A 55,648-nucleotide genomic window follows, 5' to 3' on the forward strand; every position below is an offset into this window, starting at 1 on the left:
GCGCCGTGGTGTCGAAGGACGTCGCGCCCTACACCATTGTCGGCGGCGTGCCGGCGAAACCGATCCGCGAACGCTTCGACCGCCGCACGGCGGAACGTTATCAGGCGCTCGCCTGGTGGGATTGGGACCATATCAGGCTGCGCGCCGCGCTCGACGATTTTCGCGCGCTTTCGGCGGAAGCGTTTCTGGAGAAGTACGGTGAGTAGTGAGTAGTGAGTAGTGAGTAGTGAGTAGTGAGTAGGAGATAGGAAGTCGCGGATTGGACGAAGGTCTCTCTTTTCACTACTCACTACTCACTACTCACTCCCAACACACTACTCACTCCCACCACCACACCATTCATATCCCTGACACATGACTCGGACAAAGGCGGTCTTTCCCAGGAGATCGCCATGCCCATCAAACCTTCGCTCGCCGGATTCTTTGCCGGCTCGAACCCGAACCCTCCCGTGCATCTCGGCACGCGCTACGACAGGTCAGGCAATTTTCTCATCGAGCCTGGCAACACGGTTGTCTGCCACCTTGTCAGCGGCTCAGCGTCCGAAACGGCGGTCATCGAAGTGCGTGAGCGGATGCGCGCCATGGCCGATGCCGACCGACTGGCCTTCACGCCGATCTCCAGCCTGCACATGACGCTGTTCCAGGGCATCATCGAATATCGCCGCCGGCTTCCCTTCTGGCCTGAGGATGTGCCCCTCGACACCAGCATCGACGACATGACCCGGCTCTATCTTGAGCGCCTGAACGGCGTCGAGGACCATGGCGCGTTCAAAGTCAGGGTTATCGACGTCGTGCCGACCGGCCTGACCGTTGCCGGCGCCTCCGACGAGGATGAGCGCGTCATGCGCGCGTGGCGCGATGCCCTGTCGGTGCCGTTCGGATACCGGCATCCTGACCACGACACCTACGCGTTCCACATAACCTTCGCCTACCAGCTCCGCCGTCTCGACGACGAAAGCGCATCTCAATGGCAGGACCTGTTTGATGACTGTCTCTCGTTGCTCGCCAGTCAAGCTCCGGTGATCGAGCTGCGGCCTCCGGCATTTTGCAGCTTCAAGGACATGAAGCCTTTCGAGGAGCTTCTTGTCCTGGGCTGACGGCGCGACGTCTCTGCCTGTGGGCAGTAACAAAACTGACATCAATCCGACACCGCAGGTTCATGCGGCTGCGCTAGCGAGGGTCAACGGACCTTCAACTGCGACTGGACTGGAACTTGCCTATGTCAGCAACCTCAGCCACGCTGGAAATCCGCGGCGTCACCCGCCGGTTTGGCAAGAACACCGCTGTCAGCAATGTCGACATCTCGATCCCGCACGGTCAGATGGTCGGCATCATCGGCCGTTCCGGTGCCGGCAAGTCGACCCTTTTGCGCATGATCAACCGCCTCATCGATCCCAGCCAAGGGTCGATTTTCTTTGACGGCGCCGAAGTCTCCAGCCTGCGCGGCTCGCTGCTCAGGCGCTGGCAGCGCGACTGCGCCATGATCTTCCAGCAGTTCAACCTGGTGCCGCGTCTCGACGTGCTGACCAACGTCTTGCTCGGCCGGCTCAATCACCGCTCGACCGTTGTCAATCTGCTCGGTGTCTTTTCTCGCGAGGAACGGGCCGAGGCGATCGCGGCGCTCGAGCGTCTCGACATTGCCCGCACGGCGCTGCAGCCGGCCGGCACCTTGTCCGGCGGCCAGCAGCAGCGCGTTGCGATTGCCCGTGCCATGATGCAGCAGCCGAAGGTGATCCTTGCTGACGAGCCGATCGCCTCGCTCGACCCGCTCAACGCCAAGGTGGTTATGGATTCGCTGCAGGACATCAATCTGCGCGAGGGCATCACCGTCGTCACCAATCTGCACACGCTGGATACCGCGCGCACCTATTGCAACCGCATCATCGGCATGGCCGCCGGCAAGGTCGTGTTCGACGGCCCACCCGAAGACCTCAACCGCGAAGCCGTGCGCATGGTCTACGGCGCCGACAGCAATGGCGGCGAAATCTCCGAGGCCATCACCTCGACCAGCGTCACCATCAAGCAAAAAATCGCCGCATCCGCCGGACCGCTCGAGCCCGCATTTCCGGGCTACTAGTTCCATGATCCCGACAAGTGGATACCGGTATCCGGAAACGATCATGGACAAGCAAAAGAGCGCCTGGATCGCCGGCCCACGTCAAGGGCGCTGTCAAAATTCGAACGCTACCGGCGCGATGCCGGAACCAACAGGAGAGACGCGACATGTTTAGAAAGATGCTTTTCGGTGCTGTTTCCATCATCGCCATGGCGATGGGCGCGGTTCAGGCACAGGACCTGAAGGAATTCCGCGTCGGCATTCTGGGCGGCGAGAACGAAGCCGACCGTCTGCGCAACTACCAGTGCTTCGCCGACCACATCAAGGAAGTGCTGGGCGTCGAGAAAGTCTCGCTGTTCCCGGCCGCCGACTACGACGGCGTCATCCAGGGCCTGCTCGGCGGCACGCTTGACTATGCCGAGCTCGGCGCTTCCGCCTATGCCAAGATCTATCTCGAAAACAAGGACGCGGTTGAGCCTATCCTGACGACGGTCCAGACCGACGGTTCGACCGGCTATCATTCGGTCATGGTCGCCCGTGCCGATTCCGGCATCAAGACGCTCGCCGACATGAAGGGCAAGAAACTCGGTTTCGCCGATCCCGATTCGACTTCGGGTTACCTGATCCCGGTCACTTCACTGCCCAAGGACATCGGCATGGATGTGAAGAGCTACTTCGCGTCGACCGGTTTTGGTGGCGGCCATGAACAGCTCGTCCTCGAGGTCCTGAAGGGCACCTTCGATGCCGGCACCACCTGGGCCTCCGGCGTCGGCGACTTCAAGGACGGCTACAGCTCGGGCAATCTGCGCAAGATGGTCGACAAGGGCGTCCTCAAGATGGACGATCTTGTCGAATTGTGGCAGTCGCCGATGATCCCGAACGGCCCGCTGGTGCTGCGTGCGTCGATCGATGCCGGCGCCAAACAGAAGGTCACCGATTTCCTGACCAAGCTTCCGGAAACCGATCCAGCCTGTTTCTCGGCGATACAGGGCGGCGACTTCAAGGGCTATTCGCCGGTCACCCCGGAATTCTATCAGGCAATCATCGACGCCCGTAAGGCGAAGATCGGCTCGTAAGTAAACTGCCACAACGCCGCCGGGGCCATGTGCCGCCGGCGGCGTTGCCGCATCATGGGCCAGGGATCGATAAATGAGTGCGACCGACGTTTACCGTGCGCCTGCGCTTTCACCGGAGGGAGCCACTGTCGAGCGGCACTGGCGTGACCTCGCCGCCCGCCGGCGCCTTTACACGATCGGAGGCCTGGTTTTCCTGTTTCTCGCGCTCTCTGGCTCGCTCTGGTTCGCCAACGAAACCAACGCCGGAAAGTTCTTCGACCGCCTTCCATATATCGCCGACTTTTTCACGGAATTGAAGCCGCGCGACTGGTTCGATCCGGTGCGCGCGCTGTTCGACCTGCCGTCCCCCTACGACGATGGCAGCCTCAAGTTCGACTACCCCGAAGGCCGGGTCTACCTGACCCAAAGCATCTACGTTCCGGAATACTTCTACCGGATGATCGAGACGCTGAACATTGCCCTGTTTTCGACGCTGGTGGGCTCCACATTCGGTTTCCTGCTCTGCTTCCTGGCTGCGGGCAATATCACGGCCAGCCGCTGGCTCCGTTTCACCACGCGCCGCTTCCTTGAAATTGTCCGCGCCTTTCCGGAAATCGTCATCGCCGGCTTCTTTCTGGCGGTCTTCTCGCTAGGACCCATTCCGGCGATCCTCGCGGTCAGCATCCACACCGTCGGCGCACTCGGAAAAATGTTCTTCGAAGTGGTCGAGAATGCCGACATGAAGCCTGAAGAAGGTTTGCGAGCCGTTGGCGCCAACTGGGTCGAACGCGTGTGGTTCGGCATCGTGCCTCAGGTTCTGCCCAACTTCATGAGCTATTTCCTGCTCCGCTTCGAGATCAATGTGCGCGCTTCGACCATTCTCGGCGCCGTCGGCGCCGGCGGCATCGGCGAATCCCTGCGTCTTTCGATCAGCCGGGGCCATGAGGCCAAGACCATCGCCATCGTCTTCCTGCTGTTCTGCACGATTGTCGCCGTCGATCAGTTTTCGGCGTGGCTGAGACATCGTCTTGTCGGCCGGCAAGCGTTCGCATACGGGCGCGGAGAGTAATGCGATGAACGCCGACGCCATCAACGACATCGCCACTCGCCATCCGAATGCGTTCCGGCGATCCCTATGGAAGCGCTACGCCACCCCGCTCGGTATCGTTCTCTGCATCCTCTACACATTCTATTGCGCGTGGTTCTTCTCGATCGTCACCGTTCTCGAAAAAGCGAACTGGAACCTTGCCGGCGCGTATCTCGCCGACTGGGTGTCTTACGAAATCCGGCCTGACATCGAATTCAAAGACAACCATCTGACGATCGACTACTCCCGCTTTTCCAAGCTGGGATCCAATCCAAATCCCGACTGGGTGGCCAAGCAGATGGCGGTGATCGAGCGGCGGGTCGACGCAGCGCCAGCACCGGCGAGCGCGACCGGCAAGTCGTCGCAGGATTCGTTTATGGCGCCTGGCGCGCCGACCGCCGAGAATCCAGCCGTCCCGTCAGGCCAATCCGCTCCGGCTGTGCCTGAAACGGTGCGCGAAAACGCCGTCGTGGCCGCGACTGTCACTCTTGGCAATGGTCAGATCGCCATCGCGCCAGACCTTGTCACCGTGACGCGCGGCGCCGAAAGCGTCATTTTCGACATTGCCAAGGACAGCTCTGTGACGCCGCGCACACCGCTGCCTGACTGGATCGAGCAGCGCAGGCCAGGCTCGACAGCCTATGTCTCGTTCGGATTTCTCGGTCGCGCTGAAGTCCAAAACGACGAAGTCGTTGCCTGGAGGCGTTTCTTCGGCTGGGCCAATTTCGTGTTCGACACGAACTCGCCATTCTGGGGAAAGCCGTTCGGCGAGGTCGCTTCACTGATTATCTCCGGAGCACGCATCGATCCGTCGCGATCAAACGCGGCGCTCGCCTGGGACAACATCCTCAACAACGCCGAGTGGCAGCACGGCGACGTCTGGCTGAAGCTTTTGCAGACCATCGTCATGGCTTTCGTCGGCACGGTGCTGGCATCGATCGTCGCCTTTCCGCTCGCCTTCCTGGCTGCGCGCAACGTCACGCCGAGCCGGATTGCCAACCAGGCAACAAAACGCTTCTTCGATTTCCTGCGCTCGGTCGACATGCTGATCTGGGCGCTGTTCTTCACGCGTGGCTTCGGTCCGGGGCCGCTGGCCGGCATGTCGGCGATCTTCTTCACCGACACCGGAACCCTGGGCAAGCTCTATTCCGAGGCGCTGGAAAACATCGACGACAAGCAGCGCGAGGGCATCCGCTCGGTTGGCGCCACGCCGGCAATGGTGCAGCGCTATGGCGTGCTGCCCCAGGTTCTGCCGGTATTCCTTAGCCAATCCCTCTATTTCTGGGAATCGAACACGCGGTCAGCGACGATCATAGGCGCTGTCGGCGCCGGCGGCATCGGCCTGAAATTGTGGGAGGCCATGCGCACCAACACCAATTGGGCCAATGTTTTCTATATGGTTCTGTTGATCCTGGTTGTCGTCTTTATCTTCGACAACATTTCCAGTTTTCTCCGCCGCAAACTGATGGGATCGGTCGAAACGGCAACGCGGAGCGGCGCGAGCGAGCGCCCGCCGGCCTGGCGCCGGCAACTCGGGTCGCCTGAGAGGAAGGCTTAGCTGCGTGCTAATAAGCACCAGCCCTCTTCCAGCCGCTCTTGATGTGCTTGTAGCCGTCGCGATAGACGGCTTCCGGACTTTCCGAAAAGTCGCGCCAGACCTTGGTTGCCGCCGCCAAATCCTTCAGCGAGCGGCCGAAGGCCTCGATCGTCAGCCAGTCGTCATAGCCGCTCTTGCGGATGGCCGAAAACGTCTCCTTCCACGGAATGTGGCCGCGCCCAGGCACGCCGCGATCGTTCTCCGAAATATGGATATGGACGATATTCCTGCGGTTGCGCGTATAGGCGCCGATCGGGTCGGCTTCCTCGATATTGGCGTGGAAGGTGTCGTACATCGCCTTGATGTGCGGCCGGTCGATTGCGTCGACATGCTCCGACAAATCGTCCATGGTGTTGAGCAGATAGCATTCAAAGCGGTTGAGCGCCTCCAGCCCGATTGTGACGTTCTTCTTGCCGGCGTGGTCGCCGATGGCGCGTTGCGAGGCGACCGAGCGCTTCTTCTCCGCCGCCGTCGGCCCGCTGCCGGAAAATGCGCCGAGTGTCGAATGCAGCGGGCCGCTCAACGTTTTGGCGCCGAGCGCAGCTGAGCAGTCGATCGCCCATCTCATATAATCGATGCCGGCCTTGCGCGTTCCGCCATCGGCCGAGATCAGATTCATCGCCGGATCGCCCATTGCCGAAACCGCGGTGCGCTCCAGTCCGATGCGGTCGAGCAGCTCGCCAAGTTTTGTGTAGTCGTCGGGCGTGCCGGAAAAGACCGGAATCTCGACACCATCAAAGCCGGTCGCCTTGATATCCCTGAGCAGTGGCTCGTGTTTCTTCGATACGGCCGTCGTCCACAAAAACATGCACATGCCGATTTTCATCGACGCTCCCTCCCCTTTGACAGCCGGCTGGCTCCTCCGCCGACTTCGCCACAAGCCCCCTCAGCCGGCTGGCTCCTCCGCCGACTTCGCCACAAGCCCCCTCATCCGGCAGACGCCAGCGCCGGCGATCTCCTCTCCCCTCGGGGAGAGGTCGGATTGCCCCGAATTGCCCTTGCAATTCGGCTGGCAATCCGGGTGAGGGGGCTTCCCGTTAACCGGGCGCAGCGATTAAAGCTTCGTCCAAGCTCCATTCTTCTTCGACGACTTCACGCAGGCTTCGATGAACGCCATGCCTTCGACACCGTCCTGGATGGTCGGAAAGATGACGTCCTTAGCCGGCTTGCCGCCTTTGCGGCGCGCCGCGCGGATGGCGCGGGCCGCCTCCTGGTAGATGTTGGCGAAACCTTCGAGATAGCCTTCCGGGTGGCCTGACGGAACGCGGCTGACACGCCCGGCGACGGGCAGCGCGCCAGCGCCATTGCGGGTGATCAACTGCTTCGGCTGGCCGAACGGCGTGTACCAGAGATAGTTCGGATCGGCCTGCACCCATTCAAGCCCGCCCTTCGACCCATAGATGCGCAGCTTCAGCCCGTTCTCGTGGCCGGGCGCCACCTGGCTCGCCCAGATCATGCCCTTGGCCGGGTGCGACTTGCCGACCGGTTTGAAGCGCAGCATCACGTTGACATTGTCATCGAGCTGCCGCCCCGGCACGAAGGCATCGAGATCTGCCGATAGCGAATCAAGCTCCAGCCCGCAGACGAAGCGCGCGAGATTGTAGGCATGCGTGCCGATGTCGCCCAGCGCACCGCCAGCGCCGGCCTGCTTGGGGTCGGAGCGCCAGGACGCCTGCTTCTGGCCGGTGGCGGCGAGATCTTCGGTCAGCCAGTCTTGCGGATATTCCGACTGCACGATCCGGATGTCGCCGAGCTGCCCCTTGGCCACCATCTCGCGCGCCTGCCGTATCATCGGATAGGCGGTGTAGTTGTGGGTGAGCACAAAGACCTTGCCGGTCTTTTCAACCAGTGCCGCCAGCTTCTTCGCTTCCGCCAACGTCGTCGCCAGCGGCTTGTCGCAAATGACGTGAATGCCGGCTTCGAGAAATGCCTTCGCCGCCGGCACGTGCACATTGTTGGGCGTGACGATGGCTACCGCTTCGATGCCGTCCGGTCGCTTGGCCTCGGCCTTGGCCATCTCAGCGAAAGAGCCGTAGCTGCGCGTGGGATCGAGCCCGAGTTCCGCGGCGGACGCTTTCGCACGTGCCGGATCCGACGATAAGGCACCTGCCACCAGCACGAACTCATTGTCCATGCGCGCCGCGATCCGGTGCACGGCACCGATGAAGGCGCCTTGCCCGCCGCCGACCATGCCGTAGCGGATCGGGCCGCCTCCCGTTTCCGACTTCGATGCGCCGACCATGATTTTCTCCCTCGTCGTCTGAGATACCCCTCCCCCTTGAGGGGAGGGTGGCCCGAAGGGCCGGGAGGGGTCGGTTCATGCCGAGCTCTACGCTCAGCGACCCCACCCCGATCCGCTACGCGGATCGACCCTCCCCTCTGTTTGGACCGGGGACATCGCGAACAAGTGTGCGAGGACATCGCGAACAGTTTCCCATCTTATCGTTGGCTTGCGTTGAGGTCGATGGTTTGGATTTTCTGATGACGGAAGTAGGCGTCGAAGACGCCGTCGGTTTCGGTAGGGCGGAAGGCGACGGCCTTGCCGGCAAACGCCTTGCAGATCTTGACGGCGTGTCCGAACAGCGAAGTTGTGCCCTTCTGCTGGATTCTGCGGACCTGGTCGCCGGGCGCGTATTCGAATGGCTGGACGGCATCGGCGAAGTCGCGCGCCGAAGCCCGATAGCGGTCGAGCGGCACAGCGTCCGCAATGGCCTGGTGCGGCCGCTCGGCGTTGTAGATGTGACGCCAGGCATCGAAGGCGCGCTGTGCCGCCTGCAGGCTGTCGAAGGGCGGCCCCTGCAGCGCCTCGGCCTTGAGCGTGCGGTGGAAGCGCTCCTCCTTGCCCAGCGTCTGTGGGTGGCAGGGTCTGGAATGGCCGATCGTTATGCCGTTCTCGATCAGCCAGACGCCGAGCATGGTGAAGTTGTTGCGGCCGCCGTCGCCCCAGGGCGGGCCGTTGTCGGTGGCGATGCGCCACGGCAGGCCGTAGCGCCGGAAGGCGGCGATCAGGCGGGTTTTGACAGTTTCGGTGGTTTGGTCGGGGCAAGCTTCCAGCACCAGCGAGAAGCGCGAATGATCGTCGAGCACGGTCAACGGGTGCAGCCGCCCGGCGCGCAACGGCACATGGCCCTTGAAGTCCATCTGCCACAGGTCGTTGGGAGCGGCGTGCTCGAAGCGGATGAACGCTTTGGCGCCGCCACCCAGCGCACCCAACTCGACGCCGTTGCGGCGCAGGATGCCAGTCACCGTCGAGGCGGCCGGATTGCCCAGCCCCTGGCGCGCCAGCACCCGGGCGATCTTGCGCCCGCCCCAGGCCGGATGCGTCGTGCGCACCGAAAGCGCTGCCGCCTCGATCTCGTGTGCGCTGCGCGTCGGGCTCGACTGCGGCCGGCGCGAACGCTCCAAAAGCCCGGCCTCGCCAATAGCCCGCCAACGCGCGAGCAACTTGTAAGCGCATGTCCGGCCGATCCCGAAGCGTCGGCACAACGCGCTCATATTCGCTCCTTCCGCCGCAGCCAGCCGCACAAACTCCAGCTTCCGTTTCAGCACGCTCGTGTCCTCGAATGGCATCTCGAACCCCCCAGCGCAAAGCGCGCCAAACTGTTCGCGATGTCCTCGCACACCTGTTCGCGATGTCCCCGGTCCAAACACCCTCGAGGGGGAGGGAAGCCGTGCTAGATTCCCATCATGGCGCGCAGCACCTTTTTGTCGGTCGCGCCGCCGGCGAAATCGTCGAAGGCCTTTTCCGTCACCCGGATGATGTGGTGCTCGATGAAGGGCGCGCCTTCGGCCGCGCCGTCCTCCGGATGCTTCAGGCAGCACTCCCATTCCAGCACCGCCCATGAATCATAGTCATATTGAGCAAGCTTGGAGAAGATGCCGCCGAAATCCACCTGCCCGTCGCCGAGCGAGCGGAAACGCCCGGCCCGGTTTGTCCAGCTCTGATAGCCGGAGTAGACGCCTTGCCGGCCGGTCGGATTGAACTCGGCATCCTTGACGTGGAACGCCTTGATCCGCTCGTGATAGATGTCGATGAATTCGAGGTAGTCGAGCTGCTGCAGCAGGAAATGCGACGGGTCGTAATTGATGTTGCAGCGCTTGTGGCCGCCCACCGCGTCGAGGAACATCTCGAAGGTCGCGCCGTCGAACACGTCTTCGCCCGGATGGATCTCGTAGCCAAGGTCGACGCCATTGTCCTCATAGACATCGAGGATCGGCTTCCAGCGTTTGCCGAGTTCAGAAAATGCTTCCTCGATCAATCCCGCCGGCCGTTGCGGCCACGGATAAAGGTAGGGGAAGGCCAACGCTCCGCAAAAGGATACCGACGCCTTGAGCCCAAGATTTTTCGAAGCCTTGGCGCCGAATTTCATCTGTTCGACCGCCCACTGCTGCCTGGCTTTAGGATTGTTGTGCACCGCTGGCGGCGCGAAACCGTCGAACTGCGCGTCATAGGCCGGATGCACTGCCACCAATTGCCCCTGCAGGTGCGTCGACAGCTCGGTGATCTCGACGCCGGCCTCGGTGCAGATGCCCTTTACCTCGTCGCAATAGGCCTGAGAAGACGCCGCTTTCTCGAGGTCGAACAGCCGGCTGTCCCAGGTCGGGATCTGCACGCCCTTGTAGCCCAGCCCGGCCGCCCACCTGGTGATCGACGGCAGCGAATTGAACGGCGCGGCATCGCCCGCGAACTGCGCCAGAAACAGCCCAGGCCCCTTCATTGTCGACGGCATCGGCATCCTCCCTAATTTTTCCACGACCAAGCATAGCGCCGATTGAAAGCAGGGCCAGCCTCTTTGGTCTTTTCGCACAGTGCGTTACGCATCGCTGCTCTGGTATTACCAAATGTCGAAATCTCGTCAAGCCACCTTGCTTGCCATCCGAAGCCTGCAACCATGCCGAGTTGCGCGACATATTGCAATGTAATCAATGATGTAAACCGGCCATCAGAGCGAAAATCCTGCACTTCTTGCCGTTCAGATCAAATTGCTGTAGACCTCGCTTCAGGCCCAATTGGTCGAACCAGTTTACGAAGAACGCTGGAGCGCCTTGGGGAGGAATCATGCGGCGCGCTCCGATGGGTGCGTTGCAGGCGAGCTGTTACAGGCGAATTCTGGGAAGGACAGACCATGCATCTTTCGACGCACAACTGGATGCGGGCGGAGCCATTGGAGACGACGCTCAAGCGCATCAAGAAATTCGGCTATGAGTCGATCGAGATTTCCGGCGAGCCCGAGCAATACAAGACCAACGAGACGCGTGCGCTCCTGAAGGAGCACGGCATCCGCTGCTGGGGGGCGGTGACGTTGATGCTGGGCGAGCGCAATCTCGCCGCCAAGGACCAGGGCCAGCGCGAGCGCTCCGTGCAGTACGTCAAGGACGTGCTGACCATGGTCAGCGAGCTCGATGGCGAGATCATCACCCTCGTTCCCGCGACCGTCGGCAAGGTGGTGCCGGACGGCACCGAAGAAGAAGAATGGAAATGGGTGGTCGACGCCACCAGGGAGTGCTTCACCCATGCCAAGAAGGTCGGCGTCAAGATCGCGGTCGAGCCGCTCAACCGCTTCGAGACCTATCTGTTCAACCGTGGCGCCCAGGCGCTGGCGCTGGCCGATGCGGTCAGCCCCGAATGCGGTGTCTGCCTCGACGCCTACCACATCCACATGGAAGAATTTAACGTCTATGACGCCATCCGGCAGGTCGGCAAGCGGCTGTTCGACTTCCATGTCGCAGACAACAACCGCTTCGCCGCGGGGCTCGGACAGATCGACTGGCCGAAGATCGTCGGCACGCTGAAGGAGGTCGGCTACGACGGCGCGCTGACCAATGAGTTCGTCGCCCCTGTCGACCGCACGCCGGCCGCTCCCTATCCCGACATGGTCGAGCGCAATCCAGTCGACATCTCGCCGGAGCAGCTGAAGTTCATCCAAGACCACGGTTCCAGCGTGCTCACGGAGAAATTCTACACCGACCAGATGCGCATCAATGCTGAAACGCTGCTGCCGCTGATCAAGTAGTCGGTCCGTTTGGGAATGAGCCTTCCGCCCTGACCGGCGGCAGGGCCGGGGATGAACATGCGCATCAAGACGGTCCAAGCCTGGTGGGTCCGCATACCGATCGAAGCCGCGAAGCAGCATCGCAGCGACTTCGGTCAGGTGACGACGTTCGACGCCGCCATCTTGCGCATCGAGACCGCTGATGGGCTGGTCGGCTGGGGCGAAGGCAAGAATGCCGCCGGCAGCACCGGCAGCTACGGCGCCCTTGTCCACATGCTGAACCACGAAGTCGGCCCGCAGCTGATCGGCTGCGATCCGGCTGACATCGGGGTGATCTGGGAGATGCTCTACAATGGCGTGCGCCACGACAGCGCCGCGCAAAACGGCCACGCCATGCCGCAACTGGCGCGGCGCGGCATCAGTGTCGCGGCGATCAGTGCCGTCGACATCGCATTGTGGGATATTCTGGGCAAGTCGCTGGGGGTGCCGGTCTGGCGGCTGCTCGGCGGCCGCAAGCTCGAACGCATGCCGGCTTATGCTTCCGGTGGCTGGGCCTCCACCGAGGCGATCGGCGACCAGTTGAAATCCTATATCGCCAAGGGCGGCTTCAAGGCGCTGAAAATGCGGATCGGCGCGATGGACGGCACCCCGCACAATTCCGCCGCCCGCGTCCGCGCCGCCAGACAGGCGCTCGGCCCCGAAGTCGACCTGATGGTCGATGCGCATGGCACCTACACTGTGGCGGAGGCCAAGCGCTTCATCCATCTCGCCGGCGATCTCGATCTGGCCTGGTTCGAGGAGCCGGTCATCGCCGACGATAAGCCTGGGATGGCCGAAGTGCGGGCGTCCGGCTCCATCCCGATCGCCACCGGCGAAAGCGAGGCGACGCGCTATGCGTTCCGCGACCTCGCCATGCTCAAGGCGGCCGATATTTTCCAGCCGGATCCGGCCTTTTGCGGCGGCATCAGCGAGGCGATGAAGATCGGCACCATCGCCAGCGCCTTCAATTTGCGCTTCGCGCCGCATCTGTGGGCCGGCGCCCCTTGCTTCTTTGCCGGGCTGCATGTCTGCGCTGCTTCGCCGGCTAGCTTTACCGTCGAATATTCGCTCGGCGCCAACCCGATGATCCACGATCTTATCGAAGAGACTGTCGAAGCAAAGGACGGTATGATAGCGATCCCCGAGAAGCCCGGACTGGGATTCACCCTTTCGGAACGGTTCCTGGAGGCGCACGCGCTACGCGGCTGATCATGAAAGAAAAGAACCTCCTCGCGGAACTCGCCGCCTATCTGTTCTCCCATTCCGACAAGGCGACGGGCCGAACGCCGTCTGAGCGTGAACTGGCGGAGCATTTCGCCGTCAGTCGCGGCCAGATCCGCGAGGCGCTGGCCATCCTCGAAGCCATGCGCATCGTCGAGCGCCGGGCCAAATCCGGCATCTATATCGACACCAAGCAGCCCAGCGTCGAAGCGATGGCACTGTTTGCGCGGGCCGGCCTGCCGCTCGACCCGATTATGATCTACGAGACGGTCGAGTTGCGCAAGATCCACGAAATCAAGGCCGCTGAGCTTGCCTGCTCGCGTGCCACCGAGGAAAATTTCGAGCGGCTGCGCGAAATCCTGAAGGCTTCGGAGGATCGCATTGCTGCGGGCGAAGGCCTCGCCAAGGAGGACCGCGAGTTTCACCTTGAGATCGTGCGAGCAACCAAGAACAGCGTTTTTCACAACATATGCAGCGTCTACTACATGATGGGCGAGCAACGCCTGCCGATCTATTTCAACGATCCCGAACGCAGCGTGCGCTCGCATGCGGAGCACATCCAGATCTATGAGGCGCTGCTGCGCCGCGACGGCAACCTCGCCCAGGCGCTGATGAGCGCCCATTTGCAAGGCGCGGAGAGCTATTGGAAAGGCCTGATCGAAGGCCGCGAAGAAGCTCAAAGCCCAGCGCTCGAACAGGTCTGATATGCCTAGAATCCTCTCGACGCACACGCTGCACCCGCGCGCCTCCGCCATGCTGACCGGTGCCGGTGAACTCGTTGTCGCCTCCGCCCTCGATGCCCACACGCTGGCGACTGAGGCGAGGGACGCCGATATCATCATCGTTCGCGCTCCGCTGCCATCAGCGCTTTTCGAGGGCACGACGAAGCTCCGGGCCGCAATCCGCCATGGTGCTGGGCTCGACATGGTCCCCATGGAAGCGGCCACTGCAGCCGGCGTGCTGGTCGCCAACGTGCCGGCAGTCAATGCGCGGTCGGTCGCCGAATACGTGATGTTCGCGGCCCTGGCGCTGCTTCGGCGTTTCCGCATGGTGGACCGCGACTTGCGGGCGAAGGGCTGGCTGGCCGGCCGCGACCACACCACTCTCGCCAGCGAGCTCGCCGGCAAGACGATCGGCATTGTCGGCTTCGGCGCCATCGGACAGGCAGTCGGCCATATCGCGGCGCATGGTTTCGACCTGAACGTGGTGGCGACGACGCGCAGCATGGGGCCGGCGCTGGACAGGGTCGGCTTTCTGTCGATCGACGCGCTGGTCGAGCAGAGCGACATCATCGTTCTGTGCTGCCCGCTGACACCGGAGACGCGCGGCCTGATCAACCGCGAGCGCATCGCCCGCATGAAGCCACATGCGCTGCTGATCAATATTTCGCGCGGGCCGGTGATCGACGACGACGCGCTGATCGAAGCGCTGCAAAAGGGCCGTATCGGCGGTGCCGCGCTCGACGTCTTCGCGACGCAGCCGCTGCCTTCCAATCATCCCTATTTCGGCTTCGACAATGTCATCGTCACCCCGCATATGGCAGGGATCACCGAGCAGTCGATGATGCGCATGGGCGTCGGGTCGGCTGATGAAACCTTGCTGGTGCTGGCCAACAAATTGCCGGTCAACCTGCGCAATCCCGAAGTGGTCGAGCACTACCGGCGGCGGTTTCCGGCCGACGCGTAGCGTCACCGCCGTTTCGCCCTATTTCTCCACGACGCTGGACCCATGCTCGTTCTTCGCCGCATGGCGCTGCTTGCTGCCATCTTTTCGATCTGCGTCCTGCCCTCGCTCGCTGTGGCGGAGAGCAGTTATGTCTATTGCGACAACGGCTTGCGCTGCGTGATGGCGCCCTGTCCATCGAACAGCGCGCTCGATCTTGCCACCGGCAAAATCATCAAGGGCGTGTCGATCGACATCGATGAATTGCCGCGGGAGGACAAGGCGCTCGATCTCTCGGACAACCTCTACGCCGGCAAGGTCGTGGTTTTCGGCTCGATCGAGAACCGGACCCAGACCCTCAACGGCAAGCGATACACTCTGCCATGGCTGGTCGCGGCCGGTATCGAACGCGCCTCCAGGGACAGCGAACGCGGCCATTGTTCGTCACACTGACGTTCACGTCTTCAACGGCCAAGCAATGCCTCGACCCCCGCAGCGATGCGCAGCAGACGGTGGTCGTGGCCGTTGCGCGCCACCAGCATCAGCCCGGCCGGGCGCGCCATTCCCGGCATCGGCAGCGAGATCGCGCAGAGATCGAACTGGTTTGCGACTTGCGTGTTGCGCAGCAGAAGGCCTTCCGTACGTTCACATAGAACTTCGTCGCTGGTCATCGACACGATGGTCGGGGCGGTGACCGGCGTGGTCGGCAGGGCCAGCACATCGACAGACGCCAGCCGCTCGTCCATGGCGGCGACAAGCGCCGTGCGGCGGCGGATTGCCCTTATATAGGCTGTGGCCGGAACGGCGGCAGCGCGCGACAGCGGCTCGCTCGCCCGCGGATCGACCGGTGTCGTCGCACCTGCCGCCAGCCAATCTGCATGGACCTCGGCGCCCTCCATTGCCGCGATCGAGGCCCGCTTGGTTACCGCGCGCAAATCGGCAAGGAGGTCATCGATGGACAGATCGGCGAGACGCGCGCCCGCAAGCTCTACCTTGCCAACACATCGGTCGAACGCCGCCGCGACCTCTTCTTCCATATCCTCGAAGAGCACGCCGCGCGGAACGCCGATGCGCAGCCCGGCAAGCGGAAGCGGAACCAGTGCCACAGGCTCCTCGCCCGCCATCACCGCGTCGGCTGCGGCACATTCGGCAACGGTGCGCGCGAGTGGGCCGATGGAGTCGAGCGTGTTGGACAGCGGGAAAACGCCACCGCGTGGCACACGCCGTGCGGTCGGCTTGAAGCCGACGACACCGTTCAGCGACGCCGGAATGCGGACCGAACCGCCGGTGTCGGAACCGATCGAGATCTCGCTCGTGCCTTCGCCGACCGAAACGCCGGCGCCTGAAGACGAGCCGCCCGCAATCCGGCTGGTGTCGGTCGCATTGCCAGGCGTGCCGTAATGCGGATTGACGCCGATCGCGGTGAAGGCAAATTCGGTCATGTTGGTCTTGCCGAAGATGACGGCACCCGCCTGCCGTAATCGTCGAACGATGACGGCATCCCACAGCGCCGGCGCCGCGGTGCCGAGCAACAACGAACCGGCTGTGGTCGGCTCGCCGGCGACGTCGAACAGATCCTTGATCGACACGATCGCTCCGTCGAGCGGTCCGAGCGTCACGCCGGCCTTGCGCCTGATATCGGCGGCATCGGCTGCTGCCCGCCCGGCTTCCGGATAGAGTCTTACGAATACGCTTTCATTGTCCGCGCGGACGGCGAGACGCGAAAGGACGACTTCGAGGCGGTCGCGGGCAGATTGCATTTTCGGTGTCGGACTCCGGACGCCTGCAACGTCTTACAGGCAACGACTGGTGCGTGACCTGCAGAGACATAACCCGGCACAAGCACATTTGCACCCTGTCGAAAGAAGGAGGAGACCTGATGCTCTACAAAGGCAGCTGCCACTGCGGTCAGATCGCCTTCAAGGTCGAAGGCGATCTGACCGGAGCCGTGCGATGCAATTGCTCGATCTGCTCGCGCAAGGGCGCACTGCTATGGGCCGTGCCGCATGCGGCATTGCGGGTGCTTGCCTGGGGTGACGATCTTGGCAAATACGCCTTCGGCAACCATGTCATCGCCCACCGGTTCTGCCGGACCTGCGGCATCCATCCCTTCGCCGAGGATGTCAGCGAAGGGAGCGAACGAAGCGCCTACGTCAACATCCATTGCATAGACGATCTCAATCTGGACGCTGTGTCGATTTTCGACTTCGACGGCCGCGCGGCCTGAAACCGAAACTATTGCCGGCTCCCAGCGTTCGAGCGGTCTAACGGTACCCCGTCGCATCGGCAGGTTTGCCGGCGTCCTGAACCTCGGGAACGTAGCGCCACGCGTCGGGCCGCGAGCCGTCGAGATCGGTAAAGCCATAAACCCGCGCCAGCCCGCCGCTGGACAGCGACTGCCCGTTCCAGCGTGAGAGATCGGCGTCCGTCGCCAGCGCCGTCACCGCGCGGCCGACGAAGCGCGGTGTCTCCGAAATGATGAAATGCGGCACCTTCGCTGTCGCATCACGCCAGTTATCCTCCGTCACCCCAAAAGCTTCCAACATCATTTCCGAACGCAGCCAGCCGGGTGTCAGCGAAATCGAGGTGGCACCGTGCGGGGCAAGATCCTGGGCATGGGCCCAGGCCATGCGGGTCACTGACACTTTGGCGAGGTCGTAGAACGGGGAAAGCCGATAGTGGTCTGCATTATACTCGGAGGTGCCGTCGGTGACCTCGACAAGCAGCCCACCCGGACGCTCGATCAGCAAGGGCAGCGCGTGGTGAGCTGTGATCAGGTGCGTGTCGATTGCCAGCCTGAGCATGCGCAGGCCGTTCTCGAGATTGTGCTGCCAGACCGGCTTGTTCCATTCGAACAGCTTTTCGCCGCCCCAGATGTCGTTGACCAGTATATCGAGACGGCCCTGCTCCGCACGGATTCGGTCGACCAATTTGCGCACGTCTTCCGAAATCAGATGATCGACCTGCACGGCAATGCCCTTGCCGCCAAGCGCCGAAACCAGTTCCGCCGTTTCCTCGATGGTTTCAGGACGCGCATATTCGGACGGATGCCCGCGCGTCGACCTGCCGGTGACGTAAACAGTCGCGCCGGCAGCGCCCAGTTCGACTGCAATGCCTCGGCCGGCGCCACGCGTGGCGCCCGCGACCAGAGCGACTTTTCCACGAAGCGTCATTAGGCTCTCCCAAAGCTCGATTCGACCAGGAGGTGCTGGTCTCTGCCGGTGCCGTAATATATAAATGATCATTCGGTTATAAATGGATGTCAAGATGCCCCGGCCAAAAACCCAGTCCGACGAAGACGTGCTCGAAGCGGCGAACCGGCTGATCCACGCGCATGGCCCGGAAGCGCTCACCTTTGAGCGGCTGTCCGTAGCCTGCGGGCTGTCCGGCTCGACGCTGGTGCAGCGTTTCAAAAGCAAGGCCACTCTGAAGCAGAGGGCTCTGTTGCAGGCATGGGACCGGCTTGATGACAAGACGGCGAGGCTGTCGAAGACGATCCCAAGAACCCCTGGTGGAGCGATCGGGCTGCTGGTGGCGCTATCGCAGGACTATGGCGGCATCGAATCCTATGCCGAAGGCCTTCTGGTGCTGCGCGAGGATCTGCGCGATCCGCTGCTTCGCGCACGCGGCGCGTCGTGGAAAGCTTCGCTGTGTACCGTGCTCGACGCCTGTTTTGCCTCAGCAGCCGATGCGCCCGAAGGCGTCGGACTGCTCATGGCTTCGCACTGGCAGGGCTCGCTGCTGTGGTGGAGCTTCGACCCCGAGGTCGAAGTGGCCGCTTATGTCGAAAACAGCCTGACCCGTTTCGTAACGGCGATAACGGCCCGAAGAGCGTAACCGATCTCCGGGCCGATCAAAGATAAATCCGCAAGGGCGGACGGGCTAGTCTGCGTGCTTCGGACCAAGCAGGAACGCCGCCAAGGCCGCCAGCAACGTCGCGATTCCGCAATAGGCGAACGCACTGGCAACGCCGGCGTTGTCGACCAGCAGGCCGCCGAAAACGGCCCCCAGCGCGATGGCCACCTGGAACGTGGCGACCATCAGCCCGCCGGCGCTTTCAGCCTGGTCGGGAGCGGCTCGCACCAGCCAGGTTTGCAGCCCGACCGGCACCGCGCCGAAGGCAAAGCCCCAGGCGGCAACCGCTATCGCCGCAACGACTGGCGAGGCTCCGAGAGTGAGCAGCAAGGCGGCTGCCACAGCAATCAGCAGAGGCGCCAGGCCGACGGCGGTTTTGAGGCTGCGCTCGGCCATGAAGCCACCGGCAAAATTGCCGAAGAAGCCACCGATGCCGTAGGCGAGCAGCACAAGCGAGATCGTCTCGATATCCAGCGCGGGCACCTTCTCGAGAAACGGGCGGACATAGGTGAAGCCGGCAAAGTGTCCCGAAGCGACCAGCAGGACCACCAGAAGCGCAATCCTGATCATCGGGCGCTTCATCACGTCCAGCAAGGTCCGAACGCTTGCCACGCCCGCCGGCGGCAGCTTCGGAAGGGTGGCGATCTGCACGAGCAGCGCCAGGGCGCCGACAACAGCTGCGATCATGAAGGCCGTTCGCCATCCCCAGATGTCGCCGACATAGGCACCGACCGGGGCGGCACAGACCGTCGCCACCGAAACGCCGGTGAGGATGATCGACATGGCGCGCGGCATGAGCCGCATCGGTACAAGCCGCATCGCCATGGCCGCCGACATCGACCAGAAGCCGCCGAGACTGATCCCGAGCATGATGCGAGCGATTAGAAGAACGGGAAGCGAGGAGGCAAACGCCGCCACCAGGTTCGACAGGATCAGCAGCACCGTCAGTCCCCACATGACCAGCCTGCGGTCCAGGCGTTTGGTGATGATGGCCATGGTCGGAGCGGCTATCGCGCCGACAACGGCCGTCGCTGTCACCGCTTGGCCCGCAGTCCCTTCCGTCACGCCGAGGTCCTGCGCCAGCGGCGTCAGCAGACTGGCAGGCAGGAATTCTGCGGTCACCAGCCCAAACACCCCAAGCGCAAGGGACACGACCGCCCCCCACGCCGGCTCGGCTCGTTCGTCGGTTTCCGCGGGATCAAGAACGGCGTCCATGACGCCTGTCGCGGGTTCGGTCATGATGGAATCTCCGGTCTGGTTGCAGCGCAGCATTTGGCTGCAATGCAACATAGGGAGTGACCGCCTGGAGTTTCCATGCTAGAAACACCATCATGCTTGACTATTCGTCCAAAGTTCCGATCACCGGCGATCCGCTGACAGACATATTGCGCGGGTTACGGCTCGACGGCGTCGAATACGGCCGCTGTGAAATGCAGGAGCCCTGGGGCCTCCAGTTTCCGGCCCAGACGGCGGCACGGTTTCATTTCATCGGCCGCAAGGGATGTTGGCTGCTGCAACCGTCCGGCGAATGGGTGGAGCTCAAGGCGGGCGACGCGGTGCTGCTGCCGCGTGGTGCAGCACACGTCCTGGCGAGCGAGCCGGGTATCGAGGCTTCGCCGATCCAGGGCTACAAGGTCGCCGAGGTCTGCAAGGACGTTTACTGCATGTCCAATGAAGGTCGCCGGCCGGGGACGCTGCTTTTTTTCGGCAGCATGTATTTCAATCTCGACGGTTTGCACCCATTGCTCGGCATGATGCCGGACGTGATGCGCGCGCACGAGTTGGAAGCCTATGAACCCGGCATCCCGCATCTGCTGGAGGCCATGGCCCGCGAAGTGACGATGGAGCGCGTCGGATCCGGCGGCATCCTTGCACGGCTTGCCGATGTGCTCGCCGCCACCGTCATCCGCTCGTGGGTCGAGCGCGGCTGCGGCGACTCGTCCGGATGGATCGCGGCGGTGAGAGACCGCGAGATCGGCCGCGTGCTGGCGGCAATCCACCTCGAACCGGACCGCGATTGGACCGTGGAAACGCTCGCCAGGATGATGGGCGCCTCGCGATCGGGTTTCGCGGAACGCTTCGCGACGATCGTCGGTGAAACCCCGGCCAGATATGTCACCCAGGTGAGAATGCACCAGGCACGGCAATGGCTGGTCCGCGACCGGCTGAAGATTTCCGTCGTCGCCGCGCGCCTGGGCTATGAATCCGACGCGTCCTTCAGTCGGGCGTTCAAGCGCGTCATCGGGTCGGCTCCCAGCCATTTCCGGGCCGAGGAACAGGCCGAGACCCGTCAAGCCGGCTAAGCCTGGCCAGAGGCTTCAAGCCGCGTAGTATCTCCTCCGCCGAACAGACGCGCTCTAGCCCGCGTGACGGAGGCTTATCCCGCTAGCCTTGTCGAACAGCACCACCTTGTCCGGATCCCAGGCAAAGCGCACCGGCTGCTCGATCTCGACATCGGTTCTGGCCGGCACCGTGGCCCGCAGCATGGCGTCGCCGACCCGCAGCGTCAGGATCTTTTCGACTCCATGGTTCTCGACATCGTGGACGCGCGCTTCCACCGGCGCCCCGCTCTCGAGATAGACATCCTCGGGACGAATACCGAAGACGAGCGGGCGACCGTCGGTCGCACCGCTCGTCTTGGCCCCCCCCGCAAAAGGCAGTTCGAAATTCAGCGGTGCCATCACCGCGCGGCCGTTGACGAGCTTGCCGTCGATGAGGTTCATCGGCGGCGAGCCGACGAAGCTCGCCACATAGGTGTCGCGCGGATTGTTGTAGATCTCATACGGCGTGCCGGTCTGGACGATGCGGCCATGGTTGAGCACGCCGACCTTGTCGCCCATCGACATCGCCTCGATCTGGTCGTGCGTCACGAACAGGAAGGTCTGACCAAGGTTCATCTGGATGTTCTTCAGCTCGGTGCGCAGCGCCTCGCGCAGCTTGGCATCGAGCGCCGAAAGGGGCTCATCCATCAGGAATACGCGGGGCTTCCTGACGATGGCGCGACCAATCGAGACGCGCTGCATCTCGCCGCCAGAGAGGCGATCCGTCTTGCGCTCGAGCAGATGCTCGATGCGCAAGGTCTTGGCAACGCGGTCGACGCGCGTCTTGATCTCGTCCGGCTCGATGCGGCGGATTTTTGGCTTCAGCGGGAATTCGAGGTTTTCGCGCACCGTGTAGCGCGGATAAAGCGAATATTGCTGCAGCACCAGCGCCACGTCGCGCTCGGCCGCACCCCAGTCAGCGACGTCAGCGCCGTCGATGAGTATTTGCCCCTCGTCCGGCTTTTCCAGGCCGGCGATCATGCGCAGCGTCGTCGTCTTGCCGGCTCCGGTCTCGCCGAGCAGCACGAAGAACTCGCCGTCGGCAATGTCGAGATTGAGCCCGGTCAATGCGGTGTGATTGCCGAATGTCTTCGAGATGTTCTTGAGCTGGATATGGGCCATCAGAGTCTCACCCCCAGCGAATTGCCGCTTGTCGTGTCGAAGAAGTGCGCCTGCGCGGGGTCGAGCTTGGCGAAGACCTGGACCCCCGGCTTGCCGACGAAACCGGAACGGGTGCGGGCACGCAACATCTGTGCCCCAACCTTGAGGTCGACAATGTCGTAGGAGCCTAGCGGTTCGATGATGTGCGCCTCGACCGGCAGATAACCGTCCGCCGCCTCGCGCGAGACCATCACTCCTTCGGGGCGGATGCCGAGCGCAAGACGGTCCTGCCCGACGTTCGCGGCGTCGAGCTGGCCGACCAGCTCGGACGGGAAAAGGAACCCTTCCGCGGCACCGTCGACGGTGACCCTGGCGCCGGAGCCGTTCATCGTCACCGCCGCGTTGGCGACGTTCATCACAGGCGAGCCAACGAATTGCGCGACGAACAAATTGGCCGGGTGCGTATACACGTCCGATGGGCTGCCTACCTGTTGCAGAACGCCCTCATGCATGATGACGATGCGGTCGGCTAGGCTCATCGCCTCGATCTGGTCGTGGGTGACGTAGATGGTGGTCGAGCCCTGCTTGATGTGCAGCCGCTTGATCTCCGCGCGCATCTCCTCGCGCAGCTTGGCGTCGAGCGCGCCGATCGGCTCGTCCATCAGCATCGCTTTCGGCCGCCGCACCAGCGCCCGGCCGATGGCCACGCGCTGCATGTCGCCGCCCGACAGCGCCGACGGCTTCTTGCCGAGCAGGTCGGTGATCTGCAGCACTTTGGCGACCGAGCGCACCTCGCCGTCGATCTCCGCCTTGCTCTTGCGCATGGCGCGCAACGGAAAAGCGATGTTCTCGTAGACGCTCATATGCGGATAGAGCGAGAACGATTGGAACACCATGGCGATGTCGCGGTCGGCAGCCTTGAGATGCTGGACCGGCTTGCCGTCGATGAGAACATCGCCGCCGTCGATCGTCTCCAGCCCGGCGATGGCGCGAAGCGTCGTCGTCTTGCCGCAGCCCGACTGTCCGAGCAGCACGATGAACTCGTTGTCGTCGATCTTGAGATTGAGGTCCTTGATGACCTGAACGGCGCCAAAGAATTTCTGGACGCCACGAAGCTCGATCTGGGTCATGCGTGACCTTCTTTTTCCGGGGTGCCGGTCGCCTGCGGCTTCTGCCTTGGACCGACCCAGCCGGTGATCATGAACGTCACCAGCCCGACGATGATGATCGTCAGCCCGTAGCGATGCAGGAAGAGATTCCACGGCTGGCAGAGCGCGATGATGCCGCACACCATCACGATCTCGGCCGTGCGTTGGATTGTAGCATGGCGGATCATTTGCGGATCGCTCCGAAGGACATGCCGCGCAAGAGGTGGTTGCGGAGCAGGAAGGTGAAGATCGCGACAGGCAGCAGGAACAGGAAGGTTCCGGCGGCGATCACCGTCCAGTCCGACAGGCCGGAGCCGACCTGGCTGGGAATGAAGGGCGGTGCCGTCTGGGCGCGTCGGTTGGTCATGATCAGCGCGAAGGCATATTCGTTCCACGCCGTGATGAAGCAGAACACGGCGGTGGCGGCGATGCCGGTGGCGGCCTCAGGCAGCACGATCTTGAAGAAGGCTTCCATGCGCGTGTAGCCGTCGACGAGCGCCGCCTCCTCGTACTCCTTCGGAATTTCGTCCATAAACCCCTTCATCAGCCATACAGAGAAGCTGAGGTTGAAGGCGGTGTAGAGGATGATCAGGCCCCAATGCGTGTCGTTGAGGCCGACGACCCGGTACATCAGGAACATCGGGATCGCCACCACCACCGGCGGCAGCATGCGGGTCGACAGGATGAAGAACAGCAGGTCCTGTTCCCCCTTTATCTTGAAGCGCGAGAACCCGTAAGCGGTGAAGGTGCCCATGCCGACGGCCAGGATCGTCGAGGTGATGGCGACGATCAGCGAGTTCATGAAGCGGCTCGGATAACCGGACCACTGCACCTCGCCCCTGCCCGAGCGCACCACCTTCTCGCCGCCGTCAAACACCAGCCGCTCCCACCACGGGGCGGCGGCGTATTGTTCCGGCGTCGGCGCAGTGCGCAACTGCGACCGCTTGGTGAAGAGCTTTACGAAGGGTGATATCTCAGGCTGGAACATCACCGTCGGCGGAATGGTGGTGGCAAGGTTGCGCGGCTTGAAGGCCGTCGAGGCTATCCAGTAGATCGGCGCCAGGAAGATCATCGTGATGATCAGCACACCGACGATGGCGAGCTTGTTGAGCGAACGCTCGGTAGAGGTGGTGACAGCGGCCATTCTAGCGCTCCTTCACCTTGTTCAGGTATTTGACGTAGATGTTGGTGATAGCCAGGATCATGATCAGCACGATGTAGGCTAGCGCGCAGGAGCGCCCGGTCTGCCACTCCTGGAACGCCATCTTGTAGAGCCGGATCGAGATCACCTCGGTGGTTGGCTGGCTGGTCAGGATGTAGGCGAGATCGAAGGTCTTGAACGCCTCCATGGTGCGAAAGATGATCGCGATCATCAGGATCGGCGCGACCAAGGGCAGCGTGATGCGAAAGAAGGTGTAGAACGAGCCGGCGCGGTCGATCGCCGCCGCCTCGTAGAGGTGCTTCGGCACTGCCGACAGGCCGGCGAGCGACAGCAGCATCACAAAGGGTGACCACATCCAGATGTCGGTGATGGCAACCGCGTAGAGCGCCATGTCGGGGTTGGACAGCCACTCGAAGGAGCCGAGGCCGAGCGTATAGTTGATGATGCCGAAGGACGGATCGTAGAGCAGCTTCCAGAACAGGCCGACGACAGCCATCGACAGCATCATTGGCAACAGCAGCAGGGTCGTCAGCAGGCCCTTCAACGGGATATCGCGGTTGAGCAGCAACGCCACGCCGAAGCCGACGATGACCTGGCCGACGACGGAGACGATGACATATTTGGCGGTGATGGCGAAATTCGACCAGATGAACGGGTCGTTGAGCAGCTCGCGGTAATTCTGCAGTCCGACGAAATTGGCCGCCGCCGGGCTCGATGCGCGAAAGTCGGTGAACGAATAGCCGAGCGAATAGATCAGCGGAAAGATGTTGAAGACGATCAGGAAAACGATCGTCGGAACGATGAAGAGATTGCGGATCGTGAGATCGCTCATGCCGCGGGCGGCGGAGCGCGAGTTGGGATCCAGGGTGGTCATGACTGCAGTGGCCAAGGCCCGTTCCTTCCTTGTCCGGAAAAGAAAACGGAAGGGGCAGGCTACCGCCCCCTCCGAGCGTTAATGCCGTTTACTTCACGCGGTTGTATTTCTTGAACGTCGCGTTCCAATCCGCGGCGAGCGAATCGAGCACTTCCTTGGCCGTGCCCTGATTGCCGGTGATGTACGGATAGACGCGTTGGTTCATCTGGATGAGCAGCTCGGCATATTCCGGCGTCGCCCAGAAGTCCTTCACCTTGAACATGGTTTCGTAGAAGGCCTTGTTGTAAGGCGTGGCGTTTTGGAATTCAGGCGACTCGAGCACCTTGGCGCTTGCCGTGTAACCGCCGAGTTCCGCCCATTTCTTCTGCGTATCTTCCTTGATGAACCATTCCAGGAACTTCATCGCCTCTTCCTGATTCTGGGAATAGGAGATGACGGAGATGCCCTGGCCGCCGAGCGCGGCGAACTGGTCGCCGTTCGGTCCTGGAGGGTTGGCGAAGAAGCCGGTGGCCTTTGCATTCGGGTTCGAGGCTTCGTTGATGAGCGCCGGGAAGAAGGCGAAATAGTTCATGCTCATCGCCGCCAGGTTTTCTGTGATCGCCTGGTTGTCCTCGATGAAGAAGCTCTTGGCCCAACCAGGAGGAGTGAAGGAGTAGAGCTCCTTGTAAGCCTCGAGCGCCTTGACGTTCTGCTCGGAGTTGATGATCCCGTCGACCTTGTAACTGGCATAGTCGCCAAGTTCGCCGCCGAAGGAGAAGATGGCGTTCTCGACGCCCATCACCAGAGCGTCATACGAGTTATCGGTATAGATGGCGACGCCGTAGCGCTTCTCGTCGGGACGGTGGAAGAATTCGGCGATGTCGCGCAGCTGCTTCCAGTCCTTCGGTATGCCGAGATCGTAGCCGTACTTGGCCTTGAAGGCCTCCATCTCCTTCGGATCCTCGAACCAGTCCTTGCGATAGGACCAGCCGACCGCGTCGCCCTCGGCCGGGATCGACCAGTATTTGCCGGAGTTGGACGGATATTCGGCGTAGTATTTCACCGTCGCCGGCGCCATCACTTCCTTCAGATTGTGCTTGTTGAAGAAGTCGGTGAGGTCGACATAGTGGCCGGCCTCAGAGGCGGCGCCGATCCACTGGGAGTCGCCGACCACCATGTCGTAGGCGCTGCCCTTGGCGTTGAACTCGGTGAACGCCTTGGTCTGGAAGTCGGGCCAAGGCGTGGTTTCGACCGTGACCTTCACGCCGCTTTCGGCCTCGTAAAGGTTGACGAGTTCCTGCAAATAGTTTGCCGGATCCCATTCAGCCCAGAATATGGTGAGTTCCTTATCCTGCGCGTAGACGGACGTTCCGCAGGCGAGCACTAAGCCGATACCAGCAAGCATACTGGTCATTGTCTTGCGCATAATGATTTCCTCCCTTGTGCGCATTCTACCGTATCATGCGAGCCGGCGGCGAGCCGACCCTGGTAGTTCCTCCCGTGACGGCAGCGTTCCGGTTTTGAGCCTCCTCGCCCAGCCAGAAATGGCTCGCAGCCCTCACATTTAATCCGCTTTATTGTCCTGATCTGGTATTACCAATTTCCGGCGCACGTCAAGCTCTTTCTTGGACGATGGCAGGCCCTCAGACAAGCGGATTCCAGCAACATCTGCCTGTTTTTCTTAAATTTTCCTACTCCTTGATACGCAAGAGCCTTGTTTTGGCTGCGGCGCTACGATTATTGTCGGTACTTGACATCCCAATCTGGTCGAACCAGATCGATACTATTTCGTGGCTATCGCCGGCGCGCTTCTGTCTCCTTTGGCCATCGATTCCACCACTGCAGCTCGTACCAGGGCGCCGGCTGCCCATTGTGCTACCGACATCCTCTTGCGGCTGTCCAGCCCCCATATATCCTTCAGCACGATGAGCACTTCAACGCCGAAGATCAGCGACAGGGCCTGGGCCAGGCGCTTGAATTCGCGTGGCGGCAGCCTGTCCTTGAGCGGCGCGATCGCGTCCTTGAGCAGATCGACGCGATGGCCGCGCGTAAACGCCGGCTCGCCGCCCAGTGTGCCGGCCTGCCGCCGCGCCCACTGGTCGAGCGACAGCTTCAGCGCCGCCTTGAAGGTTGCCTCGAAGGCCTCGATGCGCGGCATGGCCGTGTCGAACAGTTCGACCACCCGGCGCTCGGGATCGGTCGAGGCTGATTTCCAGGTGAGGATCGGCCCGAGCCCTTCGTTGACCACCGCCTGCACCAGCGCCGCCTGGCTTGGAAAATACCGATAGGCGGTGGCGCGCGAGACTTCCGCCGCTTCGGCGACCTCGCTGACCGAGGGCGTGGCGCCCGCCTGCATCAGCCTTGTCGCCGTCTCCAGCATCAACCGCCTTGTGCGCGCCCGCGGTCCGCGCGCGGCAGAGCCGGCGTCCTCGGACACTGCCGCTTGTTGACGTGAGACATTCATGTCAATACGATACGCGCGTCTCAAAAAATTGCAATGGCCATCCCTCTGGTTACGTTGAAGCCCTACGGCGCCCCCCTCTGTCCTGCCGAACATCTCCCCCACGAGGGGGGAGATTGGCTGTCATCTGCACCTTCGCCAATCTCCAACATCGCATGGAAGGCGCCGATCGAGCGAACTGCCGATCTCCCCCCAAGTGGGGGAGATGTCCGGCAGGACAGAGGGGGGCGCCGTAGAGCACTCCGTTCTCATGTACTGAACGCGGCCACCGTTCAGCCAGCCCCCAGGGAGGCACGCCCATGAAGCGCGTCTATGTGGTGGGCACCGCCGACACCAAGGGTGAGGAACTAGCTTTTCTGGCCGATGCGGTCGCTGCCACCGGTGCTGCTGTCGCCCGTGTCGATGTCGGAACGCGCGATGCCACCGTGCCGGTCGATGTCCCGGCCGAAGAGGTCGCCGGCCACCATCCCGGTGGCAGCAGTGCCGTGTTGGGCATCGACGACCGCGGCACCGCGGTCGCGGCAATGGCCATCGCCTTGACCCGGTTTATCCAATCGCGCACCGATATATCAGGTGTGATCGGCATCGGCGGTGGTGGCGGCACTTCGATCATCACATCAGGCATGCGCGCTCTGCCGCTCGGCCTGCCCAAGATCATGGTCTCGACGCTCGCCTCGGGCGACACCGCGCCTTACGTCGATGTCTCCGACATCGTCATGATGCCGTCGGTGACCGACATGGCCGGCCTGAACCGGCTTTCTCGTGTCGTGCTGCACAATGCCGCCCAGGCGATATCAGGCATGGCTGCAAAACCGGCGGCGCCGCCCGACGGCAAGCCGTCGATCGGGCTCACCATGTTCGGCGTCACCACGCCATGCGTGACTTCCATCGCCGAGCAGCTTCGCTCGACCTATGACTGCCTGGTCTTCCACGCCACCGGCACCGGCGGCCGCACCATGGAAAAGCTGGCCGACAGCGGCTTGCTGTCCGGTGTCATCGACATCACCACGACCGAGGTCTGCGACCTCTTGTTCGGCGGCGTGCTGCCTGCAACCGAAGACCGCTTCGGCGCGATCGCCCGCACGAGGCTGCCCTATGTCGGCTCGGTCGGCGCGCTCGACATGGTGAATTTCTGGGCGCCGCCGACCATTCCGGAACGCTACAGCGGGCGGCTGTTTTACGAGCACAATCCGAACGTGACGCTGATGCGCACGACCCCTGAGGAAAGCCGCAAGATCGGCGAATGGATCGGCGCAAGACTGAGCCTTTGCGAGGGTCCAATCCGGTTCCTCATTCCCGAAAAGGGCATCTCGGCGCTCGATATCGAAGGCGGCGCTTTCTTCGACCCCGAGGCCGATGCAGCACTCTTCGAGGCCATCGAGCGCACGATCATGCCGAACAGCATGCGCCGAGTGACGCGCCTGCCGCTGCACATCAACGATCCCGAATTCGCCCAGGCGGCAACAGCGGCCTTTCTCGACATCGCCGGACAGTGAGAGAAGAAAACATGGCCGCCATACCGCGCAAGAAAATCCTGGAAAAATTCCGCAAGATGATTGCCGGCGGCGTGCCGATCGTCGGCGGCGGCGCCGGCACCGGCCTGTCGGCCAAGGCCGAGGAGGCCGGCGGCATCGACCTGATCATCATCTACAACTCCGGCCGCTACCGCATGGCCGGCCGCGGCTCGGCCGCCGGCCTGCTCGCCTATGGCAACGCCAATGAGATCGTCAAGGAAATGGCCTACGAGGTGCTGCCGGTGGTCAAGAAGACGCCGGTGCTGGCCGGCGTCAACGGCACCGATCCCTTCGTCATCATGCCGCTGCTGCTGGCGGAGTTGAAAACGATGGGCTTCTCCGGGGTGCAGAACTTTCCGACCATCGGCCTGTTCGACGGCCAGATGCGCCAGAGTTTTGAGGAAACCGGCATGGGCTTCGGGCTCGAGGTCGACATGATCGCCGCAGCACACGAGCTCGACCTCCTGACCACACCCTATGTGTTCAACCCCGACGAGGCGCGCGCCATGACCAAGGCCGGCGCCGACATCGTTGTCGCCCATATGGGGGTGACCACCGGCGGCTCGATTGGCGCGACGTCGGCCAAGTCGCTGGACGACTGCGTGACGGAGATCAACGCGATCGCAGCCGCTGCGCGGTCGGTGCGCAAGGACGTTATCCTGCTTTGCCATGGCGGGCCGATCTCGATGCCGGACGACGCCCGATACATCCTCGAACGCTGCAAGGGCCTGCATGGCTTCTATGGCGCGAGCTCCATGGAACGGCTGCCGGCAGAAGCGGCGATCGCCAGGCAGACCACCGATTTCAAGGCCGTCACGCTCGAGCATCGGACCCAAAAGTGGGAACCGGTTTTGGGAAAATCCGATGCGCAAACAAAAAAAAGCGGTGCCAAAACGACTGCGAAGAAAAAGAAGGGATGAGACGATGACCGACAAAAGCAAGGTGTTTGTCTATCCGAAGGATGTCAGCGCCTTCGGCTTCGACTGGGGCAGGCTCTCGCTGACGGTGGCGCCCGAGGTGAACGGCGCGACGCGCTTTTCGGGCGGCGTCGTCGACCTTCCATCCGGCAAGGGCCACACGCGCCACAACCATCCGGGCGCTGAGGAGATCATCTTCGTCATATCGGGCAATGGCGAGCAGATGGTCGAGGACGAGAACGGCAATCCAGTTGTTGCGAAGGTCGGCCCCGGCTGCACCATCTATGTGCCGGAAAGCCGCTTCCACTCAACGCTGAACACCGGCGATGCGCCCATGCAGCTCTTCGTCGTCTATTCGCCAGCCGGACCGGAACTGGCGCTGCGCGACCTGCCGGATTTCAGGCTGTTGCCGGCGGGCAGGAAATGACCCAAGCCGACCTTGATCTTCTATCTATCGACGCGAGGCGCAGTCAAAAGACTGTAAGTCAGATTCCAAATCAGTTCCGCAATCTCACCGGCTTCGTCATCAGAGAGTTGCTTCACGGTTGCCGGCACGCGACCCTCGTCCGAATCTTTAGGCGTAATTTTCGTGAGACGGTCCATGATCTCCTTGTATACTTTGGAAAGTTCCGAGGTGCGAAAATCGCTTTCCTTGATCGGATGAAAGGACATATAGGCGCCGAGCAACCGCGTTCTGATATCTCCATTCCCTACGAGGGTGGACGTGGCGGTCACAAATTTCTCACGGGCGTAATCCTGGCTCAATATCGTTTCTCCTTAAGTTTAAACTATCGATAGATCGCATGTAGGACGGTGAGCGTCCATTTCAATAGCAGTTTTGCTAATTTTGAAATATCCGCAAACATAAGCGCGCCACATATATTTTGATTATTGAGATTTCAGCTCTATCGGATATCACCCCGGTTCCAACCCCTGCCCCGGTCGCCGAACATCACATACCCTGTGTCGGTGACGGCCACCGTGTCCTCCAGCTTGATGAAGCCGCGCGTCGGGTGGAGCATCGTCGTCTCGACCGAGAGCACCATGTTTTTCTCCAGCGGCTTTTCGGCGTAAGTGCCTTCATATGTCACCGGATGGTTGGTCATCAGGAACGGCGCTTCATGCGTGATCAATCCCATGCCATGGGCAAAGAAATCGGTATACGGCGCGACCTTCGACGCTTTCAGCACGCCCTCGGCATAGGAAATCATATCGCCGCCAAGCATGCCCGCGCGCACCTTGGAAAAGGCAGCCTGCTGCACCGTCTCGACCTCGGCCAGCAAATCCTCCAGTTCAGCGTCCGGCTCGCCTAAGATGCCCATGCGACAGAGGTCACCGATATAGCCGTGATAATTGCCGCCGGAATCGATCGACATCACCTCGCCCTTTTTCCACGCCTGTGGTGAGCCGGCGCGGTTATGGCTGGCGCCGAGCGTCAGCAGGCAATACTCGAAATGCGCGCCGCGATTGGTCTCCTCGCGCCTGAGCTGCTCGATGATCTCGGTCTTGGTCGTGCCTTCGCGTGCCCAGGCAGTGGTTGCCAGCATGGAATCGGTGATCAGTTCGGAGGCGATGCGCAGCTTCTCCAGCTCAGCTTCCGTCTTGATGGCACGCATCCGCTCCAGCATATCAGTCGCGTCGATCAGCTTGGCGTCCGGCAACGCCTTGCGGATCAGGGTGTAGGCATCCGACGGCAGGAAAGCCGGCTCGATGCCGATGCGGGCGTTGCCCTTGCCGATTTTCGTCAGGTGCTCAACCGCAAGATTGGCGGCGTCGAGCGTGCCCCAGCAGGCGGCGTGCAAGGTCGGCGTCCAGAACGGGTTGTTCTGGTGCTCGCCGCCCTCCATGCGGTTGCCGATATAGGCGGCATGCTCGGGCCCACCCTTCTCGTAGACAACAACAGGCAGATAGCGGCTGTGGCCGATCGCATCCATGGCGGCGAAGAAGATGAACTTGTAGCCGCCAAGCAGATATTGCGTGTTGTGCTTGGAGGTGGCGAGCAGCACATCGATGCCGGCCTCCTCCATCAGCCGATCGACCCTGGCATGATCGAACGGAATGGTGCTGACGGCATTCTTGCCCGGGGCGACGTTCATCTTTCTTTCTCCCTGAATTCCCTGGCCGGCCGGTCGCATCGCCGGTTGTCTTGGTCACGATACTCCGGCTGTCGGACAAATCTGCACTACTTTGCCCAGTCTGGTCCAGCCAGAATAGGTGAAACGCCCGTTTCGGCACACTCCGTCGTCGTATATCGCGATGCTTAACCTGATCTGGTCCTACCAGATAAGCTCCAATGAACCGCTTCCCTGTAACTGGTCCAGCGGACGAAATTTTCAAAGCCACGCCAGAATGCGCCAATTCCCTCTCTGGCGAAACCCTCGGCAAGGCTCATAATCAGCCTTGCAAGGATGCCGTCCGGCGTCCGAGGGTATTGGCCCACCCGGCCGGGTGGCTGAGAGGGACGGAGTTCGATCATGTCAGATGTCACGATTTCCAGACGCACCGTGCTTGCGGGTTCGGCATTGCTTCTGGCCTCGACGGCGCTGCCGACCATCGGTCTGGCACAGACGCCCAGGAAAGGCGGACGGCTGGTCGTCGCCGCCGATTCCGAGCCGCGCAACCTCAACCCGGCGATCGTCGCTTCCAACGGCGTGTTCTTCATCTCAAGCAAGGTCGTGGAGACGCTGGCCGAGGCATCCTTTGACGGCAAGGACGGGCTCGACCCGCGCCTGGCGACAAGCTGGGAGGGCGCCGCCGATGGCCTGTCGGTGACGTTCAAATTGCGCGAAGGCGTCAAATGGCATGACGGCAAGCCCTTCACGTCCGACGACGTCGCCTTCTCAGCGCTGCAGATCTGGAAGCCGCTGCAGAATCTCGGCCGCACCGTGTTCAAGGACCTGGAGACCGTCGACACGCCCGACGAACTGACCGCGGTATTCAAATTCGCCAAGCCGACACCGTTCCAGTTGATCCGCAACGCCTTGCCGGCGCTGAGCAGCGTGGTGCCGAAGCACATCTACGAGACTGGAAAGATCGAAGAGAACCCGGCCAACAATGCGCCTGTCGGCACCGGCCCGTTCAAATTCGCCGAACACAAACCCGGCGAGTATTATCGGCTGGAGAAGAATGCCGACTATTGGGGCAAGGACCAACCTTACCTCGACGAGATCATATACCAGGTGCTGCCCGACCGCACTTCGGCGGCAAGCGCGCTTGAGGCCGAAGAGATCCAGCTCGCCGCCTTTTCCGCCGTGCCGCTGGCCGATCTCGACCGCATCTCCAAAGTGCCTGGCCTCAAGGTGATCACCAAGGGTTACGAGGGCCTGACCTACCAGCTCGTCGTCGAGGTCAACCATCGCCGCAAGGTGCTGGCCGACCTCAAGGTGCGCCAGGCGATCGCCCACGCCATCGACAAGGATTTCGTCGTCAAGACGGTGTTCCTCGGCTACGCCGCCACAGCCACCGGCCCGGTGCCAAAGAACGATCCGCAGTTCTATACGGCCGACGTGCCGACCTATGCCTTCGACGTGGCCAAGGCCAACGCCCTGCTCGACGAAGCCGGCTACAGCAAAGGCGACGACGGCAAGCGCTTCTCGCTGAAGCTGTTGCCGGCGCCCTACTTCAACGAGACCAAGCAGTTCGGCGACTATCTGCGCCAGGCGCTCGCCGCCATCGGCATCGACGCCCAGCTGGTCAACAACGACTCGGCCGCGCACATCAAGGCCGTCTACACCGACCACGCCTTCGACCTTGCGGTTGGGCCGCCAGTGTTCCGCGGCGATCCGGCGATCTCGACCACCATCCTGGTGCAGAGCGGCATGCCGGATGGCGTGCCTTTCTCCAACCAGGGCGGCTACAAGAACGACGAACTCGACGCCCTCATCGCCAAGGCGTCCGAGACGCTCGACACCAGTGCGCGGACAGAACTTTACAAGGAGTTTCAGAAAAAGGTCGCAGCCGACCTGCCGCTGATCAACGTCGCCGAATGGAGCTTCATCAGCGTTATCAGAGACACGGTGGGGAATGTCGCCAACAACCCGCGCTGGGCGGTGTCGAACTGGGCGGACACCTGGCTGGAGGGGTGAGCTGCGATTAATTGAGATTGACCTTCGCCAGTAGGTGAAGTTGGTAATGTCCGTGCTCGACGATACCCCCCTCTGTCCTGCCGGACATCTCCCCCTCAAGGGGGGAGATTGGCTTGCTTTGATGCCGGCCCTTCCCTTAGCGATGCTTGCGATTGGCGCTACGGCGAGTGACGGCCGATCTCCCCCCTTGAGGGGGAGATGTCCGGCAGGACAAAGGGGGGCGCCTAGGCACTGCGCATCCCAGGATCGGCACATCGCCAAGCAGCCGGCGCCGCCATGACCCGCGCCCTCTCCCTTCTTCGCCGCCGCCTCGTCGGCAGCATCTTCGTGCTGCTGATTGTCGTCATCGGCACTTTCCTTTTGCTGGAATCCGCGCCCGGCGATGCGGTCGACGCCTATATCGCCTCGACCGGCGGCGACGCCGGCATGATCGAATTGCTGCGCCATCGCTGGGGCCTCGATCAGTCGGCGCTGACGCGGCTGGCGAACTACCTCTGGGCGCTGCTGCATCTTGACCTTGGCCAGTCGGTGGCCTTTTCGCGGCCGATCCGCGAGGTGATCCTCGAACGCCTGCCCAACACGCTGCTTTTGATGGGCAGTGCCACCGCGCTCTCCTTCGGCCTCGGCTCGGCGCTCGGCATCTATGCCGGGGCCAGGCCCGGTGGCTTTCGCGACCGCTTCCTGTCGATCGGCTCGTTGGCGCTCTATGCCGTACCGGGCTTCTGGCTCGGGCTGGTGCTGATCATCGTCTTTGCCGTCGACCTGCGCTGGTTTCCGATCGGCGGCATCGAGAGCCTCGCGTCGGGCAAGACCGGCCTCGACCGGGCGGTGGATATCGCCAGCCATCTCGTCCTGCCGGTGTCCGCACTCGGCTTCATCTATCTGGCGCTCTACCTGCGTATGATGCGCGCCGGCATGGCCGAGGTCTGGCGGCAGGATTTTGTCCTCGCCGCTCGCGCCAAGGGCCTATCCCGCCGCCGCATCGTGCTCGCTCACGTCGCCCGCAATGCGCTGTTGCCGCTGGTCACCATGCTCGGGCTGCAATCGGCGCAGATGCTGGGCGGCAGCGTCGTCATCGAAAGCGTCTTTTCGGTGCCCGGCCTTGGCCGGCTGGCACAGGAAGCGGTGGCGGCGCGTGATACGCCCCTGCTGCTTGGCATCATTCTTGTCAGCGCCGTTCTGGTCATCGTCATCAACCTTCTCGTCGATGTCGCTTACGCCTTCCTCGATCCGCGTGTCGGCGCCAGCGAGGCGAGCGCGTGAGCCCGCTTCGCCGCTTTCTTCGCAAGCCGGAAGCGGTCGCCGGCGCGATCATCCTGGCGGCGCTGTGCGCCATGGCGCTTGCCGCACCACTGTTCTTTCCCGGCGATCCGCAAGCCATTGCCGGGCCGGCATTGCTGCCACCCTTTCAGGACTGGTCGCTGCCGCTCGGCACCGACAGGCTCGGCCGCGATGTGCTGGCCGAGCTTTTCCACGGCGCCCGCACCTCGCTGGCGGTCGGGCTGGCGGCGGCAGCCACAGCCCTTGCCGTCGGCGCGACAGTTGGCACGCTGGCCGGCTTTGCCGGCGGCGGCGTCGACGAAGTGCTGATGCGTATCACCGACGCCTTCCAGACTGTGCCGAGCTTCCTGCTGGCGCTGGCCTTCGTCAGCGTCGTCGGCCCATCGCTCGGTGTCGTCGTCGCGGCGATCGCGCTCGGTGCCTGGACGGGGCCAGCGCGTGTTGCCCGTGCAGAAGTGCTGTCGATCCGCGAGCGCGATTTTGTTGCTGGCGCCCGCGTCATCGGCATGCATCCGCTGGAGATCGCCTTTCGCGAAGTGCTGCCCAACGCATTGCCGCCGGTACTGGCATTGTCGTCGGTGATCGTCGCCGCCGCGATCCTTACTGAAGCGGCCCTTTCGTTTCTCGGCCTCGGCGACCCCAACCGCGTGACCTGGGGTGGCATGATCGCGGAAGGCCGCGCCGTGCTGCGCACCGCGCCCTTCCTGTCGATCATTCCCGGCGTAGCGCTCGTGCTGACCGTGCTCGGCGTCTATCTCGCCGGCGAAGGCGTCGTCGAGACGACGGCGGTGAGAAGGAGCCTGTCGTGACGGCACTGCTTTCGATCCGCGATCTGACGGTGACCTATCGCCGCGATGGCAGCGAGGTGGCGGCGCTGAAACATGTCAGCCTCGATGTCGCCGCCGGCGAGCGCCTCGCCATCATCGGCGAGAGCGGCTCGGGCAAGAGCACGCTGGCGTTGGCCATAGCCGGGCTGCTGCCGGCTTCCGCCAGGATTGGCGGCCGTATTGACTGGTTTTTGCGATCGCCGTCATCCTGGGGCGCCAAGGCACCCCCCTCTGTCCTGCCGGACATCTCCCCCTCAAGGGGGGAGATTGCGCTCTCATCTCCGCCTTCGCCGATCTCCAAGGTTGCAGGAAGGGACCCAACAGCGAAACTGCTAATCTCCCCCCTTGAGGGGGAGATGTCCGGCAGGACAGAGGGGGGCCTCATGGAACGCAAAGCTCAAAAATCCGTCGCCAAACCCACCCACAGCCCCCTCGGCGGCCGCGACATCGGCTTCGTCTTCCAGGACCCGTCGGCCAGCCTCGATCCGGTGATGGCGGTCGGCGAGCAGATCGCGGAAGTCGCGCACGCGCATCTCGGCCTTACCTGGTCGCAATCCTATGCCAAAGCGAAAACCCTGCTTGAACGCGTCCGCCTGCCCGACCCGGACGCCGCTTTGCGCGCCTTTCCGCACCAGCTTTCCGGTGGCCAGAAGCAGCGCGTGGCGATCGCCGCCGCAATCGCGGCCGGTCCGAAACTGCTGATCGCCGATGAGGCGACCAGCGCGCTCGACACCATCGTGCAGGCCGAGATTGTCGCCCTGATCCGACAATTGGTAGCGGAGGACGGTATGACGCTGCTGTTCGTTAGCCACGACATCGCCCTGGCCGCCGAGCTGGCCGAGCGCATCACCGTATTCCAGCACGGCGAGCTGGTCGAGCTCGGCGCGACGGCGCAGATCATCGCTAGCCCGCGCCACGCCTACACAAGAGCGCTGCTCGACGCCCATCTCGGCCTCGACGCCGAACCGCTGCTGCGGCAGGCCGGAACGTCAGCATGAACAGCCCATTGCTGGCCGTTTCCGGCCTGACCAAACGATATCGTCGCGGCGGCAAGACGATTGCCGCCGTCGATGACGTTTCCTTCGACATCGAGCCCGGCGAGACGCTGGCGTTGGCCGGGCCTTCCGGCAGCGGCAAGTCGACGATCGCGCGGCTACTGTTGCGGCTGATCGAACCGGACGGCGGCCGCATCGAGTTCGAAGGCGGCGATTTCCTGTCCCTGAACGGCGCGTCCTTGCGCGCCCGGCGCGCGCACATGCAAATGGTGTTCCAGGACCCGCTTGCTGCCTTCAACCCGCGCGCCAGCGTCGCACGCGTGCTCGACGACCCCCTGCGCATCCATGGCATCGCCTCTCGACAGGAGCGCCCGCGCCGCATCGCTGCTTTGCTGGAGCGCGTCGGCCTGAGCGCTGATCTCGCCGGCCGCGCCATCCACGAGATTTCAGGCGGCCAGCGCCAGCGCATCGCGATCGCTCGCGCCATCGCGACAAACCCGTTGCTGATCGTGCTCGACGAGGCGGTGTCGGCGCTCGACGTATCGGTGCGTCGGCAGATCCTGCAATTGCTGCTCGATCTGCAACGCGAAGAGCGGATCGCCTATCTGTTCATTTCGCATGATCTCGGCGTTATCAGCGCCATCGCCCATCGTGTCGTCGTCCTCGACGCCGGCCGCACCGCCGAGAGCGGCGACGCCCGTGCCGTCATCGACGCGCCGCAGTCGGCGATCGGCAAGGCGCTGGTGGCGGCAGCGCCAAAACTGAACAGGACCAGCAAAGGCTCAGACGCGTCCAATCGTCAGTAACCCAGCGCGCAACCATCCTTGCGTGGATCGGACGCGCCGGTAAGCGTGCCCTTGTCCCAGTCGATCAGCACCAGCTGGCCGCCGCCATGCGGCTCGGTCGCGATGGACAGCTGATGGCCCCGCTCGCGCAGGCCGGCGATCGCATCGGCCGGAACGCCACGCTCCGCCTCCACAGTATCTTGTCTGTAAAACACCCTCGGCGCATCCAGCGCCTCCTGCGGGTCCATGCCGAAATCGATCATGTTGGTGAGCAGGTGGACATGGCCGAACGGCTGGTAGCCGCCACCCATCACGCCGAACGGCATGATCGCCCGGCCCTTGGCGGTCACCATGCCCGGCATGATGGTGTGCATCGGGCGTTTTCCCGGTGCGATGCGGTTTGGATGGTCCGCCGCCAGGCGGAAGCTGCTGCCGCGGTTCTGCAGCACGACTCCGGTTTTTGGGCCAACCACCCCGCTGCCGAACGAATGAAAAGTCGAGTTGATGAAGCTGACCGCATTACGGTCGCGATCGACCACCGAGATATAAACGGTATCGCTTGGCTGAAGCTCAAGCCGAAGCAGATGCGTCATCGCGCGCGCCGGGTCGATCTCGGCGCGAAGCTGGTCCGCATGGGATCTGGACAACAGCTGCTGCACGGGGACATGGACCTGGTTCTGGTCGCCGATGAAATTGTCGCGGTCCTGATAGGCAAGCCGCCCCGCCTCGATCTCGAGGTGAAAGCGCTCGGCGCCATTCGGCTCCAGCGAGCCGAGCGAAAAGCCCGACAGCACATTCAGCATGATCAGTGCCGTCAGCCCCTGGTTGTTCGGCGGCATCTGATGGATGTCGTAGCCCCGGTAGGATGTGCCGACCGGCCTCACATAGTCGCCCTTCGTCGCCGCGAAATCCTCGAGGGCATGCAGCCCGCCAAGGGCGCGCAGGCGCGACACCAAGTCGTCGGCAACCTCGCCTTCATAAAAGCCGGCGGGGCCACGGCGCGAGACGATGCGCAAGGTGTCGGCCAGTTGCGGCTGCCGATGCAGCTCGCCGGCCAGCGGTGCCCTTCCGTCCGGCAGGAATATCCGCGCGGCATGTTCGTCGGCGGCCAGCAAGGCAGCACTGTCAGCCCAGTCGAAGGCGACGCGATCTTGGACGACATAGCCCTGCTCGGCGTAACGTATGGCGGGCGCCAGCGCGGCGTCGATGCCCTTTCTGCCGTGATCCTCGAGCAGCCGGCACCAGGCGTCGATGGCCCCCGGCACGGTAACCGCGTGCGGACCTGATTCAGGCAGCGCGTCATGCCCCCTGTCCAGATACCACTCAGCCGTCGCTGCTGAAGGTGCGCGGCCCGAGCCGTTGAAGGCCAGAACCTCGCCTTGGCCGTTGGGGCAGTAAAGGACGAAACAGTCGCCGCCGATACCGGTCGATTGCGGCTCGACGACTGCCTGCACCGCAGCCGCGCACACGGCTGCATCCATCGCGTTGCCGCCGGACCGCAGCATCTCGACCGCCGCCAGTGTCGCCAGCGGGTGCGATGACGCGGCCATCGCTTCCGTCGCACGAACCGGCGACCGCCCAGGGAGTTGAAAATCACGCATGCGAGATCAATAGCCTCCGACCAACCAGATGTGAACTGGCAACGGCAGCCAAAGAGCTACGCCACCGAAAGCACCACGACCGACACCACAATCACCGTGCAGCGCTCAACCTTGGGAGATCGCCGAGCTCAATCCGCAAACTTGAAAAGATCTGTCGTGTAATCCGGGTATGCGTTCAGCCCATCGAAAAGGTCGGCCAGGTCAGGGGTGTCCGCCAGTATTCCTGATAAGACCAGCGCAGTCGCCACGCCGGCGCCAATTCCACCGGCGATATCGTGTTCGACGCTGTCGCCGACACAGACCACGGTGCTTCGGTCCGGGTTGCCCGCCAGCGCCAGCGCGGCATCGAAGATCGGCGCGTAGGGCTTGCCAATGCGGGTGACGCTGCCGCCGAGGCTCTCGTAGAGGTCCGCAAGCTGGCCGGCGCCAAAGCGGGGGCCTACTGCCGTCAGCATGATCTTGTCGGGGTTGGTGCAGAAGCACGGCACCTGCCGCATTGCTGCCGGTTCAAAAAGTCTGCGATAATGCTCGAGATCGTAGCGATCGCCCTCGCTGGCGGCGATCAGCACCAGCTCGGCATCGTCGCCGTCGCTGGTCAACGCGAAAGACAGACCTTCAATCGCCGAGCGGTCGCCTTCCCTGCTGATCAGCAAGCACTTGGTGTTTGGACGCAGCTTTCCAGATGCCGCCATTTCATGAAACGACCGCCACGCGATCTCGCCGGAAGAGACAAATTGATCCCAGCTTCCTGGTTCGAAGCCGAGCTTCAGCAAGCGGGCCTCGTTGGGCAGTGCCCGCCTGCCCGAGTTCGAGACCAGCACAATCGTCTTGCCTGCGCGCTTCAGCGCCGACAATGCCTCCACGGCGCCCGGATAAGGATTGGTGCCATCGTGCAGCACGCCGAACTGATCGAGCAGGAACACCTGATAGCGCTCAACCAGCGCGCCGATGCCGTCTAGATGCTCAATTGTTTTCGTGCTCACAAAAGCCCCGCTTCGATTGCGCCCACCAGCGCCAGCCGCGCCGTGCCGGCAGCCGCCTCGTCCGAAAGCGCCAGCAAGAAACCGACGCCCAGCTTGCGCTGCCGGATCGCGGTCCAGGCAGGATTTGCCGCACCGCCGCCGACGCTTCTGACCGACGTCAGTCGCGGGGCGCCGAGCTCGGCAAGCCGGCGATAGCCGAGCGCCTCGATCCCGGCAATGCCCTCCAACATCGCTTTCAGATAGTCGGCGTCGTCCGCAGGCCGCGGCGTCAGGCGTGGCGGCAGAGCAGGATCGGCGATCGGAAAGCGTTCGCCGACCGCCGGAAGCGGATAATAGTTGAGGCCGGTCTCCGTCGTGGGGTCGATCGCCGCACTCAGCTCGATGATGCGCGCGAGGGGAAAATGCTGCGCCAGCACCTTGCCCCCCGAATTCGACGCACCACCCGCCAGATAGGCATCTCCCAACCGGTGACTATAGATGCCGAACTGCGGCGCCGAGATCGGCCGGTCGGAGAGTATCTTGATGGTCAGCGAGGACCCCAGCGCGGTGACGCCGTCGCCAACTGCCGCAGCGCCCGTCGCCAGGAACGACGCGCAGCCGTCCGTCGTCCCGGCGACCACGGCGACGTCACGCTCCAGGCCGAACAGGTCCGCAGCGCTCGCGGTGAGCGTTCCGACCACATCGCCCGGTTTGACGACATCGGGAAGGAATTCCATGCGCATGCCGGTTGCCGCGATCCAGTCCGGCCAGCGGCGGCCCTCGACGTCGTAGCCGGTTTTCAGGGCATTGTTCTCGTCGCTGATATCGAAGCGGCCGGAGAACTGCCCCGCGATCCAGTCGGCCTGATGCAGCACCGCGGCGACGCCGGGCAGGCGCTGGAACGACAGCGCCTTGGCGAGACCGGACGTTGGCCCAAGTGCTGCGCTCGTTGCCGGCGCCTCGCGCGCGATCACGGCGAGGATCGCGTCGTCGTCGACTTTGTCGTTGTACATCAGCGGCTCGACCAGCGGCCGCCCGGCGCCGTCGACCGGCAGCAACGTGCCCGAAGTGCCGTCGACGGCAATCGACCGGACCGCCGCGCGATCGATGCCTGAAAGCAGTTCCGTCAGCGCCGCGCCGACCGCTGACCACCACACCGAGGGGTCGCGGGCATCCTGGCCAAATCTGTCGAGTGGAACGGCGGAACGCGCGGCTATCGAAAAGTCCGGCCGCATAGCGACGGCGCGCGCACCTGATGTGCCGATATCGATGCCGATCGAAAGCTGGTCGATTGAACGCGCCATGTCAGCCGCCGGCGGCATTGAGTTTCTGGCGATACTGCTCGGCGTCCCAGTTGATCAGTTCATCATTCTCCGCGGCGGTCAGATAGTTCAGCTTCGCCGCGACGTCGACCCGCGCCGTCACGTCGGCGAGGCAGCGTTGCATGGCATCGGCGCCGGCACTGGCGTCGCCGCGCATCAGCACGCCAAGCCCGGGAAACAGGATTGCCGCGGGTGCCGTGCCGCACCGTTCGGTGACACGCTTCACATCCTCGCCGGGTCTAGCCACGACCGAACCCTGGCCGAGAAAGATGACGTGATCGGGATAGAGGCTGCCCCCTGAGGCCATGCGGCAGCTTTCAGGATCGATCGCGACGGCATGTGCTTCGGCATCCGCAGACAACCTGTAACCGGTGCGTCCGATGAGCGCCGTCAATGCAACAACGTTGGGCTCCGGCACCTCGCGCGGCGGCCGCGCCAGAAGTCCTGTGACGCGACGCAGCAGCGCCTCGGCTCCAGCGACGGTCTCGGCTGCGACGACCAGGCCGTGATTGGCAAGGATCAGCACATCGACCCCAGGCCGAAGGCGCTCGGCAATGCCCTGGGCAAGCGGCAGGCCCGGCCGGCGATAAGGAACATACGCCCATTCGATGCCATCCAGGCGCTTGGCGATTTGAGCCTCGCAGTCGGCCTGCACGGCAAGCGAAATGGTTTCGACGCAGTGGACATGCAGAACGACGCGCTGCGGCATCAGCGCATGAACTGTGGTCTCGATCGAGGGACGCAGCTTGCGGGCATTGAGCGCCTCGATGGCGAACGCCTGAGGCTGATCGGCGGCCGGGTCGCGCTGTTCGACAGCCTTAAGCAGCGGCGCGATCGCCACGGGCACCATGATGTCCTCGGCGAGCGCATTCTTCAACCAGGTACCGGAAGCCTTGATCCAGAGTGTGTCGCCGGCCTTCAGCGAAGTGTTGCCGCCGGCGGCCTGGGTCAAATGCGGGTCGCGCCCGATGCTGGCCGAAAGCGACCGCAAAGCAGCCAATTCCTGCGCATCCGCATAGTTTGCCATCGAAATTCCTCCACAAACCGGCCGCGTGGCCACGGCTTTGGATGTTGACGCTGGTATCGCAGATGCGAGTAAGTTACGTCAATAGTGATCTTATCTCGTCAAATCGAGCTTGCAATCTGATACACCTTGAGTAAGTTGCACCAATTGCCGTGGCAAAATGGCATTTCGGGAGGGTATCCGTTGAGCGACTCCGGCCGCCAGCGTCAGATCGTCGAGTTGTTGCGGGATCGCCCCTTCGCCTCGGTGCGCGAGCTGCAGGAGCGGCTCGGCGTGTCGGCTGCGACGGTGCGGCGCGACATCGACAAGATCGATGAGGCCGGTGAAGCACGGAAGGTCTACGGCGGCATCTCGGCGCTCGATGGCGCCTCGCAGGCGGGCGTCGCCTATGCCAGGCCCTATGACGAGAACCGCGATCTCGCGGTCGAGGCCAAGCGGCAGATCGCCGCTCTCGCCGCGACCATGGTGCGCGATGGCGACGCCGTCATCGTGCATGGCGGTTCGACCTGTTTCCATCTCGGGGCCAAGCTCGCCGACCGCAACATCCGGCTCTATACCAACTCGATGCCGCTCGTGGCCTATCTGAGCGACCACGGCCATTGCAGCCTGACCGTTGCCGGGGGTGAGCTTCATCGCGAGCCGGGCATCATCCATTCGCTCACTCAGGCCGTGCCGTTCTATGCGTCGAAGTTTTTTCTTGGCGCGCAAGGCATCGGCCAGGAGGGCCTGCTGGAATCGCATCCGCTGCTGGTCCGCTCCATCGTCGAACTCAGCCTATGCGCCGACCAGATCGTGGTGCTGGCCGACAGCCGCAAACTGTCGATCCACGCGCGCAACGTCGCGCTGCCTTTGTCCCGCATCGGCACTCTGGTCACCGATGACGGCCTGTCCGACGCTGACGCGCGCATGCTGGAAGACGCCGGCGTCATGGTGCGGATCGCCTCTGCCTCGGGAGCCATCCAATGAAGGTGGCTGTCCTCGACTTCGGCAAGACCAACTCGAAGCTATTCGTCTTCGGCCAGGACGGGCAGATTCTCGACGAGCGCCGGACCCAGCCGAGCTGGACGCGCAAAGGCGGCTTCAGCGTGCTCGACGAGACAGCGCTTCACGATTGGGCGGCTCGCGCCGTCGACGACGCGGTCGACAATCATGGCATAGAGGGCTTGATGGTTTCGGGCCATGGCTGCACCTTTGCGTTGGTTGACGATGCGGCGCTGACGCATCCGATCCTCGACTACGAGCAGGAACCGCCGGCTGAGATTGCCGCGCAGATCGATCGCCGCATTCCGGATTTTGCCGAGACCTTCTCGCCGCATCTGCCGCTCGGCTTCAACTATGGCCGCCACATGCTGTGGCTGAAGGCAGTGCAGCCCGGCGCGTTCGCTGCGGCAAAGTCGATCCTCGGCTATCCGCAGTACTGGAGCTGGCGCTTTGGCGGCCGGGCGGTCTCGGAAGTGTCGTATCTGGGCTGTCACTCGCATCTGTGGGCGCCGCGCAAGCGCGATTTCTCCTCGCTGGTCGACGCAGAGGGATGGCGCGGCCAGATGCCCGACTTCGAGCGTGCCGGCGCGGTCATCGGCGAGCAGCGCTTCGGCGAGGCGGCGTGGCCGATCGCCATCCACAACGGTGTCCATGACAGCAATGCGGCACTGTATGCCTATCGCCGGCAGGAGCTTGGCCCGGTCACTGTCGTCTCGACCGGCACCTGGGTCATCGTGCTCAACCCGGACTGCCCACTCGACGCGCTCGATCGCGACCGCGACATGCTGGTCAATGTCGATGTCGATGGTGGCCCGGTGCCCACCATCCGCTTCATGGGCGGGCGTGAATTCGCGACGATCAGCGCCGGCTGGCAAGGCGCAATCGACCGCTCCACGCTACAGCAGGTGATCGACGCCGGCATCATGGCGCTGCCCAGCTTCGCGCCAGGTGGGCCGATGCCTGGCCATCCCGGCGAACTGGTCGGGCGCGCACCCAACGCGGAGGAGCGCGCGGCCGTGGCGCTGCTCTATGTCGCGCTAATGGTCGATCTGTGTCTCGACCTGATCCATTCGAACAACACCGTGATCGTCGATGGCGGGCTGAACAGTGGTGGCCTGCTCGCCAGCCTGCTGGCGCAGCTGCGTCCCGGCCAGGCCTTCATGCAGGGCGCCACGCTGGAGGGCAGCGCCACCGGAGCGGCGGCTCTTGCGTTCGAGAGTGTTGGACGCGAGTTCGCCGCCGAGGCGCCGGAGCCTGTCCGTGCTTCAAGCTTCGCCGGGCTTGCCGGCTATCGCGACAGCTGGCGTAGTCTCGCCACCGACCGAGGCGTCGCTGATGCTGCAGCGGGAGGTGCACGATGACCGCCGCGGCCCGGATCGAAACAGTGAGCCAGCCGGTGCTGGAGATGCGGCATATCTCGAAGACGTTCGGTCCGATCCGCGCCTTACAGGATGTGTCGCTGACCGTCCACGCCGGCGAACTGCACGCGCTGATGGGCGAAAACGGCGCCGGCAAGTCGACGCTGATGAAGGTGCTGTCCGGCGCCTACCGGCCCGATACCGGCGGCGACATCCTGATCGACGGCATACCGGTCGCCACCGGCGACCCGATCAAGGCGCGCGCCAACGGCATTGCCGTCATCTATCAGGAGCTGTCGCTGGCGCCCAACCTGACGGTCGCGCAGAACATCTTCCTCGGCAACGAGCCGAGACGGTTCGGCATCGTCGACCGCGACCAGTGCAACCGGCGCGCCAACGAGATCATCGCGCGGCTCGGCGTCTCCTTCTCGGCGCGCGCCCTTGTCTCCAGCCTGTCGCTCGGCGAGCGCCAGATGGTCGAGATCGCCCGCGCGCTGTCGACCAGCGCGCGCATCATCGTCATGGACGAGCCGACGACGTCGCTGACCTCGCGCGAGACAGACAGGCTATTCGAGGTCATTGCAACGCTGAAGTCGCAAGGCATCGCCATCATCTACATCAGCCACCGCATGGAAGAGGTCTACCAGCTTGCCGACCGCGTCAGCGTGCTGCGCGACAGCGGCTATGTCGGCACGCTCGAGCGCGCCGATCTGAACGCCTCGCGTCTCGTCTCGATGATGGTCGGCCGTGACCTGTCCGCCTTCTACAAGAAGGATCACCGCCCGCCGGACAGCAAGCGCGCGATCGCGCTATCGGTGCAGGGTATGTCGGACGGCAATCTTTTGAAGAACTGCTCCTTCGACCTGCACAAGGGCGAAGTGCTGGCGCTGGCGGGCCTGGTCGGCTCGGGCCGCACCGAGCTCGCACGGCTGATCTTCGGCGCCGATAGGCACACATCAGGCACGCTGGAACTCGACGGCAAGCCGATAGCCATCGGCTCGCCGCGCGAGGCGCTGGATGCCGGCATTGCCTATCTCACCGAAGACCGCAAGGAACTCGGCCTGTTCCTCGACATGTCGATTTCCGACAATATCAGCATGGGCGTGCTCGCAAGAGACGCGCAGGTTGGAGGCTTGCGCGACTTTGCGACGGCCGAAAGGCGCGCCGCCAAGGCCGTTTCCGACCTCTCCATCCGGACCAGGTCGGTGCAGGCCAATGCCGGCTCGCTGTCGGGTGGCAACCAGCAGAAGGTGCTGCTCGCCCGCCTGCTCGAAACCGAGCCGCGGGTCCTCATCCTCGACGAGCCGACCCGCGGCGTCGATGTCGGGGCGAAGTCGGAAATCTACCGGCTGATCGACGATCTCGCCAAGAAGGGCATCGCCATCCTGATGATCTCCAGCGAACTGCCGGAGGTGATCGGCGTCGCCGACCGCGTGCTGGTGATGCGCGACGGCACCATAGCAGGCGAGGTGACGGCATCCGAAGGCCAGCCGCTCAGTCAGGAAGCAATCATGGAACTTGCAACGGGGGCGGCCAAGCGATGACCGACAAGGCAACCGAGATAAGCGCGGGCGACCAGGCTGTCGGCAAGAACCGGCGGCTGCGCACCGCCTTCGCCGCGCTTGGCATGCTGCCGGTCCTGATCCTTTTGGCGGCCGGCTTCCAGTTCATGAACCCGCGCTTCCTGACCGAGACCAACCTGTTGATCGTCACCCAGCAGTCGTCGATCAACATCGTGCTTGCGGCCGGCATGACCTTCGTCATCCTGACCGGCGGCATCGATTTATCCGTCGGCGCCATCCTTGCCGCCTCCGCGATGGTGGCGGTGATGGTGTCGCTGGTGCCGGAATGGGGCATGCTCGGCGTGCCGGCGGCCATTCTGGTCGGCCTCGGCTTCGGCATCATCAACGGGCTGCTCGTCGCCTACATCAAGCTGCCGCCCTTCATCGTCACGCTGGGTTCCCTCACAGCTGTGCGCGGTGTCGCCCGCCTGCTCGGCCAGGACACCACGGTGTTCAACTCGGACCTGCCGTTCGACTTCATCGGCAACGGTTCGCTGTTCGGCATCCCCTGGCTGGTCATCATCGCTCTGTCGGTCGTGGTGCTGTCGTGGCTGGTGCTCAAACGCACCGTGCTCGGCACCTGGATCTATGCCGTCGGCGGCAATGCCGAGGCCGCCCGTCTCACCGGCATCAAGGTGCCGCTGGTGCTGCTCTTCGTCTATGGCGTTTCCGGCCTTCTGGCCGGCCTTGGCGGCGCCATGTCGGCGGCCCGGCTCTACGCCGCCAACGGGCTGCAGCTTGGGCAGTCCTACGAACTCGACGCCATCGCCGCGGTCATTCTCGGCGGCACCAGCTTCGTCGGCGGCGTCGGCTCGATCTGGGGCACGCTGATCGGCGGCCTGATCATCGCGGTGCTCTCCAACGGGCTCATATTGGCCGGTGTTTCGGACATCTGGCAGTACATCATCAAGGGATTGGTCATCATCGTGGCGGTCGCCCTCGACCGCTACAGGCTCCAGGCAGGAGCAAGAACGTGATTGACCTTAGTCGCCGGCGTCAACGACCCGGTTTCATGTAACGCACCGTGAGAGGCGCGGGGCATCAGGAGGAAAGAATGAAGACCATCGCTAAACTGCTCTGCGGCGTTGCCCTCGCGGCCGTCGCCATCGCACCGGCTTCGGCCAAGGATTTGAACAAGGTCGGCATCTCGGTCGGCCTGCTCGGCAACCCGTTCTTCGTCGCCACCATCAAGGGCATCGAAGACGCGGCCAAGAAGATCAACCCGAATGTCGAGGTGACGTCGGTGTCGGCCGACTACGACCTCAACAAGCAGGTCTCTCAGGTCGACTCGTTCATCGCTGCCGGCGTCGACGTGATCATGCTCAACGCCGTCGATGCCAAGGCGATCGCACCGGCGGTCAAGAAGGCGCAGGCGGCGGGCATCGTGGTTGCCGCGTTCGACGTTTCGGCGCCGGGCGCCGACGTCACCGTGATGACCAACAACGTCAAGGCCGGCGAAGCGGCCTGCCAGTATCTGGTCGACCATACCGGCGGCAAGGGCGACTATGTCATCCTGAATGGCCCGGCATCGTCGTCGATCCTGGAGCGGGTCAAGGGCTGCAAGGACGTTCTCGCGAAGCACCCGGATATCAAGATCCTCTCCGACGACCAGAATGCCGAAGGCTCGCGCGACGGCGGCCTGAAGGTGTTCCAGTCGCTGCTGACCCGCTTCGACAAGATCGACGCGGTGTTCGCCATCAACGATCCGACGGCGATCGGCGCCCAACTCGCGGCCAAGCAGCTCAACCGCTCGGAGTTCATCTTCACCGCGGTCGACGGTGCGCCCGACATCGAGAAGGAGCTGTCGTCCGGCACATCGATGATCAAGGCTTCGGCTTCGCAGGACCCCTATGTGATGGCTGGCCAGTCGCTGCAGATGGCGGCTGAAGTGCTCGCCGGCCAAAAACCGGCCGAGGCGACGGTGCTGCTCGACCCGCAGCTGATCACAGCCGAGAACCTGAAGGACTACAAGGGCTGGACCGCAGCCCGCTAAGCCTCCCAAGGCTGGTGCGGCCGGGATGACCGGCCGCACCGTTTTTTTGTTTGAGCATCGGATTCTCCCAAAACCGGTTTCCACTTTTGGGTCCGATGCTCCCGCGCAACCGGAGACGATTATGTCGCGCATTGGAATCCATTCTTTCGTCTGGTCGGCAAGCTCGGCGCAAGGCGACCTCGAACGGACGCTGGCCAACACCAAAGAGGCCGGCTTCGACCTGATCGAATTCTCCTATCTCGACCCTGCCAATGTCGACATTGGCGGGCTGGCCAAGCGCATCGCCGACCTCGATCTCGGCGTGGCGATCAGCATCGGACTGCCGGCCGACGGCGACATTTCGAGCGCCGACAAGACGATTGCCGCGCGCGGCGTCGAAATCCTCAATGATACCATTTCGCTCACCCGCGATCTGGGCGGTCAGAAGGTCGCCGGCATCCTCAGCACCGGCCATGGATTGCAGACGCAGGCGCCGACGCGCGATCAATGGAACCGCAGCGCCGGAACGCTCGCCAAGGTCGCGGAGACCGCCAAGGCCGCCAGCGTCACGCTCAACCTCGAGATCGTCAATCGCTTCGAGAGCAACCTGCTCAACACCGCGGCGCAAGGGTTGGCCTTCATCGAGGACACCGGCTCCGACAATATCTTCCTGCATCTCGACACCTTCCACATGAATATTGAGGAGGCCGATGTCGGACTGGCCATCCGCCACGCCGCGAAGAAGATCGGCTATGTCCATATCGGCGAGAGCCATCGCGGCTTCCTCGGCACCGGCAACATCGACTTTGCCGCGATCTTCGATGCGCTGACCGCAATCGGCTATGGCGATGATCTCAGCTTCGAATCCTTCTCGTCGGAAATCGTTGACGAGAACCTGTCGAAGAAGACCGCCATCTGGCGCAATCTGTGGGCCGACAATATGGAGCTGGCCCGGCATGCACGCCGCTTCATCGCCATCGGGCTGGAGACGTCACGGCGCAAGGCCGAGCTTGTATCGTCAAGCCATCGGCCATAGGGCGACTCGACACTGATCGACCACGCGTGGCGCTAGTTTGGAATTGTGGCCAGGTCGATCTCGGTAATATGCCAGCGACCCAAATTGGCCGTGTAGAGTTTATCGCCCTTGAACGCGATGTTGGTGGGGTGGGTGAGTGTCGTCGCAGCCGGATCCTCGATCAGCACTTCGAGGCCTCTATCCTTTCGCCAGCGATAGATCCGGCTTGGCTCGTAACATGAAATGAAAAGCGAGCCGTCGGGCGCAAAAGCCACTCCGTCCGGGACATTGTCGACGCCTTCGACGACGACACGCCAGGCCCCTGCCGCGCCGTCAGCCAGGATCGACACATAGCTGATGCGCGCCGCATTGCTTTCCACGACATAAAGCCCGCTGCCGTCCGGTGCCATCGCCATTCCATTGGCAAAGGCCATGGTTTCGCGGCACCACAGGCCGCCGTCGCCCCTCTTGAGGTCGTAGCGGAAGATGCCGGAGCGATTGTCTTCGCCTACGCTGTCCGACACGTAGAGACAACCTCGTGTCTCGTCGACGATCGGATAGTTCGGCACGCGGATGCCGGCCGAGGCGAAGCGTTCCATAAGACCCGTCCCGGCATTCCAGCGAAAGATCGCCGAATGCTTCAGATCGCAGGCGAAACAGTTTCCCGCGCTGTCGAAAGCGATGCCGAGCAGAAAACCTTCCGTGCCACCCATGCGCTCGACCGAGCCACCATCGGCGGAAAGCCGCAAGAGATCGCCGGTTTCGGTGCCGCACCAGATCGACCCGTCGCGGTGGACGGCCACGCCCTCCGGATGCGCGACGCGCGGACTGGTGAAGATGCCGTCGAAGAAGACCCGGGCGGCGGCCATTTCAAGCAACGGCTTTGCCATGGGAGCTTCAGCCTCCTGCGGTCTGCGCGGCGATGCAACGCTCGACCATGATGCGGTCGGCGGCGAGGATCTCGGCGATGAGCGCACCCCGCTCCTTGGCGCTGACGAATTCCAGGCGGCGCAGACCGAGGGGATCGATCCTGTTTCGCAGGACATCAAGCGTGTCGTTTGAGGGGAGCGAAATTTGCCGGCAGTCGGCATCGAATGACACGGGAAAACCAGTGGCATCACGGATCTGCTGCTGCGTGATATCAGGCATGGTTTCGATGACGATCAATTCCCGGCTCGACCGGTCGAGCCGAAAGACGCAGAGATCGGTGAACACCAGCGCCTCGCCGGTCCGATAGCCCATCGGCTCGCGTTCATTCTGGGTGAGTAAGCCGCGCGCCGAACTGGCGATCTCGACGTCGTCCACCAGCGACTGCACCGAATGGCGGGGAACGTAGAGCAAATAGTCGCGATGCATGTTGGCGACATCGGCCATGCCGCCCTGCCCGGGCAGCCGGATGAGGCCGCCGTCGCGCTTGCGCAGCGCGATAGTGTTGACGCGACCGCGTCGATCGACTTGCGCGGCGCCGACGATCTCATGGGTCACCGCGCCGGCCTGATAGTAGGTCGAGTAGGTGTCGTCGCCACCGGCATGCGCCACTGCCGTCTCACAATCGAGGCTTTCGATCAGCGACAGGATCATCGGGCTAGGCGCGATGTCGAGGTGGCCGCAACTCATCGTCGCGATGATCATGTCCGGCGCGTGCGTCGCCTTTGCCAGCCGGTAGGCCACGTTGGCCAGCGGCGACACCGCGCCGGCACTGGCAAAGCTCTCATTGTCGAGTTCGGCGGCGATGCGGGCTGCGATGATCTCGTCGACGGACGCTTTCTTTTCGCCGTGCACGAGCGCGGGCATCGCGATGACCGTTTCGGCGCGGACCTGCGCAGCGTCTTGAACCGGCTCCGGCACGCCTTCGGAAGGCAGGCGGAGAGTGTCCGCCAAAGGTGTTTCCCTGGCTGCGAACGCCCCCGACAACGCTTGATAATCGGTCACATAGAACGGCAGGCATGAGGCCGGATAAGCGCCGCCGGGCGCCAGCGCTATGGCCGAAACCTGATTGCGGGTGAGGATGCTCTGCCGGCCATCATGCCGTAGCGTCCCGACCGGAACGATTTCCTCGACAGTGACCAGCACCTGGCGTGCCGCGCCCGCCATCGCGAAGTCGAGCGCCCTTGGCCCGATGATCTGCACATTACCGCTCTCGTCCGCCCGCTGAGCGTGAACGACGAACGTATCGAGCCGCAGCGGCGGGATGAACCCGGTCTCGGTCCCGGCAACGGGATCGGGAGCGGCGAGCGCGCCCGGCACACGCGCGAGCATGTCCGAGCCCTGCGGAAGCTGGAACGGCATCGACGGCAGGTTCTGTTGCGCCGCCCGCAACGCCTGGATCATCGCCAGCGCCGTCCAGTCGCGAACGGGCACGGCATTCGTCTCGGCAGCCGCGCGGAACCGCGGCGGCAGGCCGAAAATGTCCAGGCTGGAAAAGCAGAGGTCGATTTCCGCTACCGCATCCGCTTCGAGAAGCAACTCGAGCGGCAGCCCACCGGCCCAGCACACGTAGCGCAAATCCTTGATATCCGAGCGGGCGATGGCGCGCAGCAAGGCGATCGGCAGCCGGGCGAAATGGTGGCCGCCGACGCCGATGACGTCGCCACTTCCAACCAAAGCAGCCAGCCCTTCGACATCGGTGAAGCGCGGCCGGTTCGGCTTGACCAGGGATATCATTGCGCAGCCTTCGCGCGCGCCGCGCTTTTCTCGGCGAACGCCTTCACTCGCTGCTGGCCGATCTCGCTGCGATAAAGCCCGCCCAGAATGTCGCGTTCCATGGCGAGGCCATCGGCCAAGTCGCCCGATACGGCATGCGCCGTCAACGCTTTCAGTCCCTCGATCGCTGCAGCCGGTTCGGCGGCGATCATCTCGGCGAGTTCCAGCGCCCGCGGCATCAGCCTTTCGACGTCGACGACCTCGTTGACCAGTCCAGCGTCGATGAATTCGGAAGCCGGCACGATGGCGCCGGTCATCAGCAGGAGATTGGCGCGGTTGCGGCCGAGTTTTTGGACGCTGCGCTGTGTGCCGCCGCCGCCGGGGATCAGTCCGAGTTTGATCTCCGGCAGGCCGAGTTTCGCGAACTGGTTGGCGATCACGATGTCGCAGCACAGCACCAGCTCCATGCCGCCGCCCAGCGCGAAGCCATTGACCGCGGCGATCACCGGCTTGCGGTTATTCTCGATCGCTGCATACATGCGCGTGCCGGCGGCCTGGAAGGCGTCGAACTCGGCAGCCGTCTGGGCGGCGTATTCCTTGATGTCGGCGCCAGCCATGAAGCCGCGTCCTTCGCCGGTCACAACGATCGCACCGACACCGTCATCCCCGGACAGCGCCTCGAAAACATCGATGATCTCGCCTTGCATCAGCTGGTTCATGGCGTTGAGCTGGTCGGCGCGCCGAAAAGTGACGACCGCGACGCGACCCGAGATTTCGACCGTAAGTGTCTGATAGACGGGCATCGTCAGGCAGCGTCCACGGTCATGTCGCCGGACGCTTCCAGGGCGGCGATCTCGTCCTTCGACAGGCCGAACTCGGCCAGGATCTCGCGGCCATGCTGGCCGACCAGCGGGGCTGGCCGTTCGATGGTTGCCGGCGTCTCGCTCATCTTGACGGCCGGCGCGACCACCTTCACCTTACCGCCGCGCGGATGATCATAGCTGGTGATCATGCCCATGTGCTTGACCTGCGGATCCTCCGCCGCGCGGCGGATATCCTTCACCTCGGCGCACCAGATGTCGACTGCCAGCAGCCGCGCCAGCAGATCCTGCGTCGCAAACTTCCTGGTCTCGGCATTGACCTTCTCGAACACCTCGTCGCGCTTGTCGAACAGCGTCTTCAGATCGTCGTAGACGGCAAGCTGCGGCGCCTCCAACGTCTGATACAGCGTCTTGAACGGGCTCATGGCGATCGACAAATAGCCGCCATCCTTCGTTTCGTAGATGCCGAATGGCGCCTGCATGCCGGGATGGCCTATACCAGAATTCGGGCGCACGAAATCCTCGCCGAGATTGAGCACGGCGACGTATTCCTGGTTGAGATGTGCAAGCAGGCCGGCCAGCAGATTGACCTCGATCTTCTGGCCCTTGCCGGTTTTCTCGCGATAGTAGAGCGCCGACAATATGCCGTAGACCATGTTCATCGCGCCGATCTGGTCGGCGAGACCAGCTCCCGCCGGAACAGGAGCCTGATCGCCGCGGCCGGTGTTGGAGATCAGACCGGACAGCCCCTGGATCAGCATGTCCTGGCCGGGACGCTCGACATAGGGGCCTTCCTCGCCATAGCCGGAGCCCGAGCAATAGATGATGCCGGGATTGATTGCCTTGAAGTCCTCGTAGCCGTAGCCGAGCTTGGCCAGCACGCCGGGGCGAAAATTCTGCACCACCACGTCGGCCTTCTTCGCCATGTCCATGACGATGGCGTGCACCTTGCGGCTCTTCAAATTGAGCGCGATGGAGCGCTTGTTACGGTTCCAGGCGAGGAAGTTCGGGCTCTCGGAACCGCCGACCCATTTGGCGAAGAAGGTCATGCTGCGGAACATGTCGCCAGCGCCGGCGCGCTCGATCTTGATGACGTCGGCGCCCATGTCGCCGAGCAGCTGCGTGGCGAACGGCCCTTGCAGCAGATGGCTGAAATCGAGGATGCGGACGCCTTCGAGGGCCTTGTTCATTTTATGTCTCGTTTCGTGTGTCAAAGCAGATCGGGAACATAGCGTGGCGCGGCGGTCAGCCCGCCATCGACGCGCAGGTCGGTGCCAGTGGTGAAGCCGGCGGCATCGGAGGCGAGATAGACGGCGGCTTCCGCCACTTCGGAAGGCTCGCCGATGCGGCCGAGCGGATGCATCTTCACCCACGCCTTGGCGAGATTGCCGCCGATCTCCTTGATTAGCTTGTCGTTCATCGGCGTGTTGATGGTGCCTGGCGAGATCGAGTTGAAGCGGATGTTGAGCGGGCCGAACTCGACCGCCATCTGGCGCGTCATCGCCATCACCGCGCCCTTGGCGCCGGCATAGGCGGTCCAGCCGTCGAGCCCGATATGCCCCTGCGCTGAGGCCATGTTGATGATCGAGCCCGATTTCTGCGCGATCATGTGCGGCAACGCGTATTTGCAGCCGCGAAAGACGCTGGTCAAATTGACCGCGATCAGGCGGTGCCATTGCTCTTCGGTCATCTCGTGGACCGGCATGCCGCCGATGGCGATGGCAGCGTTGTTGACCATGACGTCGAGATGGCCGGTCTTGCCGACGGCCGTGGCAATGACGTTGGCGATGTCGGCCTCTTTCGACACATCGCAATGCACGTAGTCGGCATCTTGGCCGGCCGCGCGCAGTTCCGCTGCGAAATGTTCACCCCTCTCGTCGGCGATGTCGCTCAGGAAAACATGCGCGCCTTCCCTTGCCATCGCCTCGGCAATCGCATGGCCGATGCCGTCGGCGGCACCCGTAATGACTGCGGTTTTCCCTTTGAGACGATCCATGTCAGCCTCCAATGATGCGCCGGCGCTTCGCTTCGTCGAAGGCGACTGCGGCGATGATGATCATGCCGGTGATGACCAGCTGCCACTCGGTCGGCAGGCCGAGCCCGCGCAGCCCGTTGGACAGGAACTGCAGGATCAGCACGCCCAGCGCCATGCCGGTCAGGCTGCCGATGCCGCCGGCAAGGCTCACCCCGCCGAGCACGGTGGCGGCAACGACCTGGAACTCGAAATTCAGCCCGGCCGTATGCTGCGCTGAGCCGACGCGGGCCGCCAGGATGATCCCGGCAACCGTCGCCAGCAGCGCGCTGATGATGAAGCAGATGAACTTGACGCGGCGCACGTCATAGCCGGCGAGCCGCGCCACTTCCGGATTGCC

At 63.2% G+C, this 55,648-nt stretch carries 54 protein-coding genes (2 of these 54 cut by a window edge); 28 read left to right on the forward strand and 26 right to left on the reverse strand.

What is annotated here, in order from left to right; translation table 11 throughout:
• The 6 genes from RPG13_RS01445 to phnE (RPG13_RS01470) all read left to right on the forward strand — a co-directional run.
• Window positions 1-206, forward strand: the 3' end of a protein-coding gene (locus RPG13_RS01445; protein WP_337124267.1) for a DapH/DapD/GlmU-related protein. The gene continues 412 nt to the left of window position 1, outside the view; 206 of the gene's 618 nt are visible here — the last part of the coding sequence; its start codon lies beyond the left edge, outside the window; its stop codon occupies window positions 204-206.
• A 186-nt stretch (window positions 207-392) separates the two neighbouring features.
• Window positions 393-1,097: a DUF1868 domain-containing protein gene (locus RPG13_RS01450; RefSeq protein ID WP_337124268.1), complete on the forward strand. Its 705-nt coding sequence runs from the start codon at window positions 393-395 to the stop codon at window positions 1,095-1,097.
• A gap of 122 nt (window positions 1,098-1,219) precedes the next feature.
• Window positions 1,220-2,077, forward strand: a complete 858-nt coding sequence (gene phnC / locus RPG13_RS01455) for a phosphonate ABC transporter ATP-binding protein (RefSeq protein WP_029348282.1) — start codon at window positions 1,220-1,222, stop codon at window positions 2,075-2,077.
• 146 nt (window positions 2,078-2,223) lie between these two features.
• Entirely contained in the window at window positions 2,224-3,132 is a 909-nt protein-coding gene (gene phnD / locus RPG13_RS01460) for a phosphonate ABC transporter substrate-binding protein (RefSeq protein ID WP_126104833.1), read from the forward strand.
• A 73-nt stretch (window positions 3,133-3,205) separates the two neighbouring features.
• Complete coding sequence (gene phnE, locus RPG13_RS01465; RefSeq protein WP_126104832.1) at window positions 3,206-4,180, forward strand: phosphonate ABC transporter, permease protein PhnE; 975 nt, start codon at window positions 3,206-3,208, stop codon at window positions 4,178-4,180.
• Window positions 4,181-4,184: 4 nt separating this feature from the next.
• On the forward strand, window positions 4,185-5,756 hold the full coding sequence (phnE, locus tag RPG13_RS01470; protein ID WP_337124269.1) for a phosphonate ABC transporter, permease protein PhnE: 1,572 nt from the start codon (window positions 4,185-4,187) through the stop codon (window positions 5,754-5,756).
• 7 nt (window positions 5,757-5,763) lie between these two features.
• Here phnE (RPG13_RS01470) and RPG13_RS01475 read toward each other — a convergent pair whose 3' ends face one another.
• From RPG13_RS01475 to RPG13_RS01490, 4 genes are all read right to left on the reverse strand, one after another.
• Window positions 5,764-6,621 carry a sugar phosphate isomerase/epimerase family protein gene (locus tag RPG13_RS01475; protein ID WP_337124270.1) on the reverse strand — a complete coding sequence of 286 codons (858 nt, stop codon included), beginning with the start codon at window positions 6,619-6,621 and terminating at the stop codon, window positions 5,764-5,766.
• Window positions 6,622-6,849: 228 nt separating this feature from the next.
• Window positions 6,850-8,037, reverse strand: a complete 1,188-nt coding sequence (locus RPG13_RS01480) for a Gfo/Idh/MocA family protein (RefSeq protein WP_292224094.1) — start codon at window positions 8,035-8,037, stop codon at window positions 6,850-6,852.
• 197 nt (window positions 8,038-8,234) lie between these two features.
• Window positions 8,235-9,365 (reverse strand): IS481 family transposase, encoded by a 1,131-nt coding sequence (locus RPG13_RS01485; RefSeq protein WP_126104210.1) that lies wholly within the window; start codon window positions 9,363-9,365, stop codon window positions 8,235-8,237.
• A 104-nt stretch (window positions 9,366-9,469) separates the two neighbouring features.
• Complete coding sequence (locus RPG13_RS01490; protein WP_337124272.1) at window positions 9,470-10,525, reverse strand: sugar phosphate isomerase/epimerase family protein; 1,056 nt, start codon at window positions 10,523-10,525, stop codon at window positions 9,470-9,472.
• 396 nt (window positions 10,526-10,921) lie between these two features.
• On the opposite strand from RPG13_RS01490, the gene RPG13_RS01495 reads away from it, so the two are divergent.
• From RPG13_RS01495 to RPG13_RS01515, 5 genes are read left to right on the forward strand one after another with little or no spacing between them, the layout of a single operon-like run.
• A complete protein-coding gene (locus RPG13_RS01495) occupies window positions 10,922-11,809 on the forward strand; it encodes a sugar phosphate isomerase/epimerase family protein (protein ID WP_128284707.1) in 888 nt (295 codons plus the stop codon).
• 57 nt (window positions 11,810-11,866) lie between these two features.
• Window positions 11,867-13,036 carry a mandelate racemase/muconate lactonizing enzyme family protein gene (locus RPG13_RS01500; protein WP_128284706.1) on the forward strand — a complete coding sequence of 390 codons (1,170 nt, stop codon included), beginning with the start codon at window positions 11,867-11,869 and terminating at the stop codon, window positions 13,034-13,036.
• Between the two features lie 2 nt (window positions 13,037-13,038).
• The gene (locus tag RPG13_RS01505) at window positions 13,039-13,752 is read left to right on the forward strand and encodes a FadR/GntR family transcriptional regulator (protein ID WP_095488252.1); all 714 of its coding nucleotides are present in this window, start codon (window positions 13,039-13,041) and stop codon (window positions 13,750-13,752) included.
• A 1-nt stretch (window position 13,753) separates the two neighbouring features.
• Complete coding sequence (locus tag RPG13_RS01510) at window positions 13,754-14,734, forward strand: hydroxyacid dehydrogenase (RefSeq protein ID WP_095488250.1); 981 nt, start codon at window positions 13,754-13,756, stop codon at window positions 14,732-14,734.
• A gap of 42 nt (window positions 14,735-14,776) precedes the next feature.
• Window positions 14,777-15,163 carry a hypothetical protein gene (locus RPG13_RS01515; RefSeq protein ID WP_337124273.1) on the forward strand — a complete coding sequence of 129 codons (387 nt, stop codon included), beginning with the start codon at window positions 14,777-14,779 and terminating at the stop codon, window positions 15,161-15,163.
• A gap of 11 nt (window positions 15,164-15,174) precedes the next feature.
• On the opposite strand, the gene RPG13_RS01520 is transcribed toward RPG13_RS01515, so the two are convergent.
• A complete protein-coding gene (locus tag RPG13_RS01520) occupies window positions 15,175-16,470 on the reverse strand; it encodes an amidase (RefSeq protein WP_337124274.1) in 1,296 nt (431 codons plus the stop codon).
• Window positions 16,471-16,589: 119 nt separating this feature from the next.
• Here RPG13_RS01520 and RPG13_RS01525 point away from each other — a divergent pair, with 119 nt between their 5' ends.
• On the forward strand, window positions 16,590-16,937 hold the full coding sequence (locus RPG13_RS01525) for a GFA family protein (protein ID WP_337124275.1): 348 nt from the start codon (window positions 16,590-16,592) through the stop codon (window positions 16,935-16,937).
• A 37-nt stretch (window positions 16,938-16,974) separates the two neighbouring features.
• On the opposite strand, the gene RPG13_RS01530 is transcribed toward RPG13_RS01525, so the two are convergent.
• Window positions 16,975-17,883, reverse strand: coding sequence for an SDR family oxidoreductase (locus RPG13_RS01530; protein WP_128243645.1), 909 nt, complete (start codon window positions 17,881-17,883; stop codon window positions 16,975-16,977).
• 94 nt (window positions 17,884-17,977) lie between these two features.
• On the opposite strand from RPG13_RS01530, the gene RPG13_RS01535 reads away from it, so the two are divergent.
• Complete coding sequence (locus RPG13_RS01535; RefSeq protein WP_337124276.1) at window positions 17,978-18,547, forward strand: TetR/AcrR family transcriptional regulator; 570 nt, start codon at window positions 17,978-17,980, stop codon at window positions 18,545-18,547.
• Window positions 18,548-18,592: 45 nt separating this feature from the next.
• On the opposite strand, the gene RPG13_RS01540 is transcribed toward RPG13_RS01535, so the two are convergent.
• Window positions 18,593-19,804 (reverse strand): MFS transporter, encoded by a 1,212-nt coding sequence (locus RPG13_RS01540; protein WP_095488467.1) that lies wholly within the window; start codon window positions 19,802-19,804, stop codon window positions 18,593-18,595.
• Between the two features lie 92 nt (window positions 19,805-19,896).
• On the opposite strand from RPG13_RS01540, the gene RPG13_RS01545 reads away from it, so the two are divergent.
• Complete coding sequence (locus tag RPG13_RS01545) at window positions 19,897-20,868, forward strand: AraC family transcriptional regulator (RefSeq protein WP_095488245.1); 972 nt, start codon at window positions 19,897-19,899, stop codon at window positions 20,866-20,868.
• Window positions 20,869-20,922: 54 nt separating this feature from the next.
• Here the strand turns inward: RPG13_RS01545 and RPG13_RS01550 are convergent, their stop codons facing one another.
• The 7 genes from RPG13_RS01550 to RPG13_RS01580 all read right to left on the reverse strand — a co-directional run bounded on the left by RPG13_RS01550 (window position 20,923) and on the right by RPG13_RS01580 (window position 27,614).
• A complete protein-coding gene (locus RPG13_RS01550) occupies window positions 20,923-22,008 on the reverse strand; it encodes an ABC transporter ATP-binding protein (RefSeq protein WP_095488243.1) in 1,086 nt (361 codons plus the stop codon).
• Window positions 22,008-23,117 carry an ABC transporter ATP-binding protein gene (locus RPG13_RS01555; protein ID WP_095488241.1) on the reverse strand — a complete coding sequence of 370 codons (1,110 nt, stop codon included), beginning with the start codon at window positions 23,115-23,117 and terminating at the stop codon, window positions 22,008-22,010. Before RPG13_RS01555 ends, RPG13_RS01550 begins: the two co-directional genes overlap by 1 nt.
• Window positions 23,114-23,323, reverse strand: a complete 210-nt coding sequence (locus RPG13_RS01560) for a hypothetical protein (protein ID WP_095488239.1) — start codon at window positions 23,321-23,323, stop codon at window positions 23,114-23,116. Before RPG13_RS01560 ends, RPG13_RS01555 begins: the two co-directional genes overlap by 4 nt.
• Entirely contained in the window at window positions 23,320-24,279 is a 960-nt protein-coding gene (locus tag RPG13_RS01565) for a carbohydrate ABC transporter permease (protein ID WP_095488237.1), read from the reverse strand. The genes RPG13_RS01560 and RPG13_RS01565 overlap by 4 nt, the downstream gene beginning before the upstream one ends.
• Window position 24,280: 1 nt before the next feature.
• The gene (locus RPG13_RS01570; protein WP_128284697.1) at window positions 24,281-25,186 is read right to left on the reverse strand and encodes a carbohydrate ABC transporter permease; all 906 of its coding nucleotides are present in this window, start codon (window positions 25,184-25,186) and stop codon (window positions 24,281-24,283) included.
• Between the two features lie 73 nt (window positions 25,187-25,259).
• Window positions 25,260-26,576, reverse strand: a complete 1,317-nt coding sequence (locus tag RPG13_RS01575; protein ID WP_095488235.1) for an ABC transporter substrate-binding protein — start codon at window positions 26,574-26,576, stop codon at window positions 25,260-25,262.
• 357 nt (window positions 26,577-26,933) lie between these two features.
• The gene (locus RPG13_RS01580; protein ID WP_126104816.1) at window positions 26,934-27,614 is read right to left on the reverse strand and encodes a TetR/AcrR family transcriptional regulator; all 681 of its coding nucleotides are present in this window, start codon (window positions 27,612-27,614) and stop codon (window positions 26,934-26,936) included.
• A 296-nt stretch (window positions 27,615-27,910) separates the two neighbouring features.
• Here RPG13_RS01580 and RPG13_RS01585 point away from each other — a divergent pair, with 296 nt between their 5' ends.
• From RPG13_RS01585 to RPG13_RS01595, 3 genes are read left to right on the forward strand one after another with little or no spacing between them, the layout of a single operon-like run.
• A complete protein-coding gene (locus RPG13_RS01585) occupies window positions 27,911-29,107 on the forward strand; it encodes a Tm-1-like ATP-binding domain-containing protein (protein ID WP_337124281.1) in 1,197 nt (398 codons plus the stop codon).
• Window positions 29,108-29,118: 11 nt separating this feature from the next.
• The gene (locus RPG13_RS01590) at window positions 29,119-30,045 is read left to right on the forward strand and encodes a phosphoenolpyruvate hydrolase family protein (RefSeq protein WP_128285872.1); all 927 of its coding nucleotides are present in this window, start codon (window positions 29,119-29,121) and stop codon (window positions 30,043-30,045) included.
• 4 nt (window positions 30,046-30,049) lie between these two features.
• Window positions 30,050-30,469: a cupin domain-containing protein gene (locus tag RPG13_RS01595; RefSeq protein WP_128285871.1), complete on the forward strand. Its 420-nt coding sequence runs from the start codon at window positions 30,050-30,052 to the stop codon at window positions 30,467-30,469.
• Window positions 30,470-30,489: 20 nt separating this feature from the next.
• On the opposite strand, the gene RPG13_RS01600 is transcribed toward RPG13_RS01595, so the two are convergent.
• Both RPG13_RS01600 and RPG13_RS01605 read right to left on the reverse strand, forming a co-directional pair.
• On the reverse strand, window positions 30,490-30,807 hold the full coding sequence (locus tag RPG13_RS01600) for a hypothetical protein (protein ID WP_128285870.1): 318 nt from the start codon (window positions 30,805-30,807) through the stop codon (window positions 30,490-30,492).
• 140 nt (window positions 30,808-30,947) lie between these two features.
• Entirely contained in the window at window positions 30,948-32,138 is a 1,191-nt protein-coding gene (locus RPG13_RS01605) for a Xaa-Pro peptidase family protein (RefSeq protein ID WP_337124282.1), read from the reverse strand.
• Window positions 32,139-32,516: 378 nt separating this feature from the next.
• Between RPG13_RS01605 and RPG13_RS01610 the strand changes: the two genes are divergently transcribed.
• The 5 genes from RPG13_RS01610 (at window position 32,517) to RPG13_RS01630 (ending at window position 38,036) form a co-directional block, all read left to right on the forward strand.
• Window positions 32,517-34,127: an ABC transporter substrate-binding protein gene (locus RPG13_RS01610; RefSeq protein WP_337124283.1), complete on the forward strand. Its 1,611-nt coding sequence runs from the start codon at window positions 32,517-32,519 to the stop codon at window positions 34,125-34,127.
• Between the two features lie 276 nt (window positions 34,128-34,403).
• Complete coding sequence (locus RPG13_RS01615) at window positions 34,404-35,390, forward strand: ABC transporter permease (RefSeq protein ID WP_337124284.1); 987 nt, start codon at window positions 34,404-34,406, stop codon at window positions 35,388-35,390.
• Entirely contained in the window at window positions 35,387-36,217 is an 831-nt protein-coding gene (locus tag RPG13_RS01620) for an ABC transporter permease (RefSeq protein WP_292224035.1), read from the forward strand. The genes RPG13_RS01615 and RPG13_RS01620 overlap by 4 nt, the downstream gene beginning before the upstream one ends.
• The gene (locus RPG13_RS01625) at window positions 36,214-37,233 is read left to right on the forward strand and encodes an ABC transporter ATP-binding protein (protein ID WP_337124285.1); all 1,020 of its coding nucleotides are present in this window, start codon (window positions 36,214-36,216) and stop codon (window positions 37,231-37,233) included. The genes RPG13_RS01620 and RPG13_RS01625 overlap by 4 nt, the downstream gene beginning before the upstream one ends.
• Entirely contained in the window at window positions 37,230-38,036 is an 807-nt protein-coding gene (locus tag RPG13_RS01630) for an ATP-binding cassette domain-containing protein (protein ID WP_337124286.1), read from the forward strand. The genes RPG13_RS01625 and RPG13_RS01630 overlap by 4 nt, the downstream gene beginning before the upstream one ends.
• Here RPG13_RS01630 and ggt read toward each other — a convergent pair.
• From ggt to RPG13_RS01650, 4 genes are all read right to left on the reverse strand, one after another.
• The gene (gene ggt / locus RPG13_RS01635; RefSeq protein ID WP_337124287.1) at window positions 38,030-39,616 is read right to left on the reverse strand and encodes a gamma-glutamyltransferase; all 1,587 of its coding nucleotides are present in this window, start codon (window positions 39,614-39,616) and stop codon (window positions 38,030-38,032) included. The genes RPG13_RS01630 and ggt overlap by 7 nt on opposite strands.
• A 128-nt stretch (window positions 39,617-39,744) precedes the next feature.
• Window positions 39,745-40,599, reverse strand: a complete 855-nt coding sequence (locus RPG13_RS01640; RefSeq protein ID WP_337124288.1) for a TIGR01459 family HAD-type hydrolase — start codon at window positions 40,597-40,599, stop codon at window positions 39,745-39,747.
• Window positions 40,596-41,882, reverse strand: coding sequence for an FGGY-family carbohydrate kinase (locus tag RPG13_RS01645; protein WP_337124289.1), 1,287 nt, complete (start codon window positions 41,880-41,882; stop codon window positions 40,596-40,598). The genes RPG13_RS01640 and RPG13_RS01645 overlap by 4 nt, the downstream gene beginning before the upstream one ends.
• Before the next feature lies 1 nt (window position 41,883).
• Window positions 41,884-42,927, reverse strand: a complete 1,044-nt coding sequence (locus RPG13_RS01650; protein ID WP_292224018.1) for a class II aldolase/adducin family protein — start codon at window positions 42,925-42,927, stop codon at window positions 41,884-41,886.
• 180 nt (window positions 42,928-43,107) lie between these two features.
• Between RPG13_RS01650 and RPG13_RS01655 the strand changes: the two genes are divergently transcribed.
• From RPG13_RS01655 to RPG13_RS01680, 6 genes are all read left to right on the forward strand, one after another.
• Window positions 43,108-43,890, forward strand: coding sequence for a DeoR/GlpR family DNA-binding transcription regulator (locus tag RPG13_RS01655; RefSeq protein ID WP_127292832.1), 783 nt, complete (start codon window positions 43,108-43,110; stop codon window positions 43,888-43,890).
• On the forward strand, window positions 43,887-45,266 hold the full coding sequence (locus RPG13_RS01660) for an FGGY-family carbohydrate kinase (RefSeq protein ID WP_337124290.1): 1,380 nt from the start codon (window positions 43,887-43,889) through the stop codon (window positions 45,264-45,266). Before RPG13_RS01655 ends, RPG13_RS01660 begins: the two co-directional genes overlap by 4 nt.
• Window positions 45,263-46,807, forward strand: coding sequence for a sugar ABC transporter ATP-binding protein (locus RPG13_RS01665; RefSeq protein ID WP_127292838.1), 1,545 nt, complete (start codon window positions 45,263-45,265; stop codon window positions 46,805-46,807). The genes RPG13_RS01660 and RPG13_RS01665 overlap by 4 nt, the downstream gene beginning before the upstream one ends.
• A complete protein-coding gene (locus RPG13_RS01670) occupies window positions 46,804-47,802 on the forward strand; it encodes an ABC transporter permease subunit (protein WP_337124291.1) in 999 nt (332 codons plus the stop codon). Before RPG13_RS01665 ends, RPG13_RS01670 begins: the two co-directional genes overlap by 4 nt.
• Before the next feature lie 77 nt (window positions 47,803-47,879).
• Window positions 47,880-48,818 carry an ABC transporter substrate-binding protein gene (locus tag RPG13_RS01675; protein ID WP_292506380.1) on the forward strand — a complete coding sequence of 313 codons (939 nt, stop codon included), beginning with the start codon at window positions 47,880-47,882 and terminating at the stop codon, window positions 48,816-48,818.
• Window positions 48,819-48,939: 121 nt separating this feature from the next.
• The gene (locus tag RPG13_RS01680; RefSeq protein WP_337124292.1) at window positions 48,940-49,833 is read left to right on the forward strand and encodes a sugar phosphate isomerase/epimerase family protein; all 894 of its coding nucleotides are present in this window, start codon (window positions 48,940-48,942) and stop codon (window positions 49,831-49,833) included.
• 32 nt (window positions 49,834-49,865) lie between these two features.
• Here the strand turns inward: RPG13_RS01680 and RPG13_RS01685 are convergent, their stop codons facing one another.
• The 6 genes in view from RPG13_RS01685 to RPG13_RS01710 are tightly spaced (at most 20 nt apart) and all read right to left on the reverse strand, a layout consistent with a single transcriptional unit that may run on beyond the window.
• Complete coding sequence (locus RPG13_RS01685) at window positions 49,866-50,702, reverse strand: SMP-30/gluconolactonase/LRE family protein (RefSeq protein WP_292506382.1); 837 nt, start codon at window positions 50,700-50,702, stop codon at window positions 49,866-49,868.
• A gap of 7 nt (window positions 50,703-50,709) precedes the next feature.
• Window positions 50,710-52,476 carry a CoA-transferase gene (locus RPG13_RS01690; RefSeq protein WP_337124293.1) on the reverse strand — a complete coding sequence of 589 codons (1,767 nt, stop codon included), beginning with the start codon at window positions 52,474-52,476 and terminating at the stop codon, window positions 50,710-50,712.
• Window positions 52,473-53,258, reverse strand: coding sequence for an enoyl-CoA hydratase/isomerase family protein (locus RPG13_RS01695; RefSeq protein WP_128285997.1), 786 nt, complete (start codon window positions 53,256-53,258; stop codon window positions 52,473-52,475). The genes RPG13_RS01690 and RPG13_RS01695 overlap by 4 nt, the downstream gene beginning before the upstream one ends.
• A 2-nt stretch (window positions 53,259-53,260) precedes the next feature.
• Complete coding sequence (locus RPG13_RS01700) at window positions 53,261-54,466, reverse strand: CaiB/BaiF CoA transferase family protein (RefSeq protein ID WP_128285998.1); 1,206 nt, start codon at window positions 54,464-54,466, stop codon at window positions 53,261-53,263.
• A gap of 20 nt (window positions 54,467-54,486) precedes the next feature.
• Window positions 54,487-55,272 carry an SDR family NAD(P)-dependent oxidoreductase gene (locus RPG13_RS01705; RefSeq protein WP_292223994.1) on the reverse strand — a complete coding sequence of 262 codons (786 nt, stop codon included), beginning with the start codon at window positions 55,270-55,272 and terminating at the stop codon, window positions 54,487-54,489.
• A 1-nt stretch (window position 55,273) separates the two neighbouring features.
• Window positions 55,274-55,648: the end of an ABC transporter permease gene (locus RPG13_RS01710; protein WP_337124294.1), read on the reverse strand. It continues 621 nt past the right edge of the window; 375 of the gene's 996 nt are visible here — the last part of the coding sequence; its start codon lies off the right edge, out of view; the stop codon is at window positions 55,274-55,276.

Source organism: Mesorhizobium sp. ISC15 (assembly GCF_037162615.1).
Taxonomy (GTDB): Bacteria; Pseudomonadota; Alphaproteobacteria; order Rhizobiales; family Rhizobiaceae; genus Mesorhizobium; species Mesorhizobium mediterraneum.

What these genes read in the sequence shown, in the direction of transcription:
- RPG13_RS01695 (WP_128285997.1), bottom strand. Translation starts at nt 53,258, where the DNA reads ATGCCCGTCTATCAGACACTTACGGTCGAAATCTCGGGTCGCGTCGCG.
- RPG13_RS01610 (WP_337124283.1), top strand. Translation starts at nt 32,517, where the DNA reads ATGTCAGATGTCACGATTTCCAGACGCACCGTGCTTGCGGGTTCGGCA.
- RPG13_RS01700 (WP_128285998.1), bottom strand. Translation starts at nt 54,466, where the DNA reads ATGAACAAGGCCCTCGAAGGCGTCCGCATCCTCGATTTCAGCCATCTG.
- RPG13_RS01615 (WP_337124284.1), top strand. Translation starts at nt 34,404, where the DNA reads ATGACCCGCGCCCTCTCCCTTCTTCGCCGCCGCCTCGTCGGCAGCATC.
- RPG13_RS01595 (WP_128285871.1), top strand. Translation starts at nt 30,050, where the DNA reads ATGACCGACAAAAGCAAGGTGTTTGTCTATCCGAAGGATGTCAGCGCC.
- RPG13_RS01645 (WP_337124289.1), bottom strand. Translation starts at nt 41,882, where the DNA reads ATGGCGCGTTCAATCGACCAGCTTTCGATCGGCATCGATATCGGCACA.
- RPG13_RS01530 (WP_128243645.1), bottom strand. Translation starts at nt 17,883, where the DNA reads ATGACGCTTCGTGGAAAAGTCGCTCTGGTCGCGGGCGCCACGCGTGGC.
- RPG13_RS01690 (WP_337124293.1), bottom strand. Translation starts at nt 52,476, where the DNA reads ATGATATCCCTGGTCAAGCCGAACCGGCCGCGCTTCACCGATGTCGAA.
- RPG13_RS01590 (WP_128285872.1), top strand. Translation starts at nt 29,119, where the DNA reads ATGGCCGCCATACCGCGCAAGAAAATCCTGGAAAAATTCCGCAAGATG.
- RPG13_RS01555 (WP_095488241.1), bottom strand. Translation starts at nt 23,117, where the DNA reads ATGACCCAGATCGAGCTTCGTGGCGTCCAGAAATTCTTTGGCGCCGTT.
- RPG13_RS01575 (WP_095488235.1), bottom strand. Translation starts at nt 26,576, where the DNA reads ATGCGCAAGACAATGACCAGTATGCTTGCTGGTATCGGCTTAGTGCTC.
- RPG13_RS01450 (WP_337124268.1), top strand. Translation starts at nt 393, where the DNA reads ATGCCCATCAAACCTTCGCTCGCCGGATTCTTTGCCGGCTCGAACCCG.
- RPG13_RS01580 (WP_126104816.1), bottom strand. Translation starts at nt 27,614, where the DNA reads ATGAATGTCTCACGTCAACAAGCGGCAGTGTCCGAGGACGCCGGCTCT.
- RPG13_RS01550 (WP_095488243.1), bottom strand. Translation starts at nt 22,008, where the DNA reads ATGGCCCATATCCAGCTCAAGAACATCTCGAAGACATTCGGCAATCAC.
- RPG13_RS01585 (WP_337124281.1), top strand. Translation starts at nt 27,911, where the DNA reads ATGAAGCGCGTCTATGTGGTGGGCACCGCCGACACCAAGGGTGAGGAA.
- RPG13_RS01485 (WP_126104210.1), bottom strand. Translation starts at nt 9,365, where the DNA reads ATGCCATTCGAGGACACGAGCGTGCTGAAACGGAAGCTGGAGTTTGTG.
- RPG13_RS01670 (WP_337124291.1), top strand. Translation starts at nt 46,804, where the DNA reads ATGACCGACAAGGCAACCGAGATAAGCGCGGGCGACCAGGCTGTCGGC.
- RPG13_RS01475 (WP_337124270.1), bottom strand. Translation starts at nt 6,621, where the DNA reads ATGAAAATCGGCATGTGCATGTTTTTGTGGACGACGGCCGTATCGAAG.
- RPG13_RS01515 (WP_337124273.1), top strand. Translation starts at nt 14,777, where the DNA reads ATGCTCGTTCTTCGCCGCATGGCGCTGCTTGCTGCCATCTTTTCGATC.
- RPG13_RS01490 (WP_337124272.1), bottom strand. Translation starts at nt 10,525, where the DNA reads ATGCCGTCGACAATGAAGGGGCCTGGGCTGTTTCTGGCGCAGTTCGCG.
- phnD (WP_126104833.1), top strand. Translation starts at nt 2,224, where the DNA reads ATGTTTAGAAAGATGCTTTTCGGTGCTGTTTCCATCATCGCCATGGCG.
- RPG13_RS01500 (WP_128284706.1), top strand. Translation starts at nt 11,867, where the DNA reads ATGCGCATCAAGACGGTCCAAGCCTGGTGGGTCCGCATACCGATCGAA.
- RPG13_RS01650 (WP_292224018.1), bottom strand. Translation starts at nt 42,927, where the DNA reads ATGGCAAACTATGCGGATGCGCAGGAATTGGCTGCTTTGCGGTCGCTT.
- RPG13_RS01540 (WP_095488467.1), bottom strand. Translation starts at nt 19,804, where the DNA reads ATGACCGAACCCGCGACAGGCGTCATGGACGCCGTTCTTGATCCCGCG.
- ggt (WP_337124287.1), bottom strand. Translation starts at nt 39,616, where the DNA reads ATGCGTGATTTTCAACTCCCTGGGCGGTCGCCGGTTCGTGCGACGGAA.
- RPG13_RS01675 (WP_292506380.1), top strand. Translation starts at nt 47,880, where the DNA reads ATGAAGACCATCGCTAAACTGCTCTGCGGCGTTGCCCTCGCGGCCGTC.
- RPG13_RS01605 (WP_337124282.1), bottom strand. Translation starts at nt 32,138, where the DNA reads ATGAACGTCGCCCCGGGCAAGAATGCCGTCAGCACCATTCCGTTCGAT.
- RPG13_RS01630 (WP_337124286.1), top strand. Translation starts at nt 37,230, where the DNA reads ATGAACAGCCCATTGCTGGCCGTTTCCGGCCTGACCAAACGATATCGT.
- phnE (WP_126104832.1), top strand. Translation starts at nt 3,206, where the DNA reads ATGAGTGCGACCGACGTTTACCGTGCGCCTGCGCTTTCACCGGAGGGA.
- RPG13_RS01680 (WP_337124292.1), top strand. Translation starts at nt 48,940, where the DNA reads ATGTCGCGCATTGGAATCCATTCTTTCGTCTGGTCGGCAAGCTCGGCG.
- RPG13_RS01510 (WP_095488250.1), top strand. Translation starts at nt 13,754, where the DNA reads ATGCCTAGAATCCTCTCGACGCACACGCTGCACCCGCGCGCCTCCGCC.
- phnC (WP_029348282.1), top strand. Translation starts at nt 1,220, where the DNA reads ATGTCAGCAACCTCAGCCACGCTGGAAATCCGCGGCGTCACCCGCCGG.
- RPG13_RS01495 (WP_128284707.1), top strand. Translation starts at nt 10,922, where the DNA reads ATGCATCTTTCGACGCACAACTGGATGCGGGCGGAGCCATTGGAGACG.
- RPG13_RS01705 (WP_292223994.1), bottom strand. Translation starts at nt 55,272, where the DNA reads ATGGATCGTCTCAAAGGGAAAACCGCAGTCATTACGGGTGCCGCCGAC.
- RPG13_RS01525 (WP_337124275.1), top strand. Translation starts at nt 16,590, where the DNA reads ATGCTCTACAAAGGCAGCTGCCACTGCGGTCAGATCGCCTTCAAGGTC.
- RPG13_RS01685 (WP_292506382.1), bottom strand. Translation starts at nt 50,702, where the DNA reads ATGGCAAAGCCGTTGCTTGAAATGGCCGCCGCCCGGGTCTTCTTCGAC.
- RPG13_RS01665 (WP_127292838.1), top strand. Translation starts at nt 45,263, where the DNA reads ATGACCGCCGCGGCCCGGATCGAAACAGTGAGCCAGCCGGTGCTGGAG.
- RPG13_RS01660 (WP_337124290.1), top strand. Translation starts at nt 43,887, where the DNA reads ATGAAGGTGGCTGTCCTCGACTTCGGCAAGACCAACTCGAAGCTATTC.
- phnE (WP_337124269.1), top strand. Translation starts at nt 4,185, where the DNA reads ATGAACGCCGACGCCATCAACGACATCGCCACTCGCCATCCGAATGCG.
- RPG13_RS01480 (WP_292224094.1), bottom strand. Translation starts at nt 8,037, where the DNA reads ATGGTCGGCGCATCGAAGTCGGAAACGGGAGGCGGCCCGATCCGCTAC.
- RPG13_RS01505 (WP_095488252.1), top strand. Translation starts at nt 13,039, where the DNA reads ATGAAAGAAAAGAACCTCCTCGCGGAACTCGCCGCCTATCTGTTCTCC.
- RPG13_RS01535 (WP_337124276.1), top strand. Translation starts at nt 17,978, where the DNA reads ATGCCCCGGCCAAAAACCCAGTCCGACGAAGACGTGCTCGAAGCGGCG.
- RPG13_RS01560 (WP_095488239.1), bottom strand. Translation starts at nt 23,323, where the DNA reads ATGATCCGCCATGCTACAATCCAACGCACGGCCGAGATCGTGATGGTG.
- RPG13_RS01565 (WP_095488237.1), bottom strand. Translation starts at nt 24,279, where the DNA reads ATGGCCGCTGTCACCACCTCTACCGAGCGTTCGCTCAACAAGCTCGCC.
- RPG13_RS01545 (WP_095488245.1), top strand. Translation starts at nt 19,897, where the DNA reads ATGCTTGACTATTCGTCCAAAGTTCCGATCACCGGCGATCCGCTGACA.
- RPG13_RS01520 (WP_337124274.1), bottom strand. Translation starts at nt 16,470, where the DNA reads ATGCAATCTGCCCGCGACCGCCTCGAAGTCGTCCTTTCGCGTCTCGCC.